Annotated in this window: 58 protein-coding genes, 1 tRNA gene and 1 other annotated feature; of the genes, 51 read left to right on the top strand and 8 right to left on the bottom strand. The window is 50.5% G+C overall.

Annotation, left to right across the window (positions count from 1 at the left end):
* Window positions 1–197: 197 nt before the first annotated feature.
* Window positions 198–1,715: a DEAD/DEAH box helicase gene (locus tag NM10_RS02510; RefSeq protein ID WP_020310048.1), complete on the bottom strand. Its 1,518-nt coding sequence runs from the start codon at window positions 1,713–1,715 to the stop codon at window positions 198–200.
* Between the two features lie 250 nt (window positions 1,716–1,965).
* Window positions 1,966–2,212 (top strand) — a binding site (T-box leader).
* Between the two features lie 81 nt (window positions 2,213–2,293).
* Between NM10_RS02510 and NM10_RS02505 the strand changes: the two genes are divergently transcribed.
* The 9 genes from NM10_RS02505 (at window position 2,294) to NM10_RS02465 (ending at window position 14,112) form a co-directional block, all read left to right on the top strand.
* On the top strand, window positions 2,294–4,036 hold the full coding sequence (locus NM10_RS02505) for a 2-isopropylmalate synthase (protein WP_020310047.1): 1,743 nt from the start codon (window positions 2,294–2,296) through the stop codon (window positions 4,034–4,036).
* 115 nt (window positions 4,037–4,151) lie between these two features.
* Window positions 4,152–5,411, top strand: a complete 1,260-nt coding sequence (gene leuC, locus NM10_RS02500) for a 3-isopropylmalate dehydratase large subunit (protein WP_020310046.1) — start codon at window positions 4,152–4,154, stop codon at window positions 5,409–5,411.
* A 2-nt stretch (window positions 5,412–5,413) separates the two neighbouring features.
* Window positions 5,414–5,902 carry a 3-isopropylmalate dehydratase small subunit gene (locus tag NM10_RS02495; RefSeq protein WP_020310045.1) on the top strand — a complete coding sequence of 163 codons (489 nt, stop codon included), beginning with the start codon at window positions 5,414–5,416 and terminating at the stop codon, window positions 5,900–5,902.
* Window position 5,903: 1 nt separating this feature from the next.
* Window positions 5,904–6,974, top strand: a complete 1,071-nt coding sequence (gene leuB, locus NM10_RS02490; RefSeq protein ID WP_020310044.1) for a 3-isopropylmalate dehydrogenase — start codon at window positions 5,904–5,906, stop codon at window positions 6,972–6,974.
* Between the two features lie 355 nt (window positions 6,975–7,329).
* On the top strand, window positions 7,330–9,600 hold the full coding sequence (topA, locus tag NM10_RS02485) for a type I DNA topoisomerase (protein ID WP_020310043.1): 2,271 nt from the start codon (window positions 7,330–7,332) through the stop codon (window positions 9,598–9,600).
* Window positions 9,590–10,915 (top strand): methylenetetrahydrofolate--tRNA-(uracil(54)-C(5))-methyltransferase (FADH(2)-oxidizing) TrmFO, encoded by a 1,326-nt coding sequence (trmFO, locus tag NM10_RS02480; RefSeq protein ID WP_020310042.1) that lies wholly within the window; start codon window positions 9,590–9,592, stop codon window positions 10,913–10,915. The genes topA and trmFO overlap by 11 nt, the downstream gene beginning before the upstream one ends.
* Window positions 10,903–11,454 carry an ATP-dependent protease subunit HslV gene (gene hslV / locus NM10_RS02475; protein WP_036200680.1) on the top strand — a complete coding sequence of 184 codons (552 nt, stop codon included), beginning with the start codon at window positions 10,903–10,905 and terminating at the stop codon, window positions 11,452–11,454. Before trmFO ends, hslV begins: the two co-directional genes overlap by 13 nt.
* A 15-nt stretch (window positions 11,455–11,469) precedes the next feature.
* On the top strand, window positions 11,470–12,873 hold the full coding sequence (hslU, locus tag NM10_RS02470) for an ATP-dependent protease ATPase subunit HslU (RefSeq protein ID WP_020310040.1): 1,404 nt from the start codon (window positions 11,470–11,472) through the stop codon (window positions 12,871–12,873).
* Between the two features lie 12 nt (window positions 12,874–12,885).
* Window positions 12,886–14,112 carry a class I SAM-dependent rRNA methyltransferase gene (locus tag NM10_RS02465; RefSeq protein ID WP_020310039.1) on the top strand — a complete coding sequence of 409 codons (1,227 nt, stop codon included), beginning with the start codon at window positions 12,886–12,888 and terminating at the stop codon, window positions 14,110–14,112.
* Between the two features lie 164 nt (window positions 14,113–14,276).
* Here NM10_RS02465 and NM10_RS02460 read toward each other — a convergent pair whose 3' ends face one another.
* On the bottom strand, window positions 14,277–14,591 hold the full coding sequence (locus tag NM10_RS02460; protein WP_020310038.1) for a DUF6693 family protein: 315 nt from the start codon (window positions 14,589–14,591) through the stop codon (window positions 14,277–14,279).
* A gap of 92 nt (window positions 14,592–14,683) precedes the next feature.
* Between NM10_RS02460 and NM10_RS02455 the strand changes: the two genes are divergently transcribed.
* Window positions 14,684–14,767 (top strand) — tRNA-Leu (locus tag NM10_RS02455).
* Between the two features lie 98 nt (window positions 14,768–14,865).
* Here the strand turns inward: NM10_RS02455 and NM10_RS02450 are convergent.
* The 6 genes from NM10_RS02450 to NM10_RS02425 form a co-directional block, all read right to left on the bottom strand.
* On the bottom strand, window positions 14,866–15,936 hold the full coding sequence (locus NM10_RS02450) for a tyrosine-type recombinase/integrase (protein WP_020310037.1): 1,071 nt from the start codon (window positions 15,934–15,936) through the stop codon (window positions 14,866–14,868).
* A 21-nt stretch (window positions 15,937–15,957) separates the two neighbouring features.
* Window positions 15,958–16,173 carry a nuclease gene (locus tag NM10_RS02445; RefSeq protein WP_192813536.1) on the bottom strand — a complete coding sequence of 72 codons (216 nt, stop codon included), beginning with the start codon at window positions 16,171–16,173 and terminating at the stop codon, window positions 15,958–15,960.
* A 324-nt stretch (window positions 16,174–16,497) separates the two neighbouring features.
* Window positions 16,498–17,247: a type II toxin-antitoxin system PemK/MazF family toxin gene (locus NM10_RS02440; protein ID WP_020310035.1), complete on the bottom strand. Its 750-nt coding sequence runs from the start codon at window positions 17,245–17,247 to the stop codon at window positions 16,498–16,500.
* Window positions 17,248–17,316: 69 nt separating this feature from the next.
* Window positions 17,317–17,688, bottom strand: a complete 372-nt coding sequence (locus NM10_RS02435; protein ID WP_239639568.1) for a hypothetical protein — start codon at window positions 17,686–17,688, stop codon at window positions 17,317–17,319.
* A gap of 53 nt (window positions 17,689–17,741) precedes the next feature.
* Window positions 17,742–18,326 (bottom strand): DUF3862 domain-containing protein, encoded by a 585-nt coding sequence (locus NM10_RS02430; protein WP_239639567.1) that lies wholly within the window; start codon window positions 18,324–18,326, stop codon window positions 17,742–17,744.
* Between the two features lie 15 nt (window positions 18,327–18,341).
* Window positions 18,342–18,953, bottom strand: a complete 612-nt coding sequence (locus NM10_RS02425; protein ID WP_020310032.1) for a LexA family protein — start codon at window positions 18,951–18,953, stop codon at window positions 18,342–18,344.
* 164 nt (window positions 18,954–19,117) lie between these two features.
* Between NM10_RS02425 and NM10_RS13180 the strand changes: the two genes are divergently transcribed.
* From NM10_RS13180 to NM10_RS02225, 41 genes are all read left to right on the top strand, one after another.
* Window positions 19,118–19,309 (top strand): helix-turn-helix transcriptional regulator, encoded by a 192-nt coding sequence (locus tag NM10_RS13180; RefSeq protein WP_147675850.1) that lies wholly within the window; start codon window positions 19,118–19,120, stop codon window positions 19,307–19,309.
* Window positions 19,310–19,491: 182 nt separating this feature from the next.
* On the top strand, window positions 19,492–19,725 hold the full coding sequence (locus NM10_RS02420; protein ID WP_020310031.1) for a hypothetical protein: 234 nt from the start codon (window positions 19,492–19,494) through the stop codon (window positions 19,723–19,725).
* A gap of 537 nt (window positions 19,726–20,262) precedes the next feature.
* On the top strand, window positions 20,263–20,748 hold the full coding sequence (locus NM10_RS02405; protein ID WP_239639566.1) for a helix-turn-helix transcriptional regulator: 486 nt from the start codon (window positions 20,263–20,265) through the stop codon (window positions 20,746–20,748).
* A gap of 54 nt (window positions 20,749–20,802) precedes the next feature.
* On the top strand, window positions 20,803–21,066 hold the full coding sequence (locus tag NM10_RS02400; RefSeq protein ID WP_020310029.1) for a hypothetical protein: 264 nt from the start codon (window positions 20,803–20,805) through the stop codon (window positions 21,064–21,066).
* Between the two features lie 15 nt (window positions 21,067–21,081).
* Window positions 21,082–21,363, top strand: a complete 282-nt coding sequence (locus NM10_RS02395) for a LysM peptidoglycan-binding domain-containing protein (protein WP_020310028.1) — start codon at window positions 21,082–21,084, stop codon at window positions 21,361–21,363.
* Window positions 21,364–21,551: 188 nt separating this feature from the next.
* Window positions 21,552–21,794: a hypothetical protein gene (locus NM10_RS02390; RefSeq protein ID WP_020310027.1), complete on the top strand. Its 243-nt coding sequence runs from the start codon at window positions 21,552–21,554 to the stop codon at window positions 21,792–21,794.
* Window positions 21,795–21,904: 110 nt separating this feature from the next.
* On the top strand, window positions 21,905–22,927 hold the full coding sequence (locus NM10_RS02385; protein ID WP_020723754.1) for a DNA cytosine methyltransferase: 1,023 nt from the start codon (window positions 21,905–21,907) through the stop codon (window positions 22,925–22,927).
* 9 nt (window positions 22,928–22,936) lie between these two features.
* Window positions 22,937–23,194 (top strand): DUF1653 domain-containing protein, encoded by a 258-nt coding sequence (locus NM10_RS02380; protein ID WP_020310024.1) that lies wholly within the window; start codon window positions 22,937–22,939, stop codon window positions 23,192–23,194.
* Window positions 23,187–23,438: a DUF3310 domain-containing protein gene (locus NM10_RS02375; protein ID WP_020310023.1), complete on the top strand. Its 252-nt coding sequence runs from the start codon at window positions 23,187–23,189 to the stop codon at window positions 23,436–23,438. Before NM10_RS02380 ends, NM10_RS02375 begins: the two co-directional genes overlap by 8 nt.
* Window positions 23,439–23,453: 15 nt before the next feature.
* Complete coding sequence (locus tag NM10_RS02370) at window positions 23,454–23,633, top strand: hypothetical protein (RefSeq protein WP_036200683.1); 180 nt, start codon at window positions 23,454–23,456, stop codon at window positions 23,631–23,633.
* A 35-nt stretch (window positions 23,634–23,668) separates the two neighbouring features.
* A complete protein-coding gene (locus tag NM10_RS13970; RefSeq protein ID WP_192813535.1) occupies window positions 23,669–23,821 on the top strand; it encodes a hypothetical protein in 153 nt (50 codons plus the stop codon).
* 30 nt (window positions 23,822–23,851) lie between these two features.
* On the top strand, window positions 23,852–24,304 hold the full coding sequence (locus tag NM10_RS02365) for a hypothetical protein (protein ID WP_020310022.1): 453 nt from the start codon (window positions 23,852–23,854) through the stop codon (window positions 24,302–24,304).
* Window positions 24,305–24,316: 12 nt separating this feature from the next.
* Window positions 24,317–24,598 (top strand): hypothetical protein, encoded by a 282-nt coding sequence (locus NM10_RS02360; RefSeq protein WP_020310021.1) that lies wholly within the window; start codon window positions 24,317–24,319, stop codon window positions 24,596–24,598.
* Window positions 24,595–24,816: a hypothetical protein gene (locus NM10_RS02355; RefSeq protein WP_020310020.1), complete on the top strand. Its 222-nt coding sequence runs from the start codon at window positions 24,595–24,597 to the stop codon at window positions 24,814–24,816. The genes NM10_RS02360 and NM10_RS02355 overlap by 4 nt, the downstream gene beginning before the upstream one ends.
* A gap of 147 nt (window positions 24,817–24,963) precedes the next feature.
* Window positions 24,964–25,707, top strand: a complete 744-nt coding sequence (locus tag NM10_RS02350; RefSeq protein WP_020310019.1) for a ParA family protein — start codon at window positions 24,964–24,966, stop codon at window positions 25,705–25,707.
* Window positions 25,704–26,795 (top strand): ParB/RepB/Spo0J family partition protein, encoded by a 1,092-nt coding sequence (locus NM10_RS02345; RefSeq protein WP_020310018.1) that lies wholly within the window; start codon window positions 25,704–25,706, stop codon window positions 26,793–26,795. The genes NM10_RS02350 and NM10_RS02345 overlap by 4 nt, the downstream gene beginning before the upstream one ends.
* Window positions 26,782–27,333, top strand: a complete 552-nt coding sequence (locus NM10_RS02340) for a hypothetical protein (RefSeq protein WP_020310017.1) — start codon at window positions 26,782–26,784, stop codon at window positions 27,331–27,333. Before NM10_RS02345 ends, NM10_RS02340 begins: the two co-directional genes overlap by 14 nt.
* A gap of 11 nt (window positions 27,334–27,344) precedes the next feature.
* Window positions 27,345–27,782: a hypothetical protein gene (locus NM10_RS02335; protein ID WP_020310016.1), complete on the top strand. Its 438-nt coding sequence runs from the start codon at window positions 27,345–27,347 to the stop codon at window positions 27,780–27,782.
* Window positions 27,783–27,967: 185 nt separating this feature from the next.
* The gene (locus NM10_RS02330; RefSeq protein ID WP_239639565.1) at window positions 27,968–28,864 is read left to right on the top strand and encodes a rolling circle replication-associated protein; all 897 of its coding nucleotides are present in this window, start codon (window positions 27,968–27,970) and stop codon (window positions 28,862–28,864) included.
* 225 nt (window positions 28,865–29,089) lie between these two features.
* The gene (locus tag NM10_RS02325) at window positions 29,090–29,281 is read left to right on the top strand and encodes a hypothetical protein (RefSeq protein ID WP_020310014.1); all 192 of its coding nucleotides are present in this window, start codon (window positions 29,090–29,092) and stop codon (window positions 29,279–29,281) included.
* A gap of 9 nt (window positions 29,282–29,290) precedes the next feature.
* Entirely contained in the window at window positions 29,291–29,485 is a 195-nt protein-coding gene (locus NM10_RS02320; RefSeq protein ID WP_020310013.1) for a hypothetical protein, read from the top strand.
* Window positions 29,482–29,937, top strand: coding sequence for a hypothetical protein (locus tag NM10_RS02315; RefSeq protein WP_020310012.1), 456 nt, complete (start codon window positions 29,482–29,484; stop codon window positions 29,935–29,937). Before NM10_RS02320 ends, NM10_RS02315 begins: the two co-directional genes overlap by 4 nt.
* On the top strand, window positions 29,934–30,377 hold the full coding sequence (locus NM10_RS02310) for a hypothetical protein (protein WP_020310011.1): 444 nt from the start codon (window positions 29,934–29,936) through the stop codon (window positions 30,375–30,377). Before NM10_RS02315 ends, NM10_RS02310 begins: the two co-directional genes overlap by 4 nt.
* Window positions 30,378–30,893: 516 nt before the next feature.
* Window positions 30,894–31,412 (top strand): hypothetical protein, encoded by a 519-nt coding sequence (locus NM10_RS02300; RefSeq protein WP_020310009.1) that lies wholly within the window; start codon window positions 30,894–30,896, stop codon window positions 31,410–31,412.
* Window positions 31,409–33,118: a phage terminase large subunit family protein gene (locus NM10_RS02295; RefSeq protein WP_020310008.1), complete on the top strand. Its 1,710-nt coding sequence runs from the start codon at window positions 31,409–31,411 to the stop codon at window positions 33,116–33,118. Before NM10_RS02300 ends, NM10_RS02295 begins: the two co-directional genes overlap by 4 nt.
* Window positions 33,119–33,328: 210 nt before the next feature.
* Window positions 33,329–33,547: a DUF6148 family protein gene (locus NM10_RS02290; protein WP_014016048.1), complete on the top strand. Its 219-nt coding sequence runs from the start codon at window positions 33,329–33,331 to the stop codon at window positions 33,545–33,547.
* A 12-nt stretch (window positions 33,548–33,559) separates the two neighbouring features.
* Window positions 33,560–35,152, top strand: coding sequence for a phage portal protein (locus NM10_RS02285; RefSeq protein ID WP_020310007.1), 1,593 nt, complete (start codon window positions 33,560–33,562; stop codon window positions 35,150–35,152).
* A complete protein-coding gene (locus NM10_RS02280; protein ID WP_020310006.1) occupies window positions 35,142–36,212 on the top strand; it encodes a head maturation protease, ClpP-related in 1,071 nt (356 codons plus the stop codon). The genes NM10_RS02285 and NM10_RS02280 overlap by 11 nt, the downstream gene beginning before the upstream one ends.
* Window positions 36,212–36,547 carry a hypothetical protein gene (locus tag NM10_RS02275; protein ID WP_020310005.1) on the top strand — a complete coding sequence of 112 codons (336 nt, stop codon included), beginning with the start codon at window positions 36,212–36,214 and terminating at the stop codon, window positions 36,545–36,547. Before NM10_RS02280 ends, NM10_RS02275 begins: the two co-directional genes overlap by 1 nt.
* A 12-nt stretch (window positions 36,548–36,559) precedes the next feature.
* Window positions 36,560–37,612 (top strand): major capsid protein, encoded by a 1,053-nt coding sequence (locus NM10_RS02270; protein ID WP_014016052.1) that lies wholly within the window; start codon window positions 36,560–36,562, stop codon window positions 37,610–37,612.
* 11 nt (window positions 37,613–37,623) lie between these two features.
* Window positions 37,624–37,866 carry a hypothetical protein gene (locus tag NM10_RS02265; RefSeq protein ID WP_020310004.1) on the top strand — a complete coding sequence of 81 codons (243 nt, stop codon included), beginning with the start codon at window positions 37,624–37,626 and terminating at the stop codon, window positions 37,864–37,866.
* Window positions 37,863–38,189, top strand: a complete 327-nt coding sequence (locus tag NM10_RS02260) for a hypothetical protein (RefSeq protein ID WP_020310003.1) — start codon at window positions 37,863–37,865, stop codon at window positions 38,187–38,189. Before NM10_RS02265 ends, NM10_RS02260 begins: the two co-directional genes overlap by 4 nt.
* Window positions 38,190–38,197: 8 nt before the next feature.
* Window positions 38,198–38,713: a hypothetical protein gene (locus NM10_RS02255; RefSeq protein ID WP_020310002.1), complete on the top strand. Its 516-nt coding sequence runs from the start codon at window positions 38,198–38,200 to the stop codon at window positions 38,711–38,713.
* A gap of 4 nt (window positions 38,714–38,717) precedes the next feature.
* Entirely contained in the window at window positions 38,718–39,227 is a 510-nt protein-coding gene (locus NM10_RS02250; RefSeq protein ID WP_020310001.1) for a hypothetical protein, read from the top strand.
* Complete coding sequence (locus NM10_RS02245) at window positions 39,220–39,456, top strand: hypothetical protein (RefSeq protein ID WP_014016057.1); 237 nt, start codon at window positions 39,220–39,222, stop codon at window positions 39,454–39,456. Before NM10_RS02250 ends, NM10_RS02245 begins: the two co-directional genes overlap by 8 nt.
* A 1-nt stretch (window position 39,457) precedes the next feature.
* Entirely contained in the window at window positions 39,458–40,903 is a 1,446-nt protein-coding gene (locus tag NM10_RS02240; RefSeq protein ID WP_020310000.1) for a phage tail sheath family protein, read from the top strand.
* 12 nt (window positions 40,904–40,915) lie between these two features.
* Window positions 40,916–41,446, top strand: a complete 531-nt coding sequence (locus tag NM10_RS02235; RefSeq protein ID WP_020309999.1) for a phage major tail tube protein — start codon at window positions 40,916–40,918, stop codon at window positions 41,444–41,446.
* 10 nt (window positions 41,447–41,456) lie between these two features.
* Window positions 41,457–41,783: a hypothetical protein gene (locus NM10_RS02230; RefSeq protein WP_020309998.1), complete on the top strand. Its 327-nt coding sequence runs from the start codon at window positions 41,457–41,459 to the stop codon at window positions 41,781–41,783.
* Between the two features lie 20 nt (window positions 41,784–41,803).
* The gene (locus tag NM10_RS13965) at window positions 41,804–41,950 is read left to right on the top strand and encodes a hypothetical protein (protein WP_157868799.1); all 147 of its coding nucleotides are present in this window, start codon (window positions 41,804–41,806) and stop codon (window positions 41,948–41,950) included.
* Between the two features lie 96 nt (window positions 41,951–42,046).
* Window positions 42,047–42,346, top strand: coding sequence for a hypothetical protein (locus tag NM10_RS13960; protein WP_020309997.1), 300 nt, complete (start codon window positions 42,047–42,049; stop codon window positions 42,344–42,346).
* The gene (locus NM10_RS02225) at window positions 42,285–44,165 is read left to right on the top strand and encodes a phage tail tape measure protein (RefSeq protein WP_239639564.1); all 1,881 of its coding nucleotides are present in this window, start codon (window positions 42,285–42,287) and stop codon (window positions 44,163–44,165) included. The genes NM10_RS13960 and NM10_RS02225 overlap by 62 nt, the downstream gene beginning before the upstream one ends.
* Window positions 44,166–44,181: the final 16 nt, after the last annotated feature.

Below are 44,181 nucleotides of genomic sequence, written 5' to 3'. Positions count from 1 at the left end.
ATTTAGAAAAAAGAARMAACACACACAGTAGCTTGCTAAAAAGAAAAAAACAGCGAGGCTTATTAAAGTACGCCTAAAAACAGGTAGCTGGCATTTTTCACGAAAATGAAAAATGCCAGCTATTGTGTTAGTTATGGGAAAGAAGGAAGGCTGTAACAAAATGAGCAAAAAAACTCATTTTGTTACAGCCCCTTTTCTCAATCCTTGAAATAAGGCTTGAATACGGAACGATTCGCTTCTTTATGTTGTTTGTTTTCACGGCGCTGGTTGTTGTTGCGATTGCGGCGGTCTCCACGGCGGTCGTTGCGGTTGTAGCGGCGGTTATTGCGGTCGCCGCGGTTGTTGCGGTCGCCGCGGTTGTTGCGGTCGCCGCGGTTGTTGCGGCTGCGGAGCGGCGCTTCTTCGGTAATCTTGACCGGTGTCGTGTCCGGTTCCTTGGTCAAGAGCTTGATGGCTGCGGCTACCAGAGCGGCCGAGTCGTAGTTGGACAGGAGTTCTTCGGCATTTTCTTTATACGTCCCGAAGTTGCCTTCTTCTGTCGTCGTGATCAGGCTGCGGATGGCGGCCTGCTGGGCGCCTTCCAGGGCTTCCGAGAAGGTCGGGGCCTTGCGGCGGGTGATGCGGCGCTTGATGAGGCGTTCGATGGTCCGCAGGTGTTCCATTTCGCGGGGGATGACGAAGGTCGTCGCTTCACCGCTCTGGCCGGCACGGCCGGTACGGCCGACGCGGTGGACGTAGCTTTCCGGGTCCTGGGGCAGGTCGTAGTTGAAGACGTGGGTAACGCCGCTGATATCGAGGCCGCGGGCGGCGACGTCGGTAGCGACGAGGATGTCGATGGTCTTTTCACGGAACTGGCGGATGACCGTATCGCGCTTGGCCTGGGTCAGGTCGCCGTGGATGCCTTCAGCCGAGTAACCGCGCTTCTTGAGGGCTTCCGACACTTCGTCGACGCGGCGTTTGGTGCGGACGAAGATGATGGCCAGGTCCGGTTCCTGCAGGTCCAGGAGACGGCAGAGGATGTCGAATTTCTGGCGGTCCGGCACTTCGATGTAGGACTGTTCGATGAGGTCCATCGTGACTTCTTTGGCCTTCATGCGGATGATGAGCGGGTCGTGCAGGAACGTTTCTGCCAGCTGCTGGATCGGCTTGGGCATGGTAGCCGAGAAGAGCAGGGTCTGGCGCGTATTCGGCGTAGCGGCCATGATGAGGTTGATGTCATCGATGAAGCCCATGTCCAGCATTTCGTCGGCTTCGTCGAGGACGATGGTCGTGATGTGGCTCAAATCGATGGTGCCGCGTTTCATGTGGTCGATGAGGCGGCCCGGCGTGGCGACGATGATCTGCGGGCATTTGCGCAGGCGGCGCAGCTGGCGTTCCATATCCTGGCCGCCGTAGATCGGCAGGGCCTGGATGTTGGTGAACTGGGCCAGGTGGTTCAGTTCTTCGGCAACCTGCATGGCCAGTTCACGCGTCGGCGACAGGACGACGGTCTGGATATCCTTGGACGGTTCGGCTTTCAGGATTTTTTCCAGGACCGGGATGCCGTAGGCTGCGGTCTTACCCGTACCGGTCTGGGCCTGGCCAATCATGTCGCTGCCGCTCATGGCGATGGGAATCGATTCAGCCTGGATCGGTGTGGGTTCTTCAAAGCCCATTTCATTCAGGGCACGGATAATGACTTCGCTAATATTCAAATTTTGGAATTTTTCTAACATGTACTTCCTCCTTGTTGTGTAACTTATTTATTATAGCATTAATAAGGGGAAAAAGATAGGGGGGAGGCGACGCATCCTGCAAAGAATCGTTACATGTAAAGATAAACGTTAAACCCGTCTTCACGGCATTTTATTAAATAAAGTATCACGTTTAAGCTAAAAATATTTGGAAAAGTTCTGGAAAAAGCCTTGCAAATTACAAAAGGGTATGATAACATACAAAACGTCAACAGACAAACAATCCAAAATAAAAAATGCGTTGAAGAGAACTAGTAAGTTCCGGAATGTTTCCAGAGAGCTGCCGGATGGTGTGAGGCAGCAGCGGCACGGAACAGAACTCATCTCTAAGCAGCTCGCTGAAACGAAAGGAGTAGGTGGAGCCGGGGCCTGGCCGTTAACAGACAGGAGGGTATCGACGTATGTCCGTACCTGTTGAGAGCCTATCTTCGGATAGGAATTAGAGTGGTAACGCGTAAGTATAATCTTTCGTCTCTTTTCGAGATGAAAGATTTTTTTTTTATTTTGATTGTGTAATGATTTATTTTAAATTTATTTCATGATCATAGGAGAGATGCAGTATGAAAAACGTAGAACATTATAAAAAAGGTTATTTTATGCCCCCTGTTGTCGATATGTCCTGGGCCCAGAAAGAATATCCCGATAAAGCGCCCATTTGGTGCAGCGTCGATTTGCGCGATGGCAACCAGGCCCTCATCATTCCTATGAGCCTTGAAGAAAAGATTGAATTCTATAAAGTCTTGGTCGCCATGGGCTTCAAGGAAATCGAAGTCGGCTTCCCGGCTGCGTCGGAAACGGAATTTGAATTCCTGCGCTACTTAGTCGACCACGACATGATTCCCGATGACGTCACCGTCCAGGTCCTGACCCAGGCCCGGGAACACATCATCCGCAAGACTTTCGATGCCCTGAAAGGCGTCAAGAACGCCATCGTCCACGTCTACAATTCCACGTCCTTCGCCCAGCGCCAGCAGGTCTTCCGCAAATCGAAGGAAGAAATCAAACAGATTGCTGTAGACGGTGCGAAATTGTTACAGCGCCTGACCGACGAAGCCGGTGCCAACTTCCGCTTTGAATATTCGCCGGAAAGCTTCACCGGCACGGAACCGGAATACGCTCTGGAAGTCTGCAACGCCGTCCTCGATGTCTGGAAACCGACGGCTGACCGCAAGGCCATCATCAACCTGCCGTCGACGGTCCAGATGTCCATGCCTCATGTCTTCGCTTCGCAGATCGCCTATATGTCGCAGAATCTGAAATACCGCGACAACGTTATCTTATCGGTCCATCCCCACAATGACCGCGGTACGGGCGTCGCCGATGCTGAAATGGCCATGCTCGCCGGCGCTGACCGCGTCGAAGGTACGCTGTTCGGCAATGGCGAACGGACGGGCAATGCCGATATCGTCACGATCGGCATGAACATGTATGCCTTAGGCGTCGACCCGGGCCTGGATTTCTCGAACATGCCCAAACTGGTGGAAACGTATGAACGAGTGACCCACATGCATGTCCATCCGCGTCAGCCTTATGCCGGCCAGCTGGTCTTCGCCGCTTTCTCCGGTTCTCATCAGGACGCCATCGCCAAGGGCATGCACTTCCGCAAGGAAAACAACGAACAGTACTGGACCTGCCCGTACCTGTACATCGATCCGCATGATGTGGGCCGCACGTACGATGCCGACGTCATCCGCATCAACAGCCAGTCCGGCAAGGGCGGCGTAGGTTTCGTCATGGAACAGAATTACGGCATCGACATGCCGAAGAAGATGCGCGAAGACTTTAGCTACTTCGTCAAGGAAGTATCGGACCACAAGCATCAGGAATTGAAACCGGCCGAAATCTACGACGCCTTCCAGAAGAACTACCTCAATGCCGATACGCCGCTGAAAGTCGAAGACTTCTCGCTCAAGAAGAAAGGCGATAAATGGGTCGGCAAAGTCCTGGTCCGCGCCAACGACGAAGAAGTCGTCCTCGAAGGGGCCGGCAACGGCCAGCTGAATGCCGTCAGCAATGCCGTCTGCAAGGCCTATGGCATCGAGTTCAGCAACCTCGTCTACAGCGAACACGATTTGGACCGTGACTCCGATTCCCGCGGCATCGCTTACTTCGGCCTGACCGATAAAGAAGGCCATACGACCTGGGGCGCCGGCGTCGATACGGATACCATTACGGCTTCCATCTTCGCCTTCATGACGGCCATCAACCGCATGGACGGCATGGCTCAGCGCGTCAAGTTCCGGGCCCTCAAATCCACGCCGGATACGATTACGGCTTTCAAAGCCACGTCGGGCCAGCATTAAAGTATGATGTTTGATGTGAGGGGAGTGTAATTGAAAGCCACTCACATCGAACTCAAGCATGATAGAAACTTATCTGTATTGGATTTTAGTGAAATAATAAGGAGTGTATATACATATGGGTATGACGATGACGCAGAAAATCCTGGTAAAACATGCCGGCGTCGACTCGGTGAAACCGGGTGATTTAATTACTTGTAATCTCGATATGGTCCTGGCCAATGATATTACGGCCCCTCCGGCCATTGCCCAGTTCAACAAGATCGGCAAGCCCGTCTTTGATAAGACCAAGATTTCTTTGATCCCGGACCACTTCACGCCAAACAAAGACATCAAGTCCGCCGGTTTGGCCAAAATCGTCCGCGACTTCGCTAAGGAACACGGCATTACGCATTATTTTGAAGTCGGCCGCGTCGGCATCGAACACGTCCTCCTGCCGGAACAGGGCATCGTCGCTCCCGGTATGCTGACCATCGGCGCCGATTCCCATACCTGTACGTATGGCGCCCTGGGCGGTTTCTCCACTGGCGTCGGCTCGACGGACTTAGGCGTCGCCATGGCTACAGGCAAGGCCTGGTTCAAAGTCCCCGATGCCATCAATGTCCATCTGACGGGCTCCAAACCCGATGACATTACGGGCAAAGACGTCATGCTGACCCTCATCGGTATGATCGGCGTCGACGGCGCTCTCTACCAGTCCCTGGAATTCACGGGCGAAGGCGTCGCCGCTCTGGATATGACCGACCGCTTCACCATTGCCAACATGGCCATCGAAGCCGGTGCCAAGAACGGCATCTTCCCTGTCGATGAACAGACCATAGCCTATGAAAAGGGCCGCGTCCCCGATGGCTACGACATCGTCACGGCTGACGACGACGCCCATTACAGCCGGACTGTCGAAATCAACTTGTCTGAATTGAAACCCGTCGTCGCTTTCCCGCACCTGCCGGAAAACACCAAGGTCATCGGCACCTTCGGCGACATCAAGATCGACCAGGTCGTCATCGGCTCCTGTACCAATGGCCGTCTGGAAGATTTGAAGATCGCTGCGGACATCTTCAAAGGCCATAAAGTCCATCCTGACGTGCGCTGCATCGTCATCCCCGGCAGCCAGCACGTCTACATGGAAGCCATGAAGGCCGGCTACATCGAAACCTTCATCACTGCCGGCTGTGCCGTTTCGACGCCGACGTGCGGTCCCTGCCTGGGCGGCTACATGGGCATCATGACGGCTGGTGAAAAATGTGTCTCCACGACGAACCGCAACTTCCGCGGCCGCATGGGTCACGTCGACAGCGAAGTCTACCTGGCTGGCCCGCAGGTCGCTGCAGCCAGTGCGATTCTCGGCAAGATTGCCGCACCGAAGGAGGTCCGTTAATCATGACATTAGAAGGAAAAGTATGGCGCTACGGCGACAATATCGATACAGACGTAATCATCCCGGCTCGTTATTTGAACAGCTTCGATCCGAAAGAATTGGCCACGCACTGCATGGTCGACATTGACGAAACCTTTGCCGGCAACGTAAAGGCAGGGGATATCATGGTCGGCGGCCACAACTTTGGCTGCGGTTCATCCCGTGAACACGCACCGATTGCCATCAAGGCGTCGGGCATCCCCGTCGTCATTGCGGCCAGCTTCGCCCGCATCTTCTACCGCAATGCCATCAACGTCGGCCTGCCGGCCCTGGAAATCGGCGACGACGTCGAAAAAATCAAAGCCGGCGATATCCTCTCCATCGACCTCGACACGGGGAAAATCGTCGACAAGACGACAGGCGACACCTTCCAGGCGCCGCCCCTGCCGGGCTTCATCCAGGACATTGCCAAAGCCGGCGGCTTGATCAATTACGTAAAGGAGTCTAAGTAACATGGCTAAACATATCGTCGTCATCCCCGGCGACGGAATCGGGGAAGAAATCACGGCAGGTGCCGTTAAAGCCTTAGAGAAAATCGATGAAGTCTGCCACATCGGCCTGACTTTTGAAAAGAAACCGGCCGGCGGCACGGCCTATGACCTCTGCGGTTCGCCCTTGCCGGAAGATACCATCGAAGCGGCCAAGAAAGCCGACGCCATCCTCTTCGGCGCCGTCGGCGGCGACAAGTGGGACAACGTCGACCCGAAACTGCGCCCGGAACAGGCCGTCCTGGGCCTGCGCAAGGCTTTGGGGCTCTACGTCAACCTGCGCCCGGTCAAGGTACCGGAAGTCCTGGCCGAATACTCGCCGCTCAAACCGGATATCGTCACCGGGACGGACGTCCTCATCGTCCGCGAACTCGTCGGCGGCATCTATTTCGGCGACCGCTGCGAATCGGAAATCCACAATGGCGTCGAACGCGCGTGGGACCTGGAAAACTACAGTGTCCCTGAAGTACAGCGCATCAGCACCTTTGCCATGAAGGCCGCCCAGAAGCGCCGCCACAAGGTTACGTCCGTCGACAAGGCCAACGTCCTGGCTACGTCCCGCCTGTGGCGCCGTACGGTCATCGACGTCGCCAAGGATTATCCCGACGTCGCCTTGAACCATTTCTACGTCGACAACTGCGCCATGCAGCTGGCCCTCAATCCGAAGCAGTTCGACGTCATCGTCACGAGCAACCTCTTCGGCGATATCCTCAGCGATGAAGCGGCTGTCCTCGGCGGTTCCATCGGCATGATGCCGTCGGCTTCCATCGGCGAAATGACCAGCCTCTACGAACCGATTCACGGCTCGGCACCGGACATTGCCGGCCAGGGCATTGCCAATCCCTGCGCCACCATCCTTTCGGCGGCCATGCTCCTGCGTTACTCCCTGGATGAAGACGAAGCGGCCGACAAGATTGAAAAAGCCGTCGACGCCGCCCTGGCTGCCGGCTGGCGCACGCCGGACCTCTATAAAGAAGGCTTCAAGAAAGCCGACACCCAGACCATGACCGATGTCATCATCAGTGAAATTCACTAACTCGGTTTCACTAAAAACTGTAAACTGAAAACTCAAAACCCAAAAAGGGCCTGTCGCACGAAGGCTTCTACCATCATGCGAGGGTCTTTTTTGGTCAAAAGCAACCCCTCAGACCGCCTTCGGCGGCCAGCTCCCCTTTAAGGGGAGCCGCTAGCCACTAGCCACTAAAAAAAGGGGCTGTCGCATTAAGCCATTTTAGCTTCGTGCGACAGCCTCTTTTTTGTGCTCATATTTGCTCATATTATAGTATTAGAAAGAGTCACACCTTGAAAGGTCGCGGCGAATAGTGTATGATGAGAAATAGTTTAAGTACATTTTCAGATTTCGTGTACAGCGAGAGGCAGGATGGAGATAGATGTTAGAATTTCCGATTAAACGCACAATCATCATTGATGATACTAAAAAGAAGAAACGAGGCCGCAAGAAAAAAGGCGACGGCGAGAAGACCGTCATCCACGGCACGGTCAATCTGCCCAAGAAGGAACCGCTGAAGAAGCTGGACCCGCTCCCGAAGAACGCCAAGAATCTGGTCATCGTCGAATCGCCGGCCAAGGCCAAGACTATCGAACGCTTCCTGGGCAGCGGCTACAAGGTCATGGCCAGCCGCGGCCACCTGCGGGATCTGCCGCGCAACCAGTTCGGCGTCAATATCGAAGAAGGCTTCGTGCCGACGTATACCAATATGTGGGATAAGCGCAAACTCATTGAAGACTTGCAGAATGAATACATCCGATCGAAACAAGTCTATCTGGCAACTGACCCGGACCGCGAAGGGGAGGCCATTTCCTGGCATCTGGCCCATTTGCTGGAAATCGACCCGCACGACAAATGCCGTATCATGTTCCACGAAATTACCAAGAAAGCCATCCTTGAGGCCATCAAGGACCCGGAACCCATCGACCTCAAGAAAGTCGACGCCCAGCAGGCCCGCCGCGTCCTGGACCGCATCGTCGGCTATAAACTGAGCCCTCTTCTGTGGAAGAAAGTCTGCAAGGGCCTCAGCGCCGGCCGCGTCCAGTCCGTCGCCGTCCGCCTCATCTGTGAAAGGGAAGAAGCCATCAAGGCTTTCGTGCCGGAAGAATACTGGACCGTCAGTGGAACCTATAAGACCGAAGACGGCCTGACCCTGCCGACAGAACTGACCAAGATTGACGGCAAGAAGGCCGAAATCTCGACGCAGGAAGCGGCCGAAGCCATCGCCCACGACCTGACCTGGGAAAGCCGCGGCGAAGACCACGAACCGGATACGATTGTGAAGGTCGAAAAGCGCAAGCGCAAACGCCAGCCCCAGCCGCCGTTCACGACGTCGACGATGCAGCAGGAATGTGTCAGCAAGCTCAATTTCGGCGCCAAGAAGACGATGATGCTGGCCCAGCAGCTCTATGAAGGCCTCGATATGGGCGACCAGGGCCATGTCGGCCTCATTACCTACATGCGTACGGACTCGGTCCGCATCAACGATGATATGGTCCAGGCCGCGCGGGAGTTCATTACGTCGAACTACGGCGAAGAATACATCCCCGACAAGCCCCGCGTCTACAAGACGAAACAGACCAGTCAGGATGCGCATGAAGCCATCCGTCCGACGTCGCTGGAACTGACACCGTACAAGGTGTCGGAATTCCTGTCCCGCGATCAGCTGCGCCTGTATACGCTCATTTGGAACCGCTTCCTGGCCAGCCAGATGGAATCGGTCGAAACGGAACACATGGCCATCATCATCGACAGCGGCCGCTACGAACTGCGGGCTGCAGGCTACAAAGTCCTGTTCAAGGGCTTTACGGAACTCTACGAAGACGCCAAGAAGGACAAGACTCTGGCTGAGCTGCCCCATATTTCGGCCCATACCGTCGTCCACAACCAGGCCGTCACGCCGCAGCAGCATTTCACCCAGCCGCCGGCACGCTATACCGAAGCCAGCCTGATCAAGACGCTGGAAGAAAAGGGTATCGGCCGGCCGAGTACGTATGCGCCCATCATGGATACCATCCAGAACCGCAATTACGTCGAAAAGAAGGATAAACAGTTCGTCCCGACGGAACTGGGCGTCATCATCGTCGATTTGCTGAAGAAATATTTCGCCCAGATCATCAACGTCGGCTTCACGGCCCACATGGAAGAAGAGCTGGACGCCATCGAACAGGGCAAGGACACGTACCGCCACGTCCTCCAGGAATTCTATGACGTCTTCAAGCCGGAAATGGACGAAGCTGAAGAAAAGATGGAAAAAGTCACCATTTCCGGCCAGGATTCGGGTCAGGTCTGCGAGCTCTGCGGCGCGCCGATGGTCTATAAATTCGGCCGCTTCGGCAAATTCCTGGCCTGCTCCAATTTCCCGGAATGCCGCAATACCAAGGCCATCGTCGAAGACCTGGGGATTACCTGTCCCAAGTGCGGCAAGGGGACGCTCATCAAGCGTAAGTCCAAGCGGGGCCGCGTCTTTTACGGCTGCAGCCAGTATCCGGAATGTGACTTCGTCCTCTGGAACCAGCCTATCGACAAGAAGTGTCCCCTTTGTGGCAGCATCATGATTGTCAAACATTATAAAAAAGGACCCGATAAGATTTTCTGTAGCAATGCAGAGTGTGAAAACCATAAAAAAGGTGAGGTAGTGCATGAAGAATAGTGTCTTAATCATCGGAGCCGGCCTGGCCGGATCGGAAGCTGCCTGGCAGCTCGTCCGCCGCGGCATCCCGGTAGAACTCGTAGAAATGCGGCCGGTCAAATCGTCGCCGGCTCACCACACGGAATATTTCGCAGAACTCGTCTGCAGCAATTCCCTGCGGGCAGCGAATATTGAAAACGCCGTCGGCCTCTTGAAGGAAGAAATGCGCCGTCTCGGCTCGCTCATCATGGATGCCGCCGATACGCACCGCGTTCCGGCTGGCGGGGCCCTGGCCGTTGACCGCGTCCCCTTCAGCCAGTACGTGACGGAAAAACTCAAGGATCATCCCCTGGTCACCATCCGCCACGAAGAAGTGACGGAATTGCCGGACGACCAGATCTGCATCGTCGCCAGCGGCCCCCTGACCAGTGACGCCTTGGCCGATACCATCCGCCGCCTGACCGGGGAGGATTACTTCCATTTCCACGACGCCGCCGCGCCTATCGTCGCCGTCGACTCCCTGGATATGACTAAAGTCTACCGCGCCGCCCGCTACGGCAAGGGTGGGGCAGACTATCTCAACTGCCCTTTCACCAAAGAAGAATACGAAGCTTTCTGGCAGGCCCTGACGACGGCTGAATGTGCCGAACTCCACGACTTTGAAAAAGACGACAGCGTCTTTGAAGGCTGCATGCCCATCGAAGTCATGGCCGGCCGCGGCATCGATACCATGCGCTACGGCCCCATGAAGCCTGTCGGCCTGGAACTGCCCGGTACAGGCGAACTGCCTTATGCCGTCGTCCAGCTCCGCCAGGATAACGGCAGCGCCACGCTGTACAATATCGTCGGTTTCCAGACCCATCTCAAGTTCCCCGAACAGAAGCGGGTCTTTTCCATGATTCCCGGCCTGGAACACGCCGAATTCGTCCGCTATGGCGTCATGCACCGCAATTCCTATATCAATTCGCCGGAACTGCTCCTGCCGACGCTGCAGCTGCGCAAACAGCCGAACCTGCTCTTTGCCGGCCAGCTGACCGGCGTCGAAGGCTACCTGGAATCGGCAGCCATGGGCCTGTTGGCCGGTGTCAATGCGGCCCGCCTCCTGCAAGGGGAAGACGGCCTGACCTTTTCCCGGCGCACGGCCATGGGCGGCCTGAGCCAATATATTTCCAGCGGCCCGAACGACCATTTCCAACCGATGAACATCAACTTCGGCCTCATGGAACCGCTGGGCATCAAGAAACGCATGAAGAAGAAAGAAAAGAACGCCCTGCTGGCACAGCGGGCACTCGATGAAATTGAACAAATGAAAGGGGATTACCCATGTCTGAATTAATGTCTACAGAATTCCACGCTACTACGATCTGCGCCGTCCAGCGCGACGGCAAGACGGCCATCGCCGGCGACGGTCAGGTCACGATGGGCAATGCCGTCATCATGAAAGGGACGGCCCAGAAAGTCCGCCGCCTCTACCACGGCAAGATCATCAGCGGTTTTGCCGGCTCCGTCGCCGATGCGTTCACCTTATTCGACCACTTTGAAGAAAAATTGAACGAACACAATGGCAACCTCGTCCGCAGTGCCGTCGAACTGGCCAAGGACTGGCGGTCCGACAAAATCCTTCACAAGCTGGAAGCCCTGCTCCTGGTCGCTGACAGCCAGCGCATCCTGCTCATTTCCGGCAACGGCGAAGTCATCGAACCGGACGACGGCGTCCTGGCCATCGGTTCCGGCGGCAACTATGCCCTGGCTTCGGCACGGGCCCTCATGCAGAACACGGACTTGTCGGCCCGGGAAATCGCTGAAAAATCCCTGCATATTGCAGCCGATATCTGCGTCTACACCAACCACAACGTCATTGTCGAAGAAATTTAAGAAAGAGGTATTTTCATGGAAAAAACAGAATTGACGCCAAAACAGATCGTGGCGGAATTGAATAAATACATCGTCGGCCAGGGGGAAGCCAAGAAATCCGTCTCCATCGCCCTGCGCAACCGCTGGCGCCGCAAACGCCTGAGTGAAGACATGCAGGATGAAATCATCCCCAAGAATATCCTGCTCATCGGGCCGACTGGCGTCGGCAAGACGGAAATCGCCCGCCGCCTGGCCAAGCTCGTCGGTGCGCCGTTCATCAAAGTCGAAGCGACGAAATACACCGAAGTCGGTTATGTCGGCCGCGACGTCGAACAGATGATCCGCGACCTCGTGGCCAATGCCATCCGCATGGTCCAGGAACAGGAAAGCCAGCGCTATGAAGAAAAGGCCGAAGAAGAAGCCAACAAGCGCATCCTCCAGGTCTTCTGGCCGAAGAAGTCCATCAAGGAAAAAGTCAAGAACCCGATGGACGTCTTCTTCAGCAGCGATGATGACGACGATGAAATGCCGGAAGAACCGAAGCAGCTGGAAGAGCCGAAGTCCGACCGCCGGCAGAAGATGTTTGAAGACATTTGCGCCCATAAGATGGACGACCGGGAAATCGAAGTCGAAGTGGCTGAACAGAACCAGGGCTTCCAGGGCATCCTGACGGGCAATTCGACGGAAGAACTGACCAACAATTTCCAGGAAATGCTGGGCAGCATCATGCCGAAAAAGAAGAAGAAAAAGAAGATGACCGTCGCCAAGGCCCGGGAAATCTTCAAGGAAGAAGAATTGGAAAAATGCCTGGATATGGACATCATCGTCGACAAAGCCATCGAAGCGACGGAAGAATCGGGCATCGTCTTCATCGACGAATTCGATAAGATCGCCGAAAAGGGCCGTTCCAACGGGCCCGACGTCTCCCGCGAAGGCGTACAGCGCGACATTCTGCCCATCGTCGAAGGAGCTACGGTCAACACCAAGTACGGCCCGGTCAAGACAGACCACATCCTCTTCATCGCTGCCGGTGCCTTCCATGTATCCAAGCCGAGCGACCTCATTCCGGAACTGCAGGGCCGCTTCCCGATCCGCGTCGAACTCCAGTCCCTGACGGTCGATGATTTCCGCCGCATCCTGACTGAACCGAACCAGTCCCTGGTCAAACAGTATAAGGCCCTCCTGGAAACGGATGGCGTCACCCTGGAATTCACCGATGACGGCATCGACGCCATTGCCGAATACGCATACCGCGTCAACTTGGAAACGGAAAACATCGGCGCCCGCCGGCTGCACACGATTTTGGAAAAAATCCTCGAAGATGTGGCCTATGAAGCACCGGATATCGACGAAAAGCACATCGTCGTCAATAAAGAATTCGTTTCGGGCAAGCTGAACGACGTCGTCCAGAACGTCGACTTGAGCCATTATATTTTATAAAACGGGGGAAATATGAACCGACCTTATGCGAAATTAACGATTACCAAGAAGGGGGAACGGGCTGCCCGCAGCGGCCACCCCTGGGTATATGGCGAAGAAGTGACCCATGTCGAAGGCACGTACCAGACAGGGGACATCGTCGACGTCTACAGCGACAAAGACCGCTATCTCGGCACGGGCTTTGCCAACGACATTTCTAAGATACGCGTGCGTATCGTGTCGCGCAATGCCAACGACCGCTTCGACGAAGCTTTCTGGCAGCGCCGGGTCAAATATGCCCTGGACTACCGCAAGACCGTCATGGGCGATAAAGACTTCGCCTGCTGCCGCCTCATCTTCGGAGACGCCGACGACATGCCGGGCCTGACCGTAGACCGCTATAACGACGTCCTCGTCGCCCAGACCCTGTGCTATGGCATGGACCAGGTCAAACCGGTCATCTTCAAGGCTCTCGTCGACGAACTGGCCGCCATGGGCGTCACCATCCGAGGCATTTATGAACGGAACGACGTCAAAGTCCGCGAACTGGACGGCATGGAAGAGTATAAAGGCTGGTATCAGGCCGACTTCCTGCCCCAGCCGGGCAGCGTTTTGACGACCATCGACGAAAACGGCATCCTCTACGATGTCGATGTGGAAAATGGCCAGAAGACGGGATTCTTCCTGGACCAGAAATACAACCGCCTGGCTGTCGCCAAAATCGCTGCCGGCAAGCATGTCCTGGACTGCTTCACCCATACCGGAGCCTTTGCCCTCAATGCGGCCAAGGGCGGGGCGGCCAGCGTCACAGCCGTCGACATTTCCCAGGAAGCCGTCGACATGACCAACGAAAATATCCGCCGCAACGGCCTGGAAGACATCGTCACGGCCAAGCAGGCCAACGTCTTCGACCTCTTGACCGATCTGGCCGACCACAAGTGCCATGACTATGATTTCATCATCCTCGACCCGCCGGCCTTCACCAAATCGGGTCATACCGTCCACAACGCCATCCGGGGCTACAAGGAAATCAACTTGAAAGCCATGAAACTCCTGCCCCGCGGCGGTTACCTCGCGACCTGTTCGTGCTCCCACTTCATGCGTGACGACCTGTTCCGCCGGATGCTCCACGACGCCGCCAAAGACGCCGGCGTCCGCCTCCGCCAGATCGAAGGGCGCCAGCAGTCGCCGGACCATCCCATCCTCTGGAATGTCCCGGAAACGAATTACCTGAAGTTCTACCTGTTTCAGGTCGTGTGAGATTGGTGGCTCGTGGTTAGTGGTTAGTAACTCGCTGGTTATCCTCATCGTATGTGTAGTCCCTTTCTCACAGAGAAAACCTTTAAATTTAAAACTATCTGCTAACCACTAACTGCTAGCCACTAACAACTTAAAAGGGCTGTCGCGATGCGACAGCCCTTTTATTATTCCCTAAAATGCGTATGTTTTACCCGCCAGGCGGTCATCTTGTTGAACAGCCAGAAGCCGTAGATGCCCAGCGTGATGATAGTGAAGAACCACCATTTGATGTAGCTGCCGAAGAGCTGCAGGCCTGTTCCATCAAAAGTGAGACGCTGACCGTCGATGATCGTATTGCGGCAGATCCAGCGGCGGAACATGACTTCGCCCCAAGGATAGGCGATGCCGAATGTACAAATCGTAAGGATGACTAAGATGAGGCCATAGCCGATAAATCCGAGTACAGACCCTTCAAATTTCGATTCCCTTTGTAATAACATAACAATCCTCCTTTATGATATATATAGAAATATGATACCATATTTTTTGTTTGACCAATAGGAGGGAAGCATGGTAGAATAAAAAGGTACTTGCGAGTGTGGCGGAATGGCAGACGCACCAGACTTAGGATCTGGCGCCTCACGGCGTGAGGGTTCAAGTCCCTCCACTCGCACCAATGGGACAACCATCGCATTCAGCGGTGGTTGTCCTTTTTTATTGACCCCACAATGTCTGGTGCGTTTGACCCCTTTTTGACCCCGCGACGAAGCAAAATTAAACGAGGTCAATTAATTTATCCACGACTTGTTCTTCAATATCCGGCAAAACGTGACTATATGTGTCCATAGTCTGCTGAAAGGAAGAGTGGCCCAACCGCACCTGCACGACCTTGAAATGAACACCGGCTTTTAGCAATAGCGTTGCGTGGGTATGCCGTAACATATGGAAAGTAAGGTGGAAGCCTGCCAGCTTCCCATATTTATTGGCCGTATGACTGATATATTTTGGATCATATGGACGACCATCGCGCCGGCAGAACAATAACCCGTTATCCTCATAGTCTGATGCGGACATCCTGTTTTTGAGCGTCCACATGATTTGTCGTCTTAAAATGGCCATCGTCTTCGCATCGACGGAAATCGTACGCCGGGAAGCGGCGTTTTTTGTTGTTGGTGATATAACCGGCTTTCTATCGATGAGAAGAACCGTTTGATTGACAGAAATAGTAGATGCTTTTGTATTGACATCACGGATACGCAAGCCAAGTAGCTCAGAGCGCCTAAGGCCAGTGTGTAGGGCCACGTAGTATAGATTATAGTGGCAGGGGTTAGAAATGACGCCTAACAGGCGCTGAGCTTCATCTTTTGATAATGCTGATACCTGCGTTTTCTGCTTTTGCGGTAATTTGACACCACGCATGGGAGATACGGGCAATACTCCATCATTGACAGCCTGATTGAGTCCGATTCGGACAACAGCCAGCGCATACTGTACAGACCGATTACTATATCCGCGATCCAGTAAATCAGCAATCAATTTACGAAACATATGGGGCTGTAAATTGACCAGCTTGATTTTGGCCATGGTTGGCAGCACATACCTGCGCAACTGATATACGTATGATTCATATGTATCTGCCGCCAGCGTCGCTCTGGCGCCTCGTAGCCATATCGACAGCCATTGACCCAGGGTAATATTGTAATCGATGTTAGGCGCGGAATGGAGTGCATTTTTATATTGGTCCCGCCGCTGCTCGGCTTCCTTAATAGTTTTGCCATAAAAGTAATGCCGTTTACCATCAACAGTTAAAGATACCTTATAGCGGCCATCAGGTCGTTTTTTCATTTGTCATCATCACCTTATTATTCACGGCTTGCACACGCCACAAGGCTTATATCCTTCGGCGATGGCTTCATCACGGGATTCAATGGGTACGAAGTTTTCAGGATGCTTGATGGTACGGCAGTCGGTATAGTGGAATTTCATGGAACGGGGATTGCCCAGGTAGTCGGCGGCAAAGGCTGTACCGACTGAGGACAATACGCAGATCATAGCCAGGGCCAGAGTAAGTTTCTTCATCATAGGATTCATCCTTTCTTTTATTTTTTCTTCAGTTGGTTTTTCTTTCATTGTTACCTGGGGATAATTTGTCCCTATGTAGTTACCGAGTTCTGTATATATCTTTTGAATATCTGTTGAAAAACACATATATTTCGCAAGATAAATCATTGCTATTTAGTATCTTGTGGACATCTGTACCTTTTTATACAACATAAAAGGCCTTGCATCTCTAAGGATACAAGGCCTTTTTGCTTTAGGTGTGGGGTTTCACCACAATGTCCTAATTTTAGGTGCGGGTAACCGCTGTGTTTTATATCCTTATGATACATTAGCTTGAATTGGTTGTCAAGGTTGGTTTGTAAATAGTTCGATAATTTTCTTATCAATGCGATTTAGACCATCGTTTGATAGTTTCAGCCCAAACAAGATGTCATATTTATCCGTGGGATCTAAAACACGCATTTTACTTACGGTCCGTATTTGATTAACGACGGCAATGCTACCATGCTTTAAAACCGATAACTTCTTCTTTGTTTTTAACAACAATTGTTCTTTTTGGTTTAAATCATCAAGTTTAGAGAAAAATTCCTTTTTATTTTCTTCACTGTTGATATGGTCAACAGCCTCTTTGAGTAGATTTATTTCCGTCGGAATGGAAATCTTTAATGATTCAAATTTCGCTTGGATTTTGAAGTATAATTCTTCACCAAGATATGCTTCTGATGGATGCAATTTTGACAGGTCTTTGGAATTTTTTAAAGAGGATAGCGGAACTATTACTAGATTAGGGTTACGCCGGTTGCTGTTTTGCAAAACAATACCATAATGCAGGCCTCCAAGCTCTGATCCGAGATTGAAGCCTAGGTTTAAGTTTACAATATTTCCCCGTTTAAAGTCAGGGTAGTATTTTGGATTAAAGGTGGTTTCGTTTTTGATGTAGTTTTTGTAATCACGTAGCCAATAATATAATAAAGCCGCCTTTTTATAGGTGTCTTCACCTGATGACAAATTCGTGAATAATTGTTGAAAATCGCTCAACAGGTTTTGCACCTTTATATCAAGAGATTGTTTATTTTGAATGTCTTTAAGGTCCATAATGAAAATCACCTCTTGTAACAATATATATCAGCAATGGCGAAAACGGATTATTTAGTTATTTGATGATTACAGATTTGCTTTATCGCTTTTCTTTTGTTTGATTCCAGAGAAAATGTAGAAAATAGCGAAAATAATGAACAAGCCGCCCCAAATAGACAAGTCTTTATAGACATCCGAATTGGCGACCCCTAACAGACCGGATAGGCCATAAACAACGCCTGCGACGATGGAGCCCGTTGCGTTTTTGCGGCAGACGATAGCGATGATGCCGGCGATGACGACCATAAAGGCTACGACTAAGCCGACACTGCCACCAGCATCAGAGCTGGCATTGACGGAATTAACGAATCCTGCGGCACAGGACTGGAAAAGAATAATGAAAAACAAAATGAATGAAACAATACCAATGATTAAACGAGCATTTTTCAATTTACTCACTCCTCCATCCGTTCCGCCATATTGCTGATTTTCAAATAGGTAATTGTAGGAAGTTACTTGAGGTTGCTCTGCATTTTACTATCTACAGCACCATCTTTAAAAGATATCTGCAAGAAGCCACCCTTTGGGTTATGCCAATGGAATATCTTTTGATCGCTGTTGAATAGTTTAGTTTCGGAAGAAAGACAGCCGTCAAACCCCAAGATTCCTTTCACATCATCATAGGACATGCCGGTTTGGATTTGGTTGAACTTATCCATCGTAACTTCCTTACCTTTAGGAGCTTTGGATGTTGTGCCCATTATTTGCTTAGACTTTAAAACACCATTTTGGAAATGCAAAGATACATTGATACCCTTTGGGCCGTCCCATTTATATGATGCGGATTTCAGATTTCCTGTATCTGAAGATTGAGTTTGTTGCCCATCACTGCCCATAATGGTTTTAGCTTCATCATAAGAGATACCCATTTGGATGCTCACGAATTTATTGTAGTATTCTTGAGCTTCAGATGCCTTCTGCTCTTGCTTAGGCTGATTATTGCCAGATCCGGAAGTGTTGTTACTCCCGCATCCGCCAACAGAAACGGCGGCCAACATGGCACAAAAGGAAGCGGCTACTAACATTGATTTTTTCATATACATCAGTCCTTTCTAAAATTTTCGCCTCATTTCCACGACCTTGCCAATGATTTGTATAGGAAGGTTTTGGATTTCTTTGTTTGAATAAAATTGAGGGGTATAGATAGCGGCATTATGGCCGATGAGGGTGATGCCGGCCGGGCTTTCTTTTATTTCCTTAACGGTGGCATCGTTACCGTTTACAAGGACGATGGCAATGTCGCCACTATCGACAGTGGATTGTTTCTTGACGATGACGATATCCCCATCACGGAGTGTCGGTTCCATCGAGGCCCCTTTGACCTGGAGCGCAAAATAATCGCCAGTAGCTGCCATTTCCGGCGTGATTTCCTCATAATCAAGAATCTCCTGGACGGCATCAATAGGAACACCAGCGACGACACGACCTAGAACAGGAATTTTAATGCCGTGAATTTTCCCTTTAGACAAAGAGTCCCCGAACAGATCGTCTCGAGACATATTAAATAATGTCATCAGCTCTTTGATAGCCTTATTTCTTGGTACAACACCTGCATTTTCCCAGCGATCTACAGCCTGCTGGCTAACTCCTATCTTTTTTGCTAAAGCTTCTTGCGATAATCCCAGTCTTTCACGGTTCCTTTTTATATTTAAACCGATACTCATTTGACCCCCTCCCAATCGTCATAATCCTATTTTACCTCATTATACTAAAAATATTAGTAAAATAAAAACTAATTTAAATTGTTCCACACTATTGAATACTAATTAAATTAGTGATACAATATGATTACAAAATAAATTAGTTAAAAAGAAAGAAGGTGATGTAAGTGCGTAAAGCATTAATTGCATATCGAGGAGTGCGTAGTCAAGAAACAATGGGGAAGTTATTCGGAGTTTCACAACAAACGTGGAGTGCGTGGGAAGTAGGAAGAGCAACACCGCCGGCTAAAACTATGCAAAAGATTGCCAAAATGAGCAATCAATCAATCGAAACGCTTTTTCCTGACATTTTTAACTAATTTAAATTGTTAAAAGGCAATTAGTACTAAATTGTAAAAAAGAAAAATGGGGAAAAATATAAAGCTAAAAATTATGGCCATCGAGTACTGGATCTACGACACCGGGATGCTCAAGGAGCACATGACGTTTCTGGAATTTCTGCTTTTGACAGGGAGAAACTGAGGTTAAAGGAGATGAGAAAATGAAACATTACAACGAATACGTAGACAGCCGTGGCTGGCATTATCGAGCTATGCCGCTTATCGGCGGTCAACCATACGCACCTTGCTATCAGCGTACACCCGGTGGCGGTTGGCATCGGATGAAACAGATGATGTTGCGCATGACATTGGCCGAATCCAAACAAGATCTTGATGAATATGCGGCCAAGAAAGGCTGGACGGGATTAACGAATTATATGGGAGGAAACCCATAATGGACAGCATGACAACAATTAAGGTACTTCGACAAGAAGTATATGACGCGGCGTACAGGTATTACATGGACCTTCGCCTCAATCCCTCTAAAACGCCAAATACGTACTTCATATATGCCGGAGTAGAAAGACTAGCCAAAAGCATACTTAGAGGGGGGAGCCGCCATACCTATCCGGATATGGCTGATGACTGGCTGGACCATATCGAACAAAAGGCCAAGCAAGACGTATACTGTTTGAATTGGCCGCATTAAGGGCTGGGGATATTATGAGAAAACTAATAATGGAAAATACTCGGGACTGCACTGGAACCATGGTAACGCAGTTCAAGAGCCCGAAAGGTGGAAACCTGACCTTCGTGGACATTCATAATTACCTGGTCCGTACATTTGGTGGCGGTGTATATTTGGCCGTCATAAACGCAAACGACGGAGAGATTGTAGATAAAATCGACGTCATAGACGCGTATGATGCCAGCGACATGGAACGTTTCCTTTGATGTTCAGTTTCATTATAGCGGAAAGGGGATGGATGAACATGAGTAAAAGGTTCGGGATTGAAATAAAAAGAGCCCGTAAAGGTGCAGGCTTCACGCAGGAGCAGGCAGCGGAAGCACTAAATGTTTCCGTGCGAACGTATGCCAAATACGAAGGTGGCGAAATCCTACCGTGCGATGACATGGTAGCAGCCATGATGCAGGTTTTCGATAATCCTTGCCTGGGATATACCTATCTCTCGCAGGAATCGGAAGTCGGCCGGCTGATTCTGCCGAAAATCGGCAAACTGCCAGGCGTTGCGGCCGGAGCCATGCAATACCATATCGCCTTGGCAGAAGCCAGCAGCGACTCGATGAAGCTGGAGAAAATCTGCTGTGACGACAAAATCGACGCATACGAAGCCTTAGCCATACAGCCGCTCATCGACAAGATCTTTGAATTAGCCGGACGAGGATTGACGCTTTGGCTCACATGTCCGAAACGGACACAAAAAAAGAACCGCCCGGCGGCAACCGAACGGCTCTAAAGGAAAAAAGTTGTTACAGACATTATAGCACGACAATTGAAGGAAGGGAAGAAGATGGAACGAAGTCCAATGGAAAAGATGAAGCTGTGCGATCAGCTCACATGGAATCGAAAAGAATTGGCACAGGTAACAGGAAGAAGCCAGGAAATCGTAGATAAGTGGATCTACGAAGGGGCGCCATGCATCAAAGAAGGGCATACCTATGTATTTGAACGGACAAGCATCATTGCCTGGCTTCGTGAACGGGCTATTAATCGTATCGGCATGACCCGAAAGAACGTCTATGACGACGTATTTCCTGGCATCGAACTAGCGTGAACAGGAGGGAAAACGATGAAAAGAGAAAGGCATATTGGACGGTTTTTACTTGCCCTGGCGGTGGCTTGCAGTGTCGGCCTGTATGTAGGCCATTCACTGGGAGAAACCGTGAAAGCCCAGGAAGATGCCCAAGTCCACATCGTGGACCAGGGAGAAACACTGTGGGAAATCGCCAGGCCCATTGCGGATGAACGCGGTATGGATATCCGCGAAGTCATTTACATCATCAGCGTGAACAACAATATTGCTGGAAAGGATGACATTCATCCTGGGCAGCGGTTAGTCATTAATTTTTAAGGAGTGTGATACAGATGACAGTCAGAATGCAGCCTCTACGGGCAACATTTACAAAACTATCGACCAGCTGATTGACTTCTGCCGGCACCGTAAAAAGGATTGTCAAGGATGCCCGATAGCCATTGAATGCAGTAAAATTCGCAACGGCACTAGGCCAGGAGATCTGCTGAAACTAGGAGGAATTGAAAATGCCTGATGGAAAAATAGCCAAGAATAGGCACTTTATCCCTAAGCTGGGAGATAAATATTATTATGTAGGCATCGACGGAAACCCCATTCACAAGGAATTCAGTGAAGAGCTGTTGGATGAAATGAATTGCTACCTGGGGAACTGCTTTAGAAGCCGCGGCGCTGCTGTTGCGGGTTCCGCTGAGATGCTAAAGCGCATCAATGAGGTGGGTAAAACTATTCGCAGGAATGAACTGAGGTGATGCCGGATGAAATGGGTAGATGTAAACGAAGAATTGCCAGTCCCGCAGCGTCGCGTGTTGGTAGCGATGCACGCGGGAACAGAATGGGAATTTAAAGCAGTCGGGGCATTTTGTCAAAACCATTGGATCGTAGACGGGGAAACCCGTCTCGTCCCGATGAAAGAAGTACAGTACTGGGCGCCGATTGCATCAACGCCACGGAGAAAAGTGAGGGACTGAAAAAATTGCTGAAAATATTAGAATTATTCGGCGGAATCGGTAGCCCAAGAGTGGCGTTACGGAATTTGGGAATACCTGTAAAGGCTATCGACTACGTCGAAATAGATGAAAATGCAGTCCGTAGCTATAATGCCATGTTTGCCGATGAATTGCCATATAAAACGCAGGACGTCCGCGGCTGGAATTTAAAGCCCGATATCCTCATCCATGGCAGCCCTTGTCAGGACTTCTCGATTGCCGGTCACCAAAAAGGTGCAGATCCCGGCAGCGGAACCCGGTCATCCCTTATGTGGGAAACATTGAATATCATCAAAAACATGGGACTGTGGCGACCGAGAGTCATCATATGGGAGAACGTGAAGAACGTCCGCAGCCGGTACATGGTACACAATCACGAACGGTACATGGACGAATTGAAAAAGCTTGGATATACGAGCAATTTTAGTGTGTTGGATGCCAGAGATTTCGGCATACCGCAGGCCAGACAGCGAATATTCACGATATCACTGTTAGGCGGACAACGTTTTGACTTTGATGCTCTCCAACGGAAGCCGATGGAGCCAATCAAGAACTACTTGGAAAAAAAGCGTGTGGATGATTTTTATACCGTCAAAGCCCCTAGTATGGTACGAGCAATCGGCAAAACGGGAACTGTAAGACGGCTGCCGATAATCAAGGAGTATTGCTACACGATAACGGAAAGGCCCGATAGAGCGCCTGGAAGCGGGTGCTTACCAATAGGCAATGGCAAATACCGCTACCTGACAGAAAAAGAGTGCTGGCGGTTGCAAGGATACAGCGACGATGACTTTGAAGCAGCCGCCGCGGTAAATTCTCGACGGGCGTTGTATAAACAGGCAGGAAATTCGATTCCTGTACCAATCTTTGAAAGCATCTTCAAGCGGATGCTATAGGAGGATAACATGAAATTTTTTTACAAGCGGGATTATCCACAACCTGGCGAAAAATGGCGACACTTTAAGGGCCACGTCTACAAAATACTTTTTATTGCAGGTGATACCGAAAGGGAAGGCCTCGACATTGTTTATCAGAGTACAGAGGCACCACGCCTCAAGTGGGTACGACCACTCACAATGTTCATGAGCGAAGTTGACCACGAAAAATATCCAGATGTTACGCAGAAATGGCGGTTTGAAAAGGTGGCGGATGCAGATGAATGACGTAAATCATCCCAATCACTACACATGGCGCGGCACAGAATGCACCAAGGCCGTTGAAATCATGACAAGCGGGGCCAGTGGAGCCGATGCAATGTATATCGGGAATATCGTCAAGTACCTGTACCGTTATCCGGCTAAGGGAACGCCGCTAAAAGACCTCATGAAAGCTAAACAATATCTTGATTTTTTGATTACGAACCAGGAAGTCAAGGCAGGCACGAAAAATCATGGAGAAAGACAATGAGAGGAGATAGCTAAGATGAAAACATTTTCGATGTACCAGGCTGAGCGCATGATGTACCGCAAAGCCTACGTTGCCGGTGATTTTGACCCGGTAGTAAAGCTGATGCGGAAAATCACCGGCGATGATGAGTATTATAAGCATTCATACCTGGGCATAAAAAAGGGGAAAGGTAAGAAAAATCATGCATTTTGGTAAATTTACGCCATGGACAGCATGGCATGACGTATTGGATGGAACGGAACATTACGAATTCCGGTTCCCTAATGGCTACGGGGCTTCCGTCATCCGCGGCCCTTACGCCCCTCACGAATGACGTACTAGGTTCCCTGTGGCCGGACGAAGTCACAGCGGCATTACAGAAAATCAGCAGTTGGAAGAAATAGGAAAGAATAGGAAAAATAGGAGGAAATGACATGACGATTATTATTGCAGGCGTGATTATTATTTTAGGGATTTCGTTCGGGATAGGAATCTTATTTAAAAATAACGGAACGATCACACTGACGACATGTGCAGCCGCACTGGTAACATTCGGCATTTTTGTTGCCATGGCAGCCGGCATTGTCTTTGGATATCCGGTATATAAAGTCTGGGAACAGAGCAAGGCCGGAGAAGCAGCATTGGCTAAAGCAACCCAGGACCGTCAAATCAAAGTCCAGGAAGCCGAAGCAGAAATGGAAGCAGCCAGCAAACAGGCCGAAGCAAACCGGATATTAGGGGAAAGTATCCGTCAGTACCCGGAATCCATGGAACAGAAATGGGTCGAAGCCATCGAAAAGACATCGAACCAGGTCATCTACCTGCCGACCGAAGCTTCCGTCCCCATCACAGAAAGCGCCCGTATGGCACAGAAAGCACAGAAATAAGGAGTGAAAAAATTGAACATCATTGGCGTTGACGACAAATATGAAAAGATTCTCTGGTGTGCTATGCGGTATGCGCTGGGACGGAGGACATACCTTACGATGGAAGTCATTGATTACATCAAGAAAGTATTACCAGCGCTGAGTTTGGACACATTGATGATGATGCAGCAGGACATTGAAAACCAACACGACTTTGGTGATGAACTGTATGAAATGCGTTGGATGATGTTGTACGGCAATATCGTCACTGAAATCCAAAAGAAATACGCGGGCAAAAGAAAGGAACAGCCATGAAAAAGCAAGATGCAGACAAATGGTTCCGGCGGATGCAAAACCGCAATGTCCATCACGACATTGTCCAGGAAGCCATTAAGCTGGCAACGAAAGAAATTAACGCGGGACACTGGCACGGATACGCAGAAGAAATATATTACAAAGACGGATTTCCCTGCATCCGCTGGCAGGATGGCCATTGCGCTCATTACAACGTCGTAAAAGGTACTGTATATTGATGTGTCCGTTATGTGGCAAGCCGACTCACAGTTGGATCTATTGCCGAAAATACAAAATGGATATCTGCCAGGACCATTGCGAAGCTTATCCGTGGTTCATGGGTAAGATGTTATGGAATTGTCGCTATTCAGAGAGGAAGGAAAAGAATGAAAATCGCTATTTACAATTTAAAAGGGGGCGTCGGCAAGACCGTAACAACGGCAAATCTGGCCCACCTTTACGCTACACAACGAACGTATCACGTTCCGGGAAGTCATCGCGGCCAGGCACCGCAAGTGCTGATGATTGACTGCGACCCACAAGGGAATCTGACACAGTTTTATAAACGCTACAATCAGACATCTCCATGCGGGATGCGGGAAAAAGAAATCATCGGAACGGACTGGCCGTTCCTGTCGCTCATGCCTGGAAACATGGATTTGTATGAACTGGAACGCAGCTATTACGAAAGCAAGACCGTAGACGCCTTGGACAATCTGGATAAGGGCTATGATGTCGTCCTTATCGACTGCCCGCCAGCGCTGAATATGTTAACCATCAATGCCTTGAGTATCGCTGATTATATCGTTATCCCAGTACGGTTGGATGCTTTTTCCAGCCAGGGACTGGTAGAACTCGACACCCAGCTACAAGACGTCCTGCAAATCAATCCGGGGCTTCAACTGCTGGGCGTGCTCATCACGCACGATGAAAGGACTACGCTGAGTGATGAAGCGGAACGACTGCTAAGGGCTAAATTTCCAGTATTTGATACGAAAATCAGCCGGAGCCGCTGGATCATTGATAGTACCTTGATGTGCAAGCCGCTGGCCGAATTGAGCATGACCCTTAAACCCTCATGGCAATATCGAAAATTAGCCAATGAAATCATAAAGAAGGTGAAACAATGAGCTTAATGGAAAATATGGGCCTCGTCAACAAAGACAAAGACCGGACGATCAAGCAGATTCCGGTCAACTTGCTCGTAGAGAACCCGGATAACTTCTATATCGTCGGCGATGTAGAAGAATTGAAGAACTCGATTATCGCCGCCGGCGGCGTCCGTCAGAACTTGATTGTCGAACCGATGAAAGACGGACGGTACATGATTGTATCCGGCCATCGCCGGTGCAAGGCCGTCAAAGAGCTGCTGAAAGAGCAGACTGTGGGGATTCCCGATACCGTACCTTGTGAAATTTCTACGGACCACTACGGAAATCAACTGCTGCTTATCGATACGAACAGCACGTCCCGGGACTTGACTGCCTGGGAACGGGTCGAGCAGTATAAACAGCTCAACAGCCTGTTCAAGTACGGCGTCATGACGAATCAAATCAACGGGCGCAAGCGCGACGCAATTGCCAAGACGCTGCATGAAAGCACGACCAATATCGCCCGATACTCAGCCATTTCCAACAACCTGCGGAAATATTACGCCGACTGGATGAAATCGGGAAAATTAGGCATTTCTGCGGCTTATGAACTATCTAAATTAACGCCGGACCGGCAGAAAGATTTCTATGAACAGCATATGGATGACGATGAAATTACCCTGAAATCCATCGAAGAATTCATCCATCCAGTGACAGAAGAAGCGCCGGCCCAGGAAGCGGCCGTACAGGAAGAAATAACTGTGCAGGAAGAAAGACCGGAAGCGGACGAAGAAGATACGGAAGATATTTCTGACGATGATGAAGCGGAAGACATCGAAGAAGTACCAGAAGAAGCGGCCCAGGAAGAAACGCCAACAAAAGATAAACCCATCACATCAGAAGAATACATGGAACTGCAAAAAGAATATAAGAAGGTCATGAGAGATATCATGGATAAACATCGGCTTATAGATAATTATGTAGAACTGGAAAAGAATGGCTCGTACACCCAGATACAAATGATACACAACATGCAGTGGGCCGCCAGCAGTATGTGTAAGCAGTTGGACTACCTGCTGGAGCTGGTTGATAAGATGAAGGCGGTGAGAGGACATGCAGAAAAGTAAGAAAAGAAACTTGGAAATCGGAAGCAATGCCGGTGAAACAACAACGGCAACACTCGTATTCATGGCTCTTCATGACGACTATGGCTTCGGCCAAAAACGTCTGGAACGAATCAAAATGAAATGCAATGAATACAACAGGCAGGAAATAAAAGATGATCCTACATTCGAAGGGACGGCCTTCATTGCGATGAGACAGAAAATGGAGGCGTTAGGAGTCAGCGAACGACTGGAACGGGACTTTATCAATTGGATCATATCCGGAGTGGGCTTGAATGGGCGCTATCAGCGGACGTCGGCGATGGCCAGCGTCGAAGCATCGTACATTCACCTGTTCCTGGCCATTCACGAATTGTTCGGTTTCGGGGCGCAGCGTCTCAAAGCCATTCAGCAGAAAATCAAATTCTATGCCGGCTGTATCCGCGAAGGAGAGCCGGGGATTGAAGAATTTATGAAATGTATGGCCGTCGAATGTGGTCAGGTATATCCGGGGCTGATTGCCTGCGAAGAAAAGTACGGAGAAGTAAAGATTTATGGATAAGGGGTGGAAATATGATTTGTCCTTGCTGTGGCCGGGAATTCCAGGCCAAGGGAAATGGAAAGTATTGCGAATCATGCCGGCATCGCATCCTAGATGAATATACCAAGTGGCGGCGCATGAAGACGAGAAAGAAACTGAAGAAGTGTATCGTATGTAGACGGCCGCTGGAACACTACACATCGCCATATGTGTGCAGCCGTGAATGTGGAAATATTGCCAAGAATATCTTGCATACAGAAAAGCAGCGGCTGTCACGGCAGGCAAATAAGCAATGGAAAGAAAAGATGTGCTATGGGAATGGGAAGGAACAGCCCGTACCCCGGCGCAAACTCAAGAAGCCGTTATCGCCGTTGGGGCTCGATATTGAGCAGGCGAAACTTCACCACATGGACTATCCGACATGGATGAACAGCAAAGAACGGAAGGAATGGAAAGCACAATGCACGTAACAGATTATGAACTCAGGGCTATAGTATGGCGGGGTATGATTATCATCAGTCTTTTATTTTGGGGCGGATTTATTTATATTCTGGCCCACATCTTAAATTAAAAATGGACAATGGAAACGTTCATTTCGAGCGTCTCCATTTTTCCATATATATGTATATAAAGGAAGTGATGGGCCACAGGCCCATTGGGGCTTGTAGTAGGCGTTATATTTAGTGCCACCTGGAAAGGAAGTGAGACCATGGGGTTTGTTCGTAATGTGAAATATTTCTGCGGAAAAAGATATTTTGAAACGGATTTGTTTGAAGTTCCCGATATGGGGAAACGTGGAAAGAAGATGAGAGAAAAGAAAGTCAACCTGTCTTCGCCGGATCAAGTACGCCGAAATAAAAAGAAGGCATTGCGAACATTCTGCCAGAAAGTAAAAACGAATTTCACGGGAGACGATGTTTATTTGACATTGACCTATGACACGCTGCACAAACGGGACAACGTAAAGAATGCCAAGAAAGACTTCCATAATTTCATCAAGCGCGTGAACCGTCGGCGTAAAAAAGCGGGGCTTCCCTCGGTAAAGTATATGGGAGCCATCGAACGAAAGGGGACGAATATTCATTTTCACCTGATTATTAGCGGAGGCCTGGACCGTAATGAGCTGGAAGACGTTTGGGGCAATGGCCTGAGCAATGCCAGCCGGTTGCGGATAGACGATGCGGAATTGATGCAGCGGCTCTGCCAATACATCATGAAGGAAGCCCGCAACAAAGAGAAATTTGAGAACACATATATTTGTTCTCGAAATCTGGAAAACCCGAAGGTCACGAAAACAGACTGGGCGTTTACGCATCGCAAGCTGGAAGAACTGGCCGGACAGACCGAATGCCGGGACGTATGGGAGAAATTATATCCTGGCTATGAATTCATCGAAGCCAGCAGTACGTTCAATGAATTGACGGGCTGGCATATCACGGTAAAAATGACGAGGAGGGATAGCGACGTATATTGCAAAAACGAAAAGGGTACGCCTCCGGGGAGTCAAGCTAAAACGGCTCAACGACAGCGTACACGAAAGAGACGGGTATAAGTGCATCGTCTGCGGGAGATACATCGACGACGGGGAAAAGATGCACCATGAGCCGTGCGGGATTTATAAATCAGACGAAATCAACAAAACCGTCACGCTTTGTGAGCGATGCCATTACGAACGCCATCACGGGGCCAGGGCGGCAGAAATACGAACGAAGTGCGTTGCCTACTTACGAACCATTTACGGGGATGCAGGCGCGCGCAAGGAATAGGAGGTGAGACGATGGAAGTGCATATCAGCATTACCGGGGACGACGAATCCGTGAAAAAAGTTCTGGACATTTTGACGGGCGGCCGCATCCTGGACAATCTGGAAACGACAGTGAAGCCCAAGAAACATCCAGGACGACCGAAGAAGAAAGTAGAGGAAGACATTGACATGAACGAAGTATCGGAAAAGATTTTCGGAAAGTAGGCGAGGCGAATGAACAGTGAACACTACCAAGACCCGACAGCGGAAAAAGCGATTAGCCGGGTTGAGAAGAAGCGGCAGGAGAAGCGGAGGAACCGCAGGTATCGTATACGCCGGATGCTATTGAAGCAGGCGCTGGAAGAGATTGCGACTATCTGCGGATTCAAGGTGCACATTACGTTCATCGAAAGCAAGGTGAAGTTATGATCATCAGCAAGATTCACGTGCGCAGTAATGTTGTCCGAATCGGATACCTCGAAAACGAAAAAGAAGTGCCGCGGGAATATGTACTGAAAAGCAAAGAACTGGCCCGGCCAGAATTATATAAGGCCATGGAGCATATTTTTCCCGTCATGGCCAATGTGGATACCTGCTTTGCCGCGGTATGCGATGGGGTGATTGAAGACATCGTAATTAAATACAATCGGGACAACAGCATCAACAATTACGTTTTATCGGGAGCGATGCATGGCGATGATGAATTAGTCGCTACATTCAAGACGGAAAAGATTTATGCTAAAAGCTGGATGGAGCTGGACAATGCCGTGCGAAGCGCCATGAAGGAAGCGGAATTATTCATCCAGGGAAAGCGGGCGCAGATGACGCTGGACATTGAAGCGGAAATGCCGGCACCGAAATTGGAGGGAGGGGTAGCGTGACAAGCACAGAGTATCTCAAACTGGTCTATGAGTCGGAAGAAAAAGCCAACATGCTGCTGAAAGAAATCAGTCAGATCCAACACGACTTGCTGGCATTGAATGCCATTGATTATGAAAAGCCGCGAGTCAGCGGCGGGAACGGGCGGAATGCGATGGAAGACCGGATTATCGGGTTTCTGGATAAGCGCGACAAAATGTTACGTGAATACCTTCAGACCGTAAACCGCCCGTGGGAATTCAAGAAGCTCGTCGAATGTATGGACGATGAGCGGATGCAGGCGATAATGAAGCGGCATTATTTGTGGCACGAAACCTGGGAAAAAGCCTGCGAAGGAATCTGCTCAGACAGCTGGCTTCGGCGCAAGGAAAACGGACTGCGTGCCCAGGCGCTGGAAGAATTCGACAAAATCTTCAAAAAAAATAAAATTAGTTCATGCTAGTTCATGGTAGTTCAGGTTGGACCTGTGGTATAGTGTATATGTGAAGCAATGGGAATGGCATAGAGCACATGATTGTTTTCACCCCTCAAGAATAGATAGACACGCAAGGAGCAGCACCCCGTCCACATAGACGGGGTGTTGTACTACCCGGACAGCAGTCATGCGCCACGGGTCAATGCACAGGATGTACCTTGCCTGTATGCTGTGCGCATTGGAGACGCTGGATACAAAACAGAAAGGTTTTGCGAAGGTTTCTGGTCAACTTGAGGAAAATAAGATTTTTGATTCGATGAGTCCGGAAATTTTTATTTCTGGATTTTTTTTGACTAGGTTCTTCTGGGTTAACAAAAGCCTTGCGCGACCGCGGCGCCCGAAAGAAAACTAGATTTTAGTAAAATTCAGCCCTTAATTTATATTTTCAAATGGTTTTAGTGAAGCGGGGTATGATTTATTTATATAGCTCATGCGTCCGCATAAACAAATCAAAATGTTAAGTCAGAGAGGAGGGAGGGCGTCATGAAAGTACGCGGGAAAGCCCGTGAAATCACGGTTACTCAGCGTTCGCTGGCCGACGCAATCGGCTTAACCCCTCCTAGAATCTCTCAGTTAATCCAGGAAGGCATCGTCATTCGCGATGAAAAAGACAAGAGTGGCGGCGTCTTTTTGGTACAATCCATCCTCAATTACAAAGACGCCACCAAAGGAAGCGGCGGCGATGAAGACATAGACTATATGACCGAAAAAGCCCGGCATGAAAAGACGAAGCGGGAAATCGCTGAATTACGCCTGGCCAAGATGGAACACCGTGTATACAGTGCCAAAACGGTCGAATTAGTTATGACAGAAATGTTGTCTAACTTGAGGACGCAACTGTTGGGACTGCCGACAAAACTGGCGCCACAACTGGAAGGGAAAACCAAAGAAGAAATTTACGCCAGATTGACGAAAGAATTGGAAGAAAAGCTATCTGAGCTGAGTGAATACAGTCCGGATCTCTTCACCGATGAAGAAGTAGAAGAGGAGGACGAGCCATGAAGTCAGCGAAAGAATTGTGGCAATATATTTCCCGACACGGCTTGAAACCGCTGCCGAAGACGTCTGTCAGCGAATGGGCGGATACATACCGCTATTTGTCGGCCGGCGTTTCGTCAGAGCCGGGCAAATGGCGGACGGAACGGGCCGAGTACCAACGGGCCATCATGGATGCCTTCACAGAACCCGGCGTACATCGCGTCGTCGTCAAGTCAGCGGCGCAGATCGGTAAATCAGACATCATGAACAACGTCATCGGGCGCTTTGCCCACCTGGACCCGGCTTCCATCATGATGATACAGCCGACAGTAGACATGGCCCAGGATTATTCCAAATCACGTATTGCTCCCATGATCCGCGACACGCCCGTATTGAGTTCGTTGTTCTACGATGTGAAGCGGGCCGGGGATAAGACGGCTAAAACCAGGGATGGAAATAATACGATTCTGTCGAAATTCTTCCCAGGCGGCCGACTGGTCATGTGTGGAGCTAACAGCCCAGCCGGACTGGCCAGCCGTCCGATACGGATTCTGCTGGCCGACGAGGTGGACCGATTTCCCGATTCGGCTGGAACCGAAGGCGACCCGGTAGACCTGGCAGCCAAACGAATGACGACTTTCTGGAATCGGGTCATGGGGCTGTTTTCGACGCCGACAACCGAGGGAAGCAGCCGGATTGATGCGGAATACATCGCCGGCACGCAGGAAGAATGGCAGCATCAATGCCCTAATTGCGGGGAATGGCATCTGCTCCGGTATCTCGACATGGAAACCGATGCAGAGACATACAAAGATGACCGGGGCGAACGGCATGCTATTGTACATCACGTAAAATGGAGATGCCCGGCATGTGGCTATGAATTCACGGAACGGCAAATGAAGAACGCTGTTCAAGGCTATCGAGCACAGAATCCAAAGGCCCGGTCGAATGGTATCCGTTCCTTTTTCATCAATGCTTTCACTTCTCCCTGGACCAGCTGGAATGAAATCATGCGGGAATGGCTGGAAGCCAAAGGAGACCCGACGCGCGAACAGGTTGTGGTCAACACGCGGTTCGGCGAAAGCTATCGACAGCCAGGGGCGTTCGATGACGAAACGATTTTCGTCAGGCGCCGCGAATCGTATGGAGCGGAGTTGCCCGATGGCGTGCTGTTATTGACAGCAGCCGTCGATACCCAGGACAACCGACTGGAATATGAAGTATGTGGTTGGGGAGCCGGTGAAGAGTCGTGGGGTATCCGCAAGGGCGTTATTTTAGGTCGTCCAGACCAGGAATCAACCTGGGAAGAATTGGACACCATTCTCGAACACGTGTACCGGTTCAAAAACGGAACCGGGCTGAAAATCGTCCGTACCTTCATCGACTCTGGCGGCCATTATACCGGCCATGTCTATCGCTATTGTGAAGCGAATTTCACAAAACAGCGGTTCGCTATCAAAGGTTACAGCAACATGCCGGGCATACCGTTGAACTATAAAATTGGGAAGGCATCGGGGACACCGATACCGCTGGTCATCCTCGGCGTAGACGATGGCAAACAGCAGGTCATGAACCGCCTGGCCATCAAAGCCACAGGGCCTCAATACATGCATTTCCCGTTGAATGAAAACAGCGACGGCCTGGATAACCGGGGATATGACGAACTCTATTTCAAGGGACTTATTTCTGAACATAAGACGAAAGTCAAAAAAAAACGGAGTTATCCGTGAGGTATGGCAGACGACAACAGGTGTCCGAAACGAACCTCTAGATCTTCGAGTCTACAACCTGGGATGCATGTTGTCGGTCAATCCGCAATGGGATGAACTGCAAACTATCATGAAACAGCCGGCACAGGAAGCGGTTGTCAGAAAAGAACCACCTAAGCCCGCAAGGAAAAGACGGGTCAGCAAACAGACGAACATTTGGTAGGAGGAACCATGAGTAAACTGCAAAATGAACGACTGGCCCGGTATGTAGAAGCCGAGAAGGCCGTTTTGATGGGACAGTCGTATACCATCGGGAACCGGACCCTGACAAGGGCGGACTTGTCCAGCATCCGCGTCGCCATCGACAACTTGATTGCCAGTGGGGCGACGCTGGATGACAGTGAAACGCCAGGGAAAGGGCGCGGGAAGCGCATTGTATTTTTCGATTAAGGAGGGCCGACCATGGCAAAACGAAATAAACGGTCACGACAAAAGGCGCGGACGCCGACAATCCAGAACAGCGGTTATTCAAACGGCGGGGCTTCGCACGAAAGCAATATTCTAAAAGCCTACAATCCGCGAAAATATTCCGCAAAATCAGACGTAAACGCCAATCTGTATACGTTGCGCAACCGCAGTGCCGACCAATCTATCAATACGCCCATTGGGGCAGCGGCTATCATGACCAGTTCACTGCATACGATTGGGGCGGGGTTGCATCTGTTTCCGCGTCCCAAGTACAAGCTGTTAGGCATGACGGCCGACGAATCACGGGAATGGTCACGCCATGTAGCCCAGGAATTCGACCTGTGGGCCAGCTCGACACAGTGCGATCTGACGAGGCGCAATAATTTTTACGACATGCAGGACATCAACTACACGGGCTATCTCGTGGATGGAGATGCCTTTTGCCTGTTCAAACGCCGGCCGCCGACAGCGGATATGCCGTACAGCTTGCGCCTTCAACTCCTAGAAGGAAACCGGATAAGCAATCCCTATGGCCGGGACTACTATGGTATTACCGGGCCGTATGCCGTCGAAATGACGGCGCCCACACCGGGGAACAAAATCATATCCGGCGTAGAAATCGACCCGGATGGAGCCGTCGCCGCCTATTGGGTATCGAACAAAGTACCTGGCGACCCGGTAGATATAGGGACGATTGCCACCTGGACCCGCGTCAAAGCATGGGGCGACATTTGCGGCATGCCAAACATCATACAGACCAGCAATGACCAGCGGCCGGAACAATATCGGGGAGCGCCGTATTTATCCCCTGTCATTGAGACGTTGAAACAAGTCAGCCGTTACACGACAGCCGAGCTGACAGCTGCCATTGTAAAGTCTTTTTTCTCGCTGTTTTTCACAGAGTCCCAGACATCTGGCGGCACGCTGAATGACTTCATCGGCAAAACCATTGACCCCCAGGGCGGGCCCGTCATCGACCCGGACGAATACGCATTAGGGCCTGGAACCATCAATGCCCTGCCCCGTGGGGTCGATGTCAAAAGCGTCGATGCGTCGCGCAGCATGTCAACGTTTGACGCCTTCACGACGAAGCTGTTGGAAATGGTCGGCAGCGCCATCGGCCAGCCTTACGAAGTCCTGATGAAGCATTTCACGTCGTCCTATTCGGCCTCCCGTGCCGCCATGCTACAGGCGTGGGAAGAATATAAGCGCCGGCGCATCTGGTTCGCCCGCGATTTCTGCCAGCCTGTCTATGAAATGTGGCTGGCCGAAGCCATTGCCATCGGCCGCGTCAAAGCACCGGGATTCTTCACGGATCCATTAATTCGGAAATGTTGGTGCAATGCCGATTGGTATGGACCGACCATGACGATACTTGACCCGGTAAAAGACGTCAATGGCAGTGCCTTGCGGACGACATACGGTTTGAGCACACGCGAACGAGAAGCGGCCGAACTGACAGGCACGGACCTGGAAGAAAACCTGGAACAGCTGGCATACGAACAGAAGATGATTGAAAGATACGGCCTGACTATCGGAAGCCCGGAAGTGCTGGCCGACAAAGGAGAGACAACCCATGAAGAGTAAAAGATTTTGGCGTTTCGTCAATGAAGCGGGCGATGACAATGCAGAACTGCTGCTGTATGGCGCCATCGCTTCGCAGTCATGGTACGACGATGACGTTACGCCGCGCCAGTTCAACGACGATTTGAAAGAATGTGGCGGCAAGAATCTGACAGTACGTATCAACAGTCCCGGTGGCGACGTATTCGCGGCCCAGGCCATTTATACGATGCTCAAAGGCTACAGCGGCAAGAAGACCATGCACATCGACGGGATGTGTGCCAGTGCGGCCACTATCATCGCTTGTGCTGGCGACAACGTCGAAATGCCGCGGAATGCACTGTATATGATTCACAACCCGGCATCTTTTCTCATCGGCGGCTACGATGAACAGGGCCTGGCCAAATTGCAGAAAGCATTGGCATCGACGAAAGAAACGATTTTGAACGTCTATGAGGAACGATGTCATAAGACAACGGATGAATTGGCACAGATGATGGACGATGAAACGTGGATGACGGCCGACCAGGCCCTGGAAAATGGTTTTATCGACGCCATCGACGAAGACTATCAGGTCACGGCCAGCCTGAATGACAATATGCTGATTGTCAATAATATTTCCTGCCCGTGTCACATGAAGAACCGGGCACAGCTTGAAAAGATCATCAACAAAGGAGAAAAAAACATGGATGATAAAACCTTAGCCAGCAAACTGGCAGCCTTATTGGGTTTGAACCCGCAGAACGCGAACAAGGATGCGGATGAATCGAAGCGAATCGCCGAATTGAAGGCATTGAAAAACGGGAACGTATACACCGATGCCATGATTGACCGGGCTATCAGCGACGGTCGGACAGCGGATGATGTAGCTCCTTATATCGAAGCCGCCGCCGGCGTACAGTCGCCGAGTGACCAGGCATTGGCAAGCGTGCGCACCATGATTATGGAACAGATGCAGTCCGGATCTGAACAGGTAACGCCTGTGCCCAAAACAGGGATGCCGCAGGACCAGACAGCCGTAAAGAAAGCTCAGGACATTGAAGACGTAGTCAATGCAGCGAATAGATTGAGAGGTGCAAAATAATGGCAATCAGAGAAGTCATCGACATTAAACACGACCAGCTTATCGGCGGGCCGGAAATTCCGATTTTGCTCAAGAACGTCACATTAACGGCTGGGACAGCCATGAAACGCGGCACGCTGATGACCGTTACCGGGACAGCCGCTATGGCTACGGCTAAAGCCGCTGTTGCCAATGCTATTTTGAGTTGCGACGTGGATGATAAAGCCACCATTGCGACGGTCTATGTTTCCGGCCGATTCCATCGCGAATACCTCATTGCCGCCAGCGAAGATACGATTGACGCCCATGAAGACGAATTGCGAAATGCCGGTATTTTCTTGACATCTGTACACTAGGAGGAACTGAATATGGCTATTGAATTGAGAGATACTGTATCTTTGATGCAGGCAATGGAACGGATTACGCCGCCGGCATCTTTTTTGCTTGATACCTTTTTCCCGCTTGTACCGGCGACAGCCGTTACGACCAAGATTGCCGTAGAATACCGCAAGCGTGGCCGTCAGCTGGCCCCCTTTGTCGTTCGTGGCGCAAAAGGAGCGAGCCTGAAAGACACGGGCTCTAAAATCGCTATCTACCAGCCGCCGATGATGGGGCCGAGTAAGGTAGTAGATCCGGAAGAATTATCGGAACGCGGCTTCGGCGAAAACATCTACAGCACGACGACACCGGCCCAGCGCGCAGCCATCAAGCAGGCTGAAGATATGGTGGATTTGCAGAACGCAATCATAAACCGCAAAGCGAAGATGGCGGCGGATATCTTGCAGACTGGTAAATGCGACATCGAAGGTTATGCCGATGACGGTAAGACGGTGTTGATTGACACCATTGCGTTTGACTTTGACCATAAAGTCACGCCGACGACAACTTGGGATAAAGCCGGCGCGACGATTTACAGCGACATCAAGAACGCTTCGGAACTCATCCAGGAAGACGCCGGTATCGTCCCGACCATGATGATTTGTGGGAAAAACATCGCAGATTATTTGCTGAGCAATGACCAGATCATGAAATGGATGATGGTTCCGACGGCGGACAATCTGTCCCTCATGGGCTTCCAGCCGCAGATCATCAGTCCGCAGATTACTCACGTCGGGCGCATCAAATCGCTGAACCTCGACGTCTATACCTATGCAGAAACGTACACCGACGATGCCGGGAAATCGCAGTATTTCATCGACCCCGATACGGCCATCATCGCCATTCCGGGCCGCGGCAGTCAGCTCCACGGCGCCTGCACCCTGCTCAATGATGCCGGCACGGCCTACGAAACCTTCGTTGCACCGTATGTGCCGTACTATAACGGCAACAAGGATACGCAGGTATTGAGCTTCTACATGTACTGCCGTTGTGTCCTGGCTCCGCAGTTTGTCGACGATTGGGCCGTCATCAAAGCGAAATAGGAGGGATGACCATGAAGTTAGTCGTTACATACGGCTGCGTTTCCATGGGCAAGCACTTATATCGGACTGGTGAATCGTTCGAGTTGCCGGACGATGAAGCGGAAAAACTCATGGAACGGGCCGATGAACAAGTTGTTGCCTTGGTTGGGGACAAAGTGGCCCTGGCTAATGAGCCAGAGACGGAAGAATCGCCGGCAGACGAACCGGGGATGGAACTGCCCCAGGCCGATGCCGCCGCAGCCGTCCAAAAATGAGCACGTTCAAAGAAATGGTAGCTTCGGACATTCCGGCTTTTCTCAATGCTGATGAATTTGCCGAAACACATGAGCTGAATGGCAAGAAGTATACATGCATCGTGCAGAGTCCCAAAGAAGAAGCTATGTTCCAGACACAGGAAATCTATTCCGGCTTCGAGGGAACCCATGGCCAGGTCATCATCATCCATATCGCTAAAGACGATTACCGAGAAGTCCCAGCGGAAGGAGAAAGCTTTACTGTCGATGGCGATTACTGCCTGGTAGATAACGTCATCGACGACATGGGTATCCTGACGATGACCCTGCACAAGAATCACTAGGAGGGCCTATGAGCGTAGAAATCGACATCCAGGGAGATAAAAAAATAATGGATGCCCTGTCCACTCTGAGCGACAAAGAAATCGCCAGGGCAGCCGTAGCGGCCGGGAAGCGGGCAGCCACAGCGGCACGACAGGCCGGAACGAAGGGAATCCGAAGCATTTATACCATGAAGGCCGGGGATTTGAAAGCCAAGGCGCAGATCCGGGCTGATGAGGACGGGGCTACCATCCTTGTCAAAGGGGCGCCCGAGGCAATCCATAAATACCAGGCCAAGAAGCGGCGGGACGGCGTCTTCGTATCTGTAAAGCGAGGGAAAATGACGCATGTCCCCCGCGGCTTTAGCCTGGGCGGGGCATTCGTCGCCCGTAAGGGCAAGGAAAGATACCCGCTGAAAGGCATCTATGGGCCAGCCGTGCCGCAGTTATTCGGCAATCCCGATGTACTGAGCGTCATGATGGACCGTGGCAGTGATGTCTTTGAAGAACGATTGGAACATGAAATCGAATACAGATTAGGGAAGTGATGCGATGACCCCATTGGAATGTGCGGAAGGTATCGCGGAATTCTTGAAAGAAAAATTCACGGCTTACCAGGAATATTGTGAAGGCCGGCCAGAAAATATCTTTTCGAGTATCGATACGGATGTAAATGTATATGCCGGATTCCTGCCCCGGGCGAATAACCGGGCAGACCAAAAGAAACTTTGTCCGGCCGTCGTGATACGGCCAGAAGCTACGACAGACGACCGGGATAAATCAGTTACATCTATCGTCATCTACGCGACCATTTACGATGAAGATATGACCTATGGAGCTCATATGTTGTTCCATTTCCTCGAATTCATCCGCTATCACCTGCTGGCCAACAATCCCATTGCCAAGAAATGGTTCATTGATATAGATGACGGGAATATCAAGACGACGATTCCCGATGACCAGCCGTTCCCACAATGGGTAGGTGTCATTGAGTTCGACGTATTCATTCCGCAGCCACGTCAAACTCATTGGGAGGTTTTAGGAGGCAGATACGATGAGTGAAAACAGCGGGCCGGTCATCTACGTCGGCCCAGCCTATAAAGACACGGAAATCCACACGAATCAGATTTTCGCAGACGGGATTCCTGCAAAATATAAGGACGACCCGGTATATAAGCATCTGTTCGTCACAGCGGGCGAATTGGATGCGGCACAAAAAGAAGTTAAATCTACAGGCTCGTTGAGAAACATCATGTATAAACGGGCCATGGCATTACACGGAGGTAAGTAAAATGGCATTTTTCCACGGCGTAAAAGCAAGCGAAGTCCCGACCTCGATTGTGGCGACTGTCGCCGCTGATTCCGGCTTGCCGGTTGTCTTCGGGACGGCGCCTGTCCATCTGACAGAAGACCCGACGGCCTATGTCAATAAACCCGTCATCTGCTACAGCTGGAAGGAAGCGACGCAGAATTTGGGGTATCATCCCGACTGGGATAAGTACACGCTCTGCGAAGCGATGTATACCGAATTCAAACTGTACAATGTAAAGCCCATTGTATTTGTCAATGTATTGGACCCGACCAAACATAAAGTGTCCGTTTCGGACACGGCCAAGACAGTTACGAAGAAACAGGTCATCCTTACAGACCCGGTCTTATTGCATACGCTGACCGTCAAGGGCAGTGCAGACGGGTCCGCAGCCACCTTGGATACGGACTATACGGCGGCATATGACGATGATGGTCAGCTCATCATTACACTCTTGGATGATGGTGCACTGGCCTCCGTATCGAGCATCCATGTTGCTTATGACAAATTAGATCCGACGGCTGTCAAAGATGACGACATCATCGGCGGCATGTCCACGGATGGCAAAAACAAAGGGCTGGAACTCATCGACGATATTTATTTCCAGATTGGCAAAGTTCCGGGCCTGCTGGCAGCACCGGGCTGGTCTGAAAAGCCGGCCATTGCCGCTGTCATGAAAGCCAAAGCGGCTAAAATCGACGGCTTGTTCCCTTGCATGGCACTGGTAGACATCAATACGGAACAGGTCAAAAAATACGCCGACGTCAATATGTGGAAAAACGGCAACAACTACACGGGGAACAACCAGATTGTCTGCTGGCCGTGTGCTAAAAATGGCGATATGGTTTTCCACTTATCGACTCATATCATGGGCATCATCGGCGTTACCGACGGCAATAACGATGACGTCCCGTATCAGTCGCCGTCCAACCAGACATTACAGGCGACAGGGCTGTGCCTGAAAGATGGCAGTGAAGTAAATCTCAATCTGACACAGGCCAATCTGCTTAATGAACAGGGCATCGTTACGGGCTTGAATTTCTCCGGCGGCTGGAAGTCCTGGGGGAACTTTACCGGTGCTTATCCAGGCACGACAGATGTCAAAGATATGTTCATCTGTGTCCGGCGCATGTTCAACTGGCAGTATGTCACCTTCATTTTAACGAACTGGCAGAAGACAGACCAGCCAATCACTCCGAGACTGGTAAAAACGCTAGTAGACAGCGAACAGGTGCGGTTGAATGGGCTTACGTCACGAGGATATCTCTTAGGGGCCAGTGTCCAGTTCCTGGCTGATGAAAACCCGACGACCGATTTACTGGCCGGCATCTTCCGAATCCACACGAAGCTGACGCCGCCAGTCCCGGCACAGGACATTGAAGATACCTTTGAGTATGACGTATCGAATTTTGAAGTATTATTCTCGTAAGGAGGGAAAACCATGGCAGTAAATAAAATCCCGGAAGTCATCAATGATATGCGGGCTTATATCGACGGCGCCGACGATTTAATCGGCGTCAACGAAGTCGAATTGCCGGATTTGAAATCGCTGACAGAAGATATTGAAGGCATCGGCGTCGCTGGTAAAATCGAAGCGCCCATCGCCGGCCATTTTGATTCCTTGGAATTAAAGATGACCTGGCAGGTGCCGACGAAAACGAGTTCCCGCCTGGTCGGCGGCAGCACATTGGCTCTGGAACTCTACTCGGACATCCAGAACTGGGACAGCGGTGCCAATGATTATGAACACGAGCAGTATCGAGTCGCCGTCCGCGGCCGCGTCAAGAGCCACAACCCTGGCAAATTCAAAGCCGGGTCGAAGACGGACAGTGAAACCGTCATCGAATGTACGTACTTCAAAATTGAAATGGGCGGCGCTACGCTCTGTGAAATCGACAAATACGGCTACAAAGCTATCGTGAACGGTGTTGACCTGTTACAGCAGGTTCGCGCCAATATTGGTATGAACTAGGAGGATCCCCATGAAAGAAAAAGAAAACGAACTCGTCAACGCTGAAATCGTAGATCAGGAAAATATCCTGCATCTGACAACTCCGTTGCCGAACGGGCAAACGGAAATTTATTTTGACTTTGCAAAACTGAACGGCTATGCTCTGCTGGCTTGCATGAGCCAGGCTAAAAAGAAAGACAAACTTATGACAGTACCGGCATTATCCATGGAATACCAGGCCATCGTGGCCGCGGCGGCAGCTAAAATGAAGTATGACGACATCCTCAACTTGAGTGGTCCTGACTTCATGGCAGCCTGCTTGAAGGCGCAGAATTTTTTACTGCCCAAGGAGCCGTAGAAAACATAAGATTGTCGGCTATGAGGCTTGCCAAGTACACAAAAACGCCGATTGGATGGTTCCTGGAACAACCAATCGGCGATTTTCATGCCTGGATTCAAGTCATGAATGAAGAAGTAGACCGGGAAAAAGAAGAAATAGAGAAAGCCAAGAAGGGAGGGCAATAAGATGAGTCGTGTCATGGAATTAGCCATTGCCATCAAGGGCCGTCTGGATGGGTCTGTAGCTTCGTCGATGCAGCGGCTATCGCCGAGTCCAAAGAGTTGAAGACGCAGATCAAGGCGGCCAATGACGCCATGCGGAGTGCGCAGCGGGCGGCATCGGCAGAACAGCGGGCCACAGGTCAGGTCAGTGTAGCATCGTATCGGCAGATTGCCGCTCTCCAGGCCCGTATCAACGATTTGACACAGCGACGGTCCGACATCTTAGATGCCCAGGCCCAAAAGCAAAAAGCACAGGCGGCCTTTGACAGTGCGAAAAGTAATTTGGCTGGAGACTGCTATGAAAACAGCTGTCCTGGCAGCACCGTTAGTGGGGGCAACGAAAGCGGCCATGGAATTTGAAAGTGAAATGGCTGAAATCAGAAAAGTTGTCGATTTTGATACACCAGAGCAGTTTAAACAGATGGGACAGGATATCTTAGACTTGTCTACAAAAATGCCGATGGCTGCTTCGGGAATTGCCAAAATCGTGGCCGCTGGCGGGCAGGCTGGTATCGCCAAAGAGGATTTGCTGGAATTTGCTCAAGATGCCGTAAAGATGGGCGTAGCCTTTGACCTTACGGCTGACCAAGCCGGGGACATGATGGCTAAATGGCGAAGCGCATTTGATTTAAACCAAGACGGGGTCGTCGAATTAGCAGATAAGATCAATTACTTAGGAAATACAACGGCCGCATCGGCACCATTGATTTCTGACGTCGTGACCCGAATCGGTCCACTCGGGGAAATCGGCGGGGTGGCATCTGGTGAAATTGCCGCACTTGGGGCTACTATGATACAAACAGGAACAAAATCTGATGTAGCTGCAACTGGTATTAAAAATTTGATTTTAGGTATGTCAATCGGGGAAAAAGCTACAAAAAGCCAGGCCGCCGCTTTCCAAGAGTTGGGATTTGATGCGGCAGATATGGCCAAGCGGATGCAAACCGACGCTAAAGGCGCCATCTTGGATGTTTTTCATGCCATACAAGACTTACCAAAAGATCAGCAAGCCGGTGTTTTGAAAGATTTATTTGGGGAAGAGTCTATTGGTGCTATTTCGCCGTTATTATCAAAACTATATCTATTGGAAGATAATTTCAATAAGGTTAGTGATGCTACGAAATATGGAGGATCAGTGGATGCTGAATATGCAGCCCGATGTGAAACAACGGCCAATCAAATGTATCTGTTCAAAAATAGTATGACAGCCGTAGCCATTGAAATAGGCTCTGCATTATTGCCAGCCATTAACAGCATCTTACGGAGTATCGTTCCTGTTGTCGTTGCTTTTGCCAATTGGGCCAAAGAACATCAAGTATTGATACAAACTATGGTTGCCCTGGCCGCCAGCTTTGCCGGCGTCTTATTGGCTGCCAGGTCTATTTTAGCCATCAGAGCCGGTTTTAGGATGCTTAAAGAAACGGCTGATATGTTCTTTACAGTAAACAAGAATGGGGAAACCGTATTGCGCGGGTCCGCGACGGCATCCAAACTTTTCCATGCCGGATTGAGTGGATTAGGGGCAGCCTTTCGTCTTGCGGCAACAGGAGCCAGAGCGTTAGCAATGGCACTCATGGCTAATCCCATTATCGCCATTGTGGCCGCCATCATCGCTGTGGTGGCTGCCATTATTTATTTCTGGAATACAAACGAACAGTTCCGGGCCGCCGTCATTGCGATTTGGAACAATATCGTATCTTTCGGCATGAGTCTGTTTTCAGCCCTGGCCGCTTTCTTCACCGGCGTATGGAATGGCCTGGTCGCGATTGCCACAGCCGTCTGGAGTGGCATCATGACCGTAGCGACGATGGCCGTATCGGTCATCATGGACATCATATCCGCCTTTGGTGCCTTCTTTACCGGGGTCTGGAATGGTTGTCTGGCTATCGCATCGGCCGTGTGGGATGCTATTTCCAGTTTTGTATCGGCCGCAGCCAGTATCATAGAAGGTATTATTTCTGCACTGGTAGATTACATTTCCTCTGCCTGGGACAGTGCGGTAGCGGCAGTACAAAGTTTTGCCAGCAGTGTCATGGATGCCATTGGCCAGGCCGTAGACTGGGCTATGGATAAGTGGAATAGCCTGGTCAATGCCTTATCCCATCCGATTGATACGGCTATCAATATTGCACAAAACATAACCCGTACAATCAGTGAAGCAACCAGCAGTGGTGAATGACGTCAGCGAAACGCCA

This window comes from Megasphaera sp. NM10 (genome assembly GCF_000417505.1).
In the GTDB taxonomy this organism is placed as follows: domain Bacteria; phylum Bacillota; class Negativicutes; order Veillonellales; family Megasphaeraceae; genus Megasphaera; species Megasphaera intestinihominis.
The sequence above is the reverse complement of the archived record's forward strand: the minus strand, read 5'-3'. Positions and strand labels throughout refer to the sequence as shown.

Bases quoted from the DNA above. Each gene is read 5' to 3' on its own strand.
- NM10_RS02275 (WP_020310005.1), top strand. From the start codon at position 36,212: ATGGCAATCAGAGAAGTCATCGACATTAAACACGACCAGCTTATCGGC.
- NM10_RS02260 (WP_020310003.1), top strand. From the start codon at position 37,863: ATGAGCACGTTCAAAGAAATGGTAGCTTCGGACATTCCGGCTTTTCTC.
- NM10_RS02445 (WP_192813536.1), bottom strand. From the start codon at position 16,173: ATGATGAAGAAACTTACTCTGGCCCTGGCTATGATCTGCGTATTGTCC.
- NM10_RS02355 (WP_020310020.1), top strand. From the start codon at position 24,595: ATGAAAAAGCAAGATGCAGACAAATGGTTCCGGCGGATGCAAAACCGC.
- NM10_RS02280 (WP_020310006.1), top strand. From the start codon at position 35,142: ATGAAGAGTAAAAGATTTTGGCGTTTCGTCAATGAAGCGGGCGATGAC.
- NM10_RS02335 (WP_020310016.1), top strand. From the start codon at position 27,345: ATGATTTGTCCTTGCTGTGGCCGGGAATTCCAGGCCAAGGGAAATGGA.
- NM10_RS02235 (WP_020309999.1), top strand. From the start codon at position 40,916: ATGGCAGTAAATAAAATCCCGGAAGTCATCAATGATATGCGGGCTTAT.
- NM10_RS02315 (WP_020310012.1), top strand. From the start codon at position 29,482: ATGATCATCAGCAAGATTCACGTGCGCAGTAATGTTGTCCGAATCGGA.
- NM10_RS02230 (WP_020309998.1), top strand. From the start codon at position 41,457: ATGAAAGAAAAAGAAAACGAACTCGTCAACGCTGAAATCGTAGATCAG.
- NM10_RS02400 (WP_020310029.1), top strand. From the start codon at position 20,803: ATGGAACGAAGTCCAATGGAAAAGATGAAGCTGTGCGATCAGCTCACA.
- NM10_RS02325 (WP_020310014.1), top strand. From the start codon at position 29,090: ATGGAAGTGCATATCAGCATTACCGGGGACGACGAATCCGTGAAAAAA.
- NM10_RS02420 (WP_020310031.1), top strand. From the start codon at position 19,492: ATGAAACATTACAACGAATACGTAGACAGCCGTGGCTGGCATTATCGA.
- NM10_RS02295 (WP_020310008.1), top strand. From the start codon at position 31,409: ATGAAGTCAGCGAAAGAATTGTGGCAATATATTTCCCGACACGGCTTG.
- NM10_RS13965 (WP_157868799.1), top strand. From the start codon at position 41,804: ATGAGGCTTGCCAAGTACACAAAAACGCCGATTGGATGGTTCCTGGAA.
- hslV (WP_036200680.1), top strand. From the start codon at position 10,903: ATGTCTGAATTAATGTCTACAGAATTCCACGCTACTACGATCTGCGCC.
- NM10_RS02430 (WP_239639567.1), bottom strand. From the start codon at position 18,326: ATGAAAAAATCAATGTTAGTAGCCGCTTCCTTTTGTGCCATGTTGGCC.
- NM10_RS02450 (WP_020310037.1), bottom strand. From the start codon at position 15,936: ATGAAAAAACGACCTGATGGCCGCTATAAGGTATCTTTAACTGTTGAT.
- NM10_RS02395 (WP_020310028.1), top strand. From the start codon at position 21,082: ATGAAAAGAGAAAGGCATATTGGACGGTTTTTACTTGCCCTGGCGGTG.
- NM10_RS02405 (WP_239639566.1), top strand. From the start codon at position 20,263: ATGAGTAAAAGGTTCGGGATTGAAATAAAAAGAGCCCGTAAAGGTGCA.
- leuC (WP_020310046.1), top strand. From the start codon at position 4,152: ATGGGTATGACGATGACGCAGAAAATCCTGGTAAAACATGCCGGCGTC.
- NM10_RS02240 (WP_020310000.1), top strand. From the start codon at position 39,458: ATGGCATTTTTCCACGGCGTAAAAGCAAGCGAAGTCCCGACCTCGATT.
- NM10_RS02345 (WP_020310018.1), top strand. From the start codon at position 25,704: ATGAGCTTAATGGAAAATATGGGCCTCGTCAACAAAGACAAAGACCGG.
- leuB (WP_020310044.1), top strand. From the start codon at position 5,904: ATGGCTAAACATATCGTCGTCATCCCCGGCGACGGAATCGGGGAAGAA.
- NM10_RS02510 (WP_020310048.1), bottom strand. From the start codon at position 1,715: ATGTTAGAAAAATTCCAAAATTTGAATATTAGCGAAGTCATTATCCGT.
- NM10_RS02320 (WP_020310013.1), top strand. From the start codon at position 29,291: ATGAACAGTGAACACTACCAAGACCCGACAGCGGAAAAAGCGATTAGC.
- NM10_RS02250 (WP_020310001.1), top strand. From the start codon at position 38,718: ATGACCCCATTGGAATGTGCGGAAGGTATCGCGGAATTCTTGAAAGAA.
- NM10_RS02425 (WP_020310032.1), bottom strand. From the start codon at position 18,953: ATGAGTATCGGTTTAAATATAAAAAGGAACCGTGAAAGACTGGGATTA.
- NM10_RS02370 (WP_036200683.1), top strand. From the start codon at position 23,454: ATGAAAACATTTTCGATGTACCAGGCTGAGCGCATGATGTACCGCAAA.
- hslU (WP_020310040.1), top strand. From the start codon at position 11,470: ATGGAAAAAACAGAATTGACGCCAAAACAGATCGTGGCGGAATTGAAT.
- NM10_RS02440 (WP_020310035.1), bottom strand. From the start codon at position 17,247: ATGGACCTTAAAGACATTCAAAATAAACAATCTCTTGATATAAAGGTG.
- topA (WP_020310043.1), top strand. From the start codon at position 7,330: ATGTTAGAATTTCCGATTAAACGCACAATCATCATTGATGATACTAAA.
- NM10_RS02505 (WP_020310047.1), top strand. From the start codon at position 2,294: ATGAAAAACGTAGAACATTATAAAAAAGGTTATTTTATGCCCCCTGTT.
- NM10_RS02380 (WP_020310024.1), top strand. From the start codon at position 22,937: ATGAAATTTTTTTACAAGCGGGATTATCCACAACCTGGCGAAAAATGG.
- NM10_RS13970 (WP_192813535.1), top strand. From the start codon at position 23,669: ATGGAACGGAACATTACGAATTCCGGTTCCCTAATGGCTACGGGGCTT.
- NM10_RS02285 (WP_020310007.1), top strand. From the start codon at position 33,560: ATGGCAAAACGAAATAAACGGTCACGACAAAAGGCGCGGACGCCGACA.
- NM10_RS02255 (WP_020310002.1), top strand. From the start codon at position 38,198: ATGAGCGTAGAAATCGACATCCAGGGAGATAAAAAAATAATGGATGCC.
- NM10_RS02290 (WP_014016048.1), top strand. From the start codon at position 33,329: ATGAGTAAACTGCAAAATGAACGACTGGCCCGGTATGTAGAAGCCGAG.
- NM10_RS02340 (WP_020310017.1), top strand. From the start codon at position 26,782: ATGCAGAAAAGTAAGAAAAGAAACTTGGAAATCGGAAGCAATGCCGGT.
- NM10_RS02300 (WP_020310009.1), top strand. From the start codon at position 30,894: ATGAAAGTACGCGGGAAAGCCCGTGAAATCACGGTTACTCAGCGTTCG.
- NM10_RS02270 (WP_014016052.1), top strand. From the start codon at position 36,560: ATGGCTATTGAATTGAGAGATACTGTATCTTTGATGCAGGCAATGGAA.
- NM10_RS02465 (WP_020310039.1), top strand. From the start codon at position 12,886: ATGAACCGACCTTATGCGAAATTAACGATTACCAAGAAGGGGGAACGG.
- NM10_RS02495 (WP_020310045.1), top strand. From the start codon at position 5,414: ATGACATTAGAAGGAAAAGTATGGCGCTACGGCGACAATATCGATACA.
- NM10_RS02375 (WP_020310023.1), top strand. From the start codon at position 23,187: ATGAATGACGTAAATCATCCCAATCACTACACATGGCGCGGCACAGAA.
- NM10_RS02365 (WP_020310022.1), top strand. From the start codon at position 23,852: ATGACGATTATTATTGCAGGCGTGATTATTATTTTAGGGATTTCGTTC.
- NM10_RS02225 (WP_239639564.1), top strand. From the start codon at position 42,285: ATGAAAACAGCTGTCCTGGCAGCACCGTTAGTGGGGGCAACGAAAGCG.
- NM10_RS02245 (WP_014016057.1), top strand. From the start codon at position 39,220: ATGAGTGAAAACAGCGGGCCGGTCATCTACGTCGGCCCAGCCTATAAA.
- NM10_RS02390 (WP_020310027.1), top strand. From the start codon at position 21,552: ATGCCTGATGGAAAAATAGCCAAGAATAGGCACTTTATCCCTAAGCTG.
- NM10_RS02265 (WP_020310004.1), top strand. From the start codon at position 37,624: ATGAAGTTAGTCGTTACATACGGCTGCGTTTCCATGGGCAAGCACTTA.
- NM10_RS02460 (WP_020310038.1), bottom strand. From the start codon at position 14,591: ATGTTATTACAAAGGGAATCGAAATTTGAAGGGTCTGTACTCGGATTT.
- NM10_RS02350 (WP_020310019.1), top strand. From the start codon at position 24,964: ATGAAAATCGCTATTTACAATTTAAAAGGGGGCGTCGGCAAGACCGTA.
- trmFO (WP_020310042.1), top strand. From the start codon at position 9,590: ATGAAGAATAGTGTCTTAATCATCGGAGCCGGCCTGGCCGGATCGGAA.